38 protein-coding genes and 3 rRNA genes (2 of these 41 only partly in view) are annotated in these 57,671 nt (G+C 57.2%); 37 read left to right on the forward strand and 4 right to left on the reverse strand.

Going from position 1 to position 57,671, the window contains the following annotated elements; genetic code table 11:
* On the forward strand, positions 1-1,574 hold the 3' portion of the coding sequence (gene uvrA, locus I6J19_RS07370) for an excinuclease ABC subunit UvrA (RefSeq protein ID WP_038625652.1). The gene continues 1,279 nt to the left of window position 1, outside the view; the window shows 1,574 of its 2,853 coding nt (coding positions 1,280-2,853); the start codon falls outside the window, past its left edge; it ends in the stop codon at positions 1,572-1,574.
* A gap of 1 nt (position 1,575) precedes the next feature.
* On the opposite strand, the gene I6J19_RS07375 is transcribed toward uvrA, so the two are convergent.
* Positions 1,576-3,975 (reverse strand): DUF2339 domain-containing protein, encoded by a 2,400-nt coding sequence (locus tag I6J19_RS07375; RefSeq protein WP_038625644.1) that lies wholly within the window; start codon positions 3,973-3,975, stop codon positions 1,576-1,578.
* Positions 3,976-4,390: 415 nt separating this feature from the next.
* On the opposite strand from I6J19_RS07375, the gene infC reads away from it, so the two are divergent.
* From infC to I6J19_RS07555, 36 genes are all read left to right on the forward strand, one after another.
* Positions 4,391-4,942, forward strand: a complete 552-nt coding sequence (gene infC / locus I6J19_RS07380) for a translation initiation factor IF-3 (RefSeq protein WP_187402461.1) — start codon at positions 4,391-4,393, stop codon at positions 4,940-4,942.
* 76 nt (positions 4,943-5,018) lie between these two features.
* On the forward strand, positions 5,019-5,213 hold the full coding sequence (rpmI, locus tag I6J19_RS07385; RefSeq protein WP_005511726.1) for a 50S ribosomal protein L35: 195 nt from the start codon (positions 5,019-5,021) through the stop codon (positions 5,211-5,213).
* Between the two features lie 77 nt (positions 5,214-5,290).
* Entirely contained in the window at positions 5,291-5,674 is a 384-nt protein-coding gene (rplT, locus tag I6J19_RS07390; protein ID WP_005511721.1) for a 50S ribosomal protein L20, read from the forward strand.
* 177 nt (positions 5,675-5,851) lie between these two features.
* A complete protein-coding gene (locus tag I6J19_RS07395; protein ID WP_038625639.1) occupies positions 5,852-6,682 on the forward strand; it encodes a TrmH family RNA methyltransferase in 831 nt (276 codons plus the stop codon).
* 98 nt (positions 6,683-6,780) lie between these two features.
* The gene (pheS, locus tag I6J19_RS07400; RefSeq protein ID WP_038625637.1) at positions 6,781-7,830 is read left to right on the forward strand and encodes a phenylalanine--tRNA ligase subunit alpha; all 1,050 of its coding nucleotides are present in this window, start codon (positions 6,781-6,783) and stop codon (positions 7,828-7,830) included.
* A gap of 32 nt (positions 7,831-7,862) precedes the next feature.
* Positions 7,863-10,355, forward strand: coding sequence for a phenylalanine--tRNA ligase subunit beta (gene pheT, locus I6J19_RS07405; protein ID WP_187402460.1), 2,493 nt, complete (start codon positions 7,863-7,865; stop codon positions 10,353-10,355).
* Between the two features lie 27 nt (positions 10,356-10,382).
* Positions 10,383-11,234, forward strand: a complete 852-nt coding sequence (locus I6J19_RS07410) for a trypsin-like serine protease (protein WP_038625632.1) — start codon at positions 10,383-10,385, stop codon at positions 11,232-11,234.
* Positions 11,235-11,383: 149 nt separating this feature from the next.
* Positions 11,384-12,424 carry an N-acetyl-gamma-glutamyl-phosphate reductase gene (gene argC, locus I6J19_RS07415; protein WP_187402459.1) on the forward strand — a complete coding sequence of 347 codons (1,041 nt, stop codon included), beginning with the start codon at positions 11,384-11,386 and terminating at the stop codon, positions 12,422-12,424.
* Positions 12,421-13,629, forward strand: a complete 1,209-nt coding sequence (gene argJ / locus I6J19_RS07420) for a bifunctional glutamate N-acetyltransferase/amino-acid acetyltransferase ArgJ (RefSeq protein ID WP_038625628.1) — start codon at positions 12,421-12,423, stop codon at positions 13,627-13,629. Before argC ends, argJ begins: the two co-directional genes overlap by 4 nt.
* A gap of 21 nt (positions 13,630-13,650) precedes the next feature.
* A complete protein-coding gene (gene argB, locus I6J19_RS07425) occupies positions 13,651-14,544 on the forward strand; it encodes an acetylglutamate kinase (RefSeq protein ID WP_005511727.1) in 894 nt (297 codons plus the stop codon).
* A gap of 58 nt (positions 14,545-14,602) precedes the next feature.
* Positions 14,603-15,808 carry an acetylornithine transaminase gene (locus I6J19_RS07430; protein WP_038625626.1) on the forward strand — a complete coding sequence of 402 codons (1,206 nt, stop codon included), beginning with the start codon at positions 14,603-14,605 and terminating at the stop codon, positions 15,806-15,808.
* A 6-nt stretch (positions 15,809-15,814) separates the two neighbouring features.
* Positions 15,815-16,756 (forward strand): ornithine carbamoyltransferase, encoded by a 942-nt coding sequence (argF, locus tag I6J19_RS07435; protein WP_038625624.1) that lies wholly within the window; start codon positions 15,815-15,817, stop codon positions 16,754-16,756.
* Positions 16,757-16,760: 4 nt separating this feature from the next.
* Positions 16,761-17,243 (forward strand): arginine repressor, encoded by a 483-nt coding sequence (locus I6J19_RS07440; RefSeq protein WP_038625622.1) that lies wholly within the window; start codon positions 16,761-16,763, stop codon positions 17,241-17,243.
* A gap of 49 nt (positions 17,244-17,292) precedes the next feature.
* On the forward strand, positions 17,293-18,492 hold the full coding sequence (locus I6J19_RS07445) for an argininosuccinate synthase (RefSeq protein ID WP_038625621.1): 1,200 nt from the start codon (positions 17,293-17,295) through the stop codon (positions 18,490-18,492).
* Between the two features lie 45 nt (positions 18,493-18,537).
* Positions 18,538-19,977, forward strand: coding sequence for an argininosuccinate lyase (argH, locus tag I6J19_RS07450; RefSeq protein WP_038625620.1), 1,440 nt, complete (start codon positions 18,538-18,540; stop codon positions 19,975-19,977).
* Between the two features lie 56 nt (positions 19,978-20,033).
* Positions 20,034-20,207, forward strand: a complete 174-nt coding sequence (locus I6J19_RS07455) for a Trm112 family protein (RefSeq protein ID WP_038625618.1) — start codon at positions 20,034-20,036, stop codon at positions 20,205-20,207.
* A gap of 45 nt (positions 20,208-20,252) precedes the next feature.
* The gene (locus tag I6J19_RS07460) at positions 20,253-20,858 is read left to right on the forward strand and encodes a DNA-3-methyladenine glycosylase (protein ID WP_052155611.1); all 606 of its coding nucleotides are present in this window, start codon (positions 20,253-20,255) and stop codon (positions 20,856-20,858) included.
* 39 nt (positions 20,859-20,897) lie between these two features.
* Positions 20,898-22,175, forward strand: a complete 1,278-nt coding sequence (gene tyrS / locus I6J19_RS07465) for a tyrosine--tRNA ligase (protein WP_038629019.1) — start codon at positions 20,898-20,900, stop codon at positions 22,173-22,175.
* Between the two features lie 892 nt (positions 22,176-23,067).
* A 16S ribosomal RNA gene (locus I6J19_RS07470) occupies positions 23,068-24,587 on the forward strand.
* A 386-nt stretch (positions 24,588-24,973) separates the two neighbouring features.
* Positions 24,974-28,063: ribosomal RNA gene (locus tag I6J19_RS07475) — 23S ribosomal RNA — on the forward strand.
* A gap of 107 nt (positions 28,064-28,170) precedes the next feature.
* Positions 28,171-28,287: ribosomal RNA gene (rrf, locus tag I6J19_RS07480) — 5S ribosomal RNA — on the forward strand.
* Together the 16S, 23S and 5S rRNA genes form the textbook arrangement of a ribosomal RNA operon.
* A gap of 826 nt (positions 28,288-29,113) precedes the next feature.
* On the forward strand, positions 29,114-30,121 hold the full coding sequence (locus I6J19_RS07485) for a siderophore ABC transporter substrate-binding protein (RefSeq protein WP_038625614.1): 1,008 nt from the start codon (positions 29,114-29,116) through the stop codon (positions 30,119-30,121).
* Between the two features lie 39 nt (positions 30,122-30,160).
* Complete coding sequence (locus I6J19_RS07490; RefSeq protein WP_038625612.1) at positions 30,161-31,108, forward strand: ABC transporter permease; 948 nt, start codon at positions 30,161-30,163, stop codon at positions 31,106-31,108.
* Positions 31,109-31,127: 19 nt separating this feature from the next.
* Positions 31,128-32,144, forward strand: a complete 1,017-nt coding sequence (locus I6J19_RS07495; protein WP_038625611.1) for an iron chelate uptake ABC transporter family permease subunit — start codon at positions 31,128-31,130, stop codon at positions 32,142-32,144.
* Entirely contained in the window at positions 32,141-32,899 is a 759-nt protein-coding gene (locus I6J19_RS07500) for an iron ABC transporter ATP-binding protein (protein WP_038625609.1), read from the forward strand. The genes I6J19_RS07495 and I6J19_RS07500 overlap by 4 nt, the downstream gene beginning before the upstream one ends.
* A 44-nt stretch (positions 32,900-32,943) precedes the next feature.
* Positions 32,944-33,855 carry an RNase H family protein gene (locus I6J19_RS07505; RefSeq protein WP_038625607.1) on the forward strand — a complete coding sequence of 304 codons (912 nt, stop codon included), beginning with the start codon at positions 32,944-32,946 and terminating at the stop codon, positions 33,853-33,855.
* A 112-nt stretch (positions 33,856-33,967) separates the two neighbouring features.
* The gene (locus tag I6J19_RS07510) at positions 33,968-35,164 is read left to right on the forward strand and encodes a tetratricopeptide repeat protein (RefSeq protein WP_038625605.1); all 1,197 of its coding nucleotides are present in this window, start codon (positions 33,968-33,970) and stop codon (positions 35,162-35,164) included.
* Positions 35,165-35,273: 109 nt separating this feature from the next.
* Positions 35,274-36,314 (forward strand): HAD-IIA family hydrolase, encoded by a 1,041-nt coding sequence (locus tag I6J19_RS07515; RefSeq protein WP_038629017.1) that lies wholly within the window; start codon positions 35,274-35,276, stop codon positions 36,312-36,314.
* A 6-nt stretch (positions 36,315-36,320) separates the two neighbouring features.
* Positions 36,321-36,584: a hypothetical protein gene (locus tag I6J19_RS07520; protein ID WP_049181197.1), complete on the forward strand. Its 264-nt coding sequence runs from the start codon at positions 36,321-36,323 to the stop codon at positions 36,582-36,584.
* Between the two features lie 5 nt (positions 36,585-36,589).
* Positions 36,590-37,429: a TlyA family RNA methyltransferase gene (locus I6J19_RS07525; RefSeq protein ID WP_038629012.1), complete on the forward strand. Its 840-nt coding sequence runs from the start codon at positions 36,590-36,592 to the stop codon at positions 37,427-37,429.
* Complete coding sequence (locus I6J19_RS07530) at positions 37,422-38,408, forward strand: NAD kinase (RefSeq protein ID WP_141737495.1); 987 nt, start codon at positions 37,422-37,424, stop codon at positions 38,406-38,408. The genes I6J19_RS07525 and I6J19_RS07530 overlap by 8 nt, the downstream gene beginning before the upstream one ends.
* A 59-nt stretch (positions 38,409-38,467) precedes the next feature.
* Positions 38,468-40,207, forward strand: coding sequence for a DNA repair protein RecN (gene recN / locus I6J19_RS07535; protein ID WP_038625603.1), 1,740 nt, complete (start codon positions 38,468-38,470; stop codon positions 40,205-40,207).
* A 25-nt stretch (positions 40,208-40,232) separates the two neighbouring features.
* On the forward strand, positions 40,233-41,417 hold the full coding sequence (gene steA, locus I6J19_RS07540; RefSeq protein WP_038625601.1) for a putative cytokinetic ring protein SteA: 1,185 nt from the start codon (positions 40,233-40,235) through the stop codon (positions 41,415-41,417).
* A 90-nt stretch (positions 41,418-41,507) separates the two neighbouring features.
* Positions 41,508-42,416 carry a copper transporter gene (locus tag I6J19_RS07545; protein WP_038625599.1) on the forward strand — a complete coding sequence of 303 codons (909 nt, stop codon included), beginning with the start codon at positions 41,508-41,510 and terminating at the stop codon, positions 42,414-42,416.
* A 15-nt stretch (positions 42,417-42,431) separates the two neighbouring features.
* A complete protein-coding gene (locus I6J19_RS07550; RefSeq protein WP_187402596.1) occupies positions 42,432-43,505 on the forward strand; it encodes a DNA cytosine methyltransferase in 1,074 nt (357 codons plus the stop codon).
* 38 nt (positions 43,506-43,543) lie between these two features.
* Positions 43,544-45,421, forward strand: coding sequence for an AAA family ATPase (locus tag I6J19_RS07555; RefSeq protein WP_158407478.1), 1,878 nt, complete (start codon positions 43,544-43,546; stop codon positions 45,419-45,421).
* Positions 45,422-45,897: 476 nt separating this feature from the next.
* Here I6J19_RS07555 and I6J19_RS07560 read toward each other — a convergent pair whose 3' ends face one another.
* The 3 genes in view from I6J19_RS07560 to I6J19_RS07570 are tightly spaced (at most 23 nt apart) and all read right to left on the reverse strand, a layout consistent with a single transcriptional unit that may run on beyond the window.
* Complete coding sequence (locus I6J19_RS07560) at positions 45,898-48,243, reverse strand: 3'-5' exonuclease (RefSeq protein WP_187402595.1); 2,346 nt, start codon at positions 48,241-48,243, stop codon at positions 45,898-45,900.
* Between the two features lie 23 nt (positions 48,244-48,266).
* Positions 48,267-54,620, reverse strand: a complete 6,354-nt coding sequence (locus tag I6J19_RS07565; protein WP_070432167.1) for a DEAD/DEAH box helicase — start codon at positions 54,618-54,620, stop codon at positions 48,267-48,269.
* 5 nt (positions 54,621-54,625) lie between these two features.
* Positions 54,626-57,671: the 3' portion of an Eco57I restriction-modification methylase domain-containing protein gene (locus I6J19_RS07570; RefSeq protein ID WP_038625593.1), read on the reverse strand. 1,514 nt of this gene lie beyond the right edge of the window; 3,046 of the gene's 4,560 nt are visible here — the last part of the coding sequence; its start codon lies off the right edge, out of view; the stop codon is at positions 54,626-54,628.

Genomic DNA, 57,671 nt, shown 5'->3' on the forward strand with positions numbered 1-57,671 from the left:
CGCTGGATTCGGCGGAGTTCGGGCAGAAGAATATTGCCGAGCTCACAGAGCTGTCGGTCCACGATGGCTCGGCATTCCTGAATTCGCTGACTTTGGGCAAGCGCGAGGAAATGATTGCCGGTCGCGTTCTGCGTGAGGTGCAGGCTCGTCTGAAGTTCCTGCTGGATGTGGGGCTGGACTATCTGTCCCTGTCGCGTTCGGCGGGCACGCTGTCCGGTGGCGAAGCGCAGCGAATTCGTCTGGCCACCCAGATTGGTTCGGGGCTCGCCGGCGTGCTTTATGTCTTGGATGAGCCGTCGATTGGTCTTCACCAGCGCGATAACAATCGTCTAATCAAGACTCTGAAGAACCTGCGCGACCTGGGCAATACCCTGATTGTGGTCGAGCATGATGAGGACACGATTCGCGAGGCCGATTGGCTGGTCGACATTGGGCCAAAGGCCGGTGAATACGGCGGCCAGATCGTCTACCAGGGTGACCCGTCGGGCATTGTTGACTGCGAGGAATCACTGACAGGTGCGTATCTCTCGGGTCGTCGGGTATTGGCAGTGCCGGAGAGCCGGCGTGCGATTGATAAGTCGCGCATGGTGACGGTCAAGGGCGCTCGCGAGAACAACCTGAAGAAGATTGACGTGAAGTTTCCCCTCGGTGTGCTGACCTGTGTGACGGGGGTTTCCGGATCAGGCAAGTCGACCTTGGTCAACGAAATTCTGGCCAAGGTGATGAGCAACGAGCTCAACGGAGCTCGTCAGGTGCCGGGTCGACACAGCCGCGTGGAGGGGCTGGATCACCTGGACAAGCTGGTGCAGGTTGATCAGTCGCCGATTGGCCGCACCCCGCGTTCCAATCCAGCGACGTACACCGGCGTGTTCGACAAGATCCGCAACCTCTTCGCAGAGACGCAAGAGGCTAAGGTTCGCGGCTATAAGCCCGGTCGCTTCAGTTTCAACGTCAAGGGCGGTCGTTGTGAGGCGTGTAAGGGCGACGGCACCATCAAGATCGAGATGAACTTCCTGCCGGATGTCTACGTGCCCTGCGAGGTTTGCCACGGCGCGCGCTACAACCGCGAAACGCTGGAGGTTCGCTACAAGGGCAAGACCATTGCTGAGGTGCTGGACATGCCCATCTCCGAGGCAGCGGAGTTCTTTGAGCCGATTCAGTCGATTGCGCGTTATCTCAATACGCTTGTCGACGTCGGCCTGGGCTATGTCCGTCTCGGACAGGCGGCAACCACGCTCTCGGGTGGTGAGGCTCAGCGCGTGAAGCTGGCCAGTGAGCTGCAGAAACGCTCTAATGGTCGCACCGTTTACATCTTGGATGAGCCGACCACGGGTCTGCATTTTGAGGACATCCGCAAGCTCATGCTGGTGTTGCAGGGTCTGGTGGACAAGGGCAACACCGTCATTGTCATTGAGCACAACTTGGATGTCATCAAGTCTGCGGATTGGATCATCGACATGGGGCCGGAGGGCGGTTCCGGCGGTGGCACCGTGGTTGTAGAGGGCACCCCGGAGGACGTCGCGAACTGTTCCGGATCCCACACCGGGCAGTACCTGAAGCCGCTGCTTAAGTAGCTTAGGTAGTCGGCTCGTTTCCGTCGGAAATTCCTGGACGGTCGGTGCGGGTGACGCCTTCCAGTCTGTCAGCAACGGGGTCGGCATCGGCAGCATTGGCATCGGCGGCAGCGGCAGCGCCGACAGCGGTGGCAGCGTCAGAATCGCTGGCGGTGCCGTCACGGTCCGATGCCGCTGGTTCCTCGGCATTCTTCTGCTTTGCTCCGGAGACCGCCATGGCTAGCAGAATTAGACCACAGCCGAGGAACGCCAAGGCGCGGATAACGCCATCGAGTGTTGCCATGTCGTAGAAGATCAGCTTGACGATAGACAGCGCCGCAATGGTCAAACCCGCTGCCAGTCGCGCCGGAATGTGGTGGAACCTCTTCGATAGCACCAGCATGCCAGCTATCGTGGCCCAGAAAATACTCAGCAACATGTGTGCAGCGTTGAAGCTCACGCCAATAGTTGTGAGCAGCACGATAAATGGCATACCCAGCGCAGCCAGGCCAATCAGTGCAAAAGCTGGCGGCAGCTGCGACCTTGCCGCCGTCACGGCCAGGCCGACGTCGGCGCACAGCAGGAACAACAGCGAAAGCATTTCTGCCCACGTTGCCGAGTAGTCAGCCGCAGCACCGGCATTCAACGCTGCGGGCAGGATGTAGAGGTGTACTACCGTTGCGCCGAGCAGCCAGGTCAGCGCCGCAATCTTTGTATAGGGTGCGACGGCATCCCGCGTTGGCTCAGGAGCTTGTAGTCGGGTGCCAAGCGCGCTGTGCTTCGGTGCTGTGGCCAGCGCCCAGACAAAGAGCGCGGCACCGATGGAGATTGGGATGAGACCCCAGGCGTGGGTTCCAGTACCGGCTCCTGCGTCCCCTTCTGGGCCCGCTACCGCGAGTGCAAGCCAGGGCAGAATTGCCGTGGCCAAGGCCATTGGGGCGAGATAGCTGAAGATGGCACGGTTCCAAAGGAATATCGCAGCAATTGCGATGAACAGCACGAATCCGCCGTAGAACAGCAACCAGAGGCTGGAGGTGGACTGTGCGGCGTTGACCGTTGGGACTGCAGCTATAACCGGAGTCGAGAAGGCAACTACTGACGTGGTGGTGACCAGATCGTCTTCCCAAGTGCTGGTCTCCGAAGGCTCGTCGTCAAGCTCGGGAGTGAGTTGGCGAGCCAACGCCAGCGGGCCGAACTGGGCAAACACGAAAAGGGCAATGGTGAGTGCGGCGATTGCAGGCAGCACCAGTGCATTGTTGGTCGTGATCGCGCCGATGAGAACGTTTGCGCCGAGCAGGAATGCGACTACGTACTTCCGGAAGGGGATGTTCAAGAAGCAGACGGTAGCGGCGATAACCATCAGTTGAAGGGTGATTTGCGCGAGCGAGGAGCTCAGCGGGCGGGCGTGGAAGTTGAGGCCGATCGTCGCCCACAGCATTAATCCGGTGTTGATTGTGATGGCCCACGCGGCGGTTGCGCTCGACTTTGTCCACCGCGCGCCGTATAGGCCGACGGCGGCGAAAGGCAGCATGATGACCAGCGTCGCCGCCACCGGAATCCAGTCGAGGAGGTAGGACATCGACATCGTTGTCAGGTGTGCAGCGGCTAGCGATGTCGCAATCAATGCCGTTACGCCAGCAGGCGGTGCTTGACGACGGTGCGCTCGCACAGCCGCGACCGCGAGCACGGCGGCCAACAAGTAAGCCAGGACCACACGCCCGGCCGGTCCAATCAGGCCGGATTGGATTGCGACCGCGACGAAGAACGCGATACCGGCAGCGGTGATGAGACCGCCAAAGATTGCAATGATTCTGATGATTGCCTTCTCGTTGCGCCACCAGGGTTCGCGGGGCTCGCGAGGTTCACGCGGTGCCTCTGGCAGTTTCGGCGGCGGGGCGGAGCCGGTTAGGGAAGACTGCGGTGAGGGAGAAGACTGCGGCGACTTCGAATCCCGCCGCCACTGGTGGGCAGAGGGGAAGCCGAACATCGGCTGCGCACCTGCGTCGCTCTGTGGCAGGGGAGCTGGTTGATTCCGCCAGTCCGCTTGTGTTGGCGGTGGCTGCGGATTGTGTTGATGTGCCCCTTGGGGCGCAGCATGGGGCGGCGCTTGAGGTGTCCGCTCAGGCGCCGATTTAGGTACCGCTTGAGGTACCGGCGCAAATTCCGTTCCCGTAGTTTGAGGCGCGCTCGGTACAGTCGGCGCTTGCCCGCTTGCCTGCGAAAGGCGCACCTGCCAAGTTCGGGTGAGTTGAGCCAGCCGAAGCGAGCTGGCCTCCAAATCTGCCAGAGCATGGGAAAGCTCTGAGACGGAGTCGCCGGTCAGGACAAAATCTCTGGTCGGGGGCTTGTCGTATCGGGCGGAATGCTGATTAGGGTTGGTGTTCTCGGCTTTAGGGCCAAAGCCGTTGGAGCCAGTATTCATGGTGACGACTTTAATCGTGTTTGACCTAAAAACTATGGAGAGAATCTACCAATCTGATTACAATTCCGATTGCACTTTTTAACGCTCGGTAGTGCGCCGGGGGAGCTGATGGCGAATAACCTGGCGTAAGAGTCGGTTTTGGTATGCGAGAACGCTTGTGTTAGCATCTCGTGTACGACCGCCAGAATGTGATGCTTCTTGCTGCCTTCGGGGAGCATTTAGTTGCATTCGGCAGCGAAGAGGATTTAAGTCCCACCCTAGGTGCGCCAAAGAATTACGGTAGCGCCGGGGTCCACCCTAATCGGTGATGTCACATCGCACGATTGGAAGGCGTCCTTATACAGTGTGTAGTAATCCGCTGTAGACGCGTGGCTTTTCTTCCTTTCCCGCTTGCTATCGCGGTTTGAAACGAAGATTGTTCAGGTTCAACCTAGGAGGCCACATCAGCGCTGAAGCTCGTATTAACGAGGATATTCGAGTACCGGAAGTCCGCCTTGTAGGACCGAATGGTGAGCAGGTGGGCGTTGTCCGCACCGGTGACGCACTCAAGCTCGCTTACGAAGCAGACCTTGACCTGGTTGAGGTTGCTCCGCGAGCAAAGCCGCCGGTCGCCAAGATTATGGACTACGGCAAGTTCAAGTACGAACAAGCCCAGAAGGCACGCGAGGCTCGAAAGAACCAGCAGCAGACTGTGGTCAAGGAGCAGAAGTTCCGTCCGAAGATTGATGACCACGACTACGACACCAAGAAGAACAACGTTGTTCGTTTCTTGGAGAAGGGTTCGAAGGTCAAGGTCACGATTATGTTCCGTGGCCGTGAACAGTCTCGTCCAGAACTGGGATTCCGCCTGTTGGAGCGTCTGGCCGCCGATGTCGAAGAGTACGGCACCGTCGAGTCTCGCCCGAAGCAGGACGGTCGCAACATGACTATGGTCCTGGGGCCGGTTCGGAATAAGGGTAAGAAGTAACCGACCTGACCAGAAATGGTTGTAAACGAGATCTTTGCGCCATGAGCGTCAAAGATCGGTAGGGGAGAGTTTTAACATGAAGCAGAAGACCCACAAGGGCACCGCAAAGCGCATCAAGGTTACCGGTTCCGGCAAGCTGCGCCGCGAGCAGGCTAACCGCCGCCACCTCCTGGAGGGCAAGCCGTCCACTCGTACCCGTCGCCTGAAGGGCACCACGGACGTTGCTAAGTCGGACGTCAAGCGCGTCAAGCGTCTGCTGGGCAAGGCTTAATTTTTCAAGTCTCGTCCCAGGGCAATCGCCCTCTTAATTTCACTAGTTCTTAAAGACAACGAAAAGGAAGTATCACCGTGGCACGTGTGAAGCGGTCTGTTAACGCTAAGAAGAAGCGTCGCGAAGTTCTCGATTCCGCAAAGGGCTACCGTGGTCAGCGCTCTCGCCTGTACCGCAAGGCCAAGGAGCAGATGCTCCACTCCAAGACTTACGAGTTCCGCGATCGCCGCCACCGTAAGGGTCAGTTCCGTCGTCTGTGGATTCAGCGCATCAACGCTGCTGCCCGCGCTAACGACATCACCTACAACCGCTTCGTCCAGGGCCTGAACCTGGCTGGCGTTGAGGTTGACCGTAAGAACCTGGCTGAGCTGGCTGTCAACGACCCACAGGCATTCGCTGCTCTGGTCAAGGTCGCTAAGGACGCTCTGCCGGAGGACGTCAACGCTCCTGCTGCTAAGTAAAGCAGCTACGAGGTAACTCGTACGTAGCGTCGGCAAGCACCTGCGACTGGCAGTGCGGTCTTGCCAACATCTTTGAAAAACCACCGTCGATTGGGTTAACGAATAACCTCGGCGGTGGTTTTTCGTATCCGCGCTGGCAGTTATGAATCCCGAGCCGCATCACTAGGATTAATCACTATGAACTCTGCGCTGTACTTCAACGACGAGCCGTTTACTCCTCGCACTCCGCGCGTCTCGGCGGCTATTCAGCTCCACCGTGCGGCCAAGCGGAAGAAGGCTGGGCGCTTCCTCGTCGAGGGCTTCAATTCCGTCGATGCGGCTATCCGCGCAGAGGCCGTCGTGGAAATCTTCGTCACGGTAGCCGCCGCCGAGCAGTTCTGCGAGCTGCTCACGGGGTATCTCGAACCTGGGACGCAGCGCAAGTCTGTTTCGCTTATCGACGACTCCGCCGCCCGCTCATTAAGCGAAACCGTCACCACTACCGGGCTTTTCGCCGTCTGCGACATAGGTGCGGTGTCCACTTCGTTGGAGGAGGCCATTGAGGTTGGAAAGCAGTCCGGTTGTCTGGTGATTCCGGTGGAGTGCAATGACCCGGGCAATGTTGGCACGATTGTGCGCATGACTGATGCCCTCGGTGCTGGTGCGGTGATCCTTGCTGGCGATTCGGTTGACCCTTTGAACTCGAAGGCCGTGCGTTCCTCTGCGGGGTCTGTTTTCCATACACCGGTCGCACGCGAGCGCGATATCGATGTCGTTGTGGAGAGAGTCAGGGAAGCGGGTTTTACCACCCTCGCTACGGCGATGGATGGCGCTCTCACGCTCGGTGTTGATGCGCTTCCCGACGGTCCCGTCGCCTGGCTTTTCGGCAACGAAGCACATGGCCTGTCGGAGGAGATTACGGCCTCGGCGGGGGCGAGTGTGGCCATCCCGATTAAGGGCGAGGCAGAGTCGTTGAACCTCGCCACCGCAGCGGCTATGTGCCTGTGGGAGACAGTTCGGGGTAACTAGGAAACCTCGATGGTGAGGTGCGTGCACGTGTGCAGTTATCCTCGACTATGATTGTTCCATCACAAGAACTGATAGTCCTATATAGAAGTGGTTGACACGTGAGCGATTCGCCAAATCCTATCGATCTTTCCGAGGACGCCCTCCAGGCGGCTGCGCAGAAGGCCACGGATGCCTTTGACGCTGCCGGCAACCTGGATGAGCTTTCTGCCGCCCGTCGTGAGCACTTGGGGGATGAAGGTTACATTCCGCAGGCTCGCCGCGCGCTGGGCTCCATTCCGAAGGCTGAGCGCAAGGATGCTGGTCGTCGCGTGAATGTTGTTCGCGGAGCCGTCGAGAAGCACTATGCAGAGCGTCTTGCGGTGCTGGAGGAAGAGGAAAACGCGCGCCGTCTGGTCGCGGAGCGCATCGACGTGTCGGTGGACACCACGCGAGGCCAGCGTGGCGGTATGCACCCAATTACTATCCTGTCTGAGCAGATCGGTGACATCTTCGTGGGCATGGGTTGGGAAGTTGCCGAGGGCCCGGAGGTCGAAGCCGAGTACTTCAACTTTGACGCGCTGAACTTCCTGCCGGATCACCCGGCTCGTACCCTGCAGGATACTTTCCACATTGCGCCGGAAGGATCCAAGCAGGTGCTGCGTACGCACACCTCTCCGGTTCAGGTTCGTACTCTGCAGTCGCGTGACCTGCCAATTTACGTTATCTGCCCGGGGCGTACCTTCCGTACCGATGAGCTCGATGCCACCCATACCCCGGTCTTCCACCAGATCGAGGGGCTCGCTGTGGACAAGGGTCTGACCATGGGCCACTTGCGCGGAACGCTGGACCATATGGCAAAGGCGCTGTTCGGACCGGAGACCAAGACCCGTATGCGCACCAACTACTTCCCGTTCACCGAGCCGTCGGCTGAGGTTGATGTCTGGTTCCCGAACAAGAAGGGCGGCGCTGGCTGGATTGAGTGGGGCGGCTGCGGCATGGTGAACCCGAACGTGCTGCGGGCCTCCGGCATTGACCCGGAGGTGTACTCGGGCTTCGCGTTCGGCATGGGGCTGGAGCGCACCCTGCAGTTCCGCAACGGTCTGACCGATATGCGCGACATGGTCGAAGGCGATGTTCGCTTCACGCAGCCGTTCGGTATCCGCGGCTAATTCACTGACCTACAGATAGGAGTTTTACTTACATGTTCGTTCCACAGTCGTGGGTCACTGAAATCGCTCGCGGCCCAGAGAACACCATCAACCCGGACTGGTCCGTCACCCCGGACGAGCTGGATGAGGGCTTTGTCCGCGTTGGTTTTGAAACCGAGGGGCACGAGCCGCTGGAGAAGATCGAGGGTCCGCTGGTTTTCGGTCGTGTCGACCACATTGAGGAGCTCGAGGGCTTCAAGAAGCCAATTCGCTTCTGTCAGGTCAACGTCGGCGATGCCAATGGCACCGGCGAACTGCAGGAGATTATCTGTGGTGCCCGCAACTTCGAAGAGGGCTCGATTGTCGTCGTCGCACTGCCGGGCTGCGTGCTGCCGGGCGGTTTCGAGATTTCCGCACGGAAGACCTACGGCAAGGTTTCCAACGGCATGCTCTGCTCCGAAGCTGAGCTGGGCATGACCGATTCCTCCGCCGGTATTCTCACGCTCCCGTCGGCCCCGGCTGAGCTGGGTTCGTGCGCCAAGGAGTTCATTGGGCTCGATGATGAAAAGTTCGAGGTCAACATCACTCCGGACCGCGGTTATGCGCTGTCGGCCCGCGGTCTTGGCCGCGAGATCTGCTCCGCATTCAACCTCGACTTCGCCGATCCAGCCAAGGTCAAGGAGCTACCGGTCGATGGTGAGATCCTGAACGTCACCATCGACGAGGACACCGACACCCGCCGCTTTGGTCTGCGCCGCGTCACCGGCATCAATCCGAACGCCGAGACCCCATGGTGGATGCGCCGCCGTCTGCTGCTGGCTGGTCAGCGTCCGGTCAACGTGGCCACGGACGTCACCAACTACGTGATGCTGCTGCTCGGTCAGCCGATGCACGCCTTCGATGGCTCCAAGATCGCTGGTGGCCTGCACATCCGCAACGCTAAGGCCGGCGAGACTCTGACGACTCTCGACCACGTGGACCGCAAGCTCGACCCGGCGGACGTCGTCATCTGCGACGACAACGGTATTCAGTCACTGGCCGGCATCATGGGCGGACTTACCTCCGAGATTGCCGACGACACCACCGATGTGGTCTTCGAGGCCGCCAACTGGTCGCCGCTGCACGTCTTCCGCAGCGGTCGCCGCCACAAGCTGAGCTCCGAGGCTTCACGACGTTTCGAGCGCGGCGTGGACACCGCCCTTGTCGAGCCGGCTCTGGACTTGGCCTGCCAGCTGCTCGCTGACATCGCCGGCGGCACTATCGACACTGGTCGCACCCTGCTCGGCGAGGTTGCCACCATGCCGACTATTGACTTTGCCGTCAACCGCGCCAGCGAAGTTGCGGGCGTTGATTACCCGCGTGAAACCGTCATTGGTCGCCTGCGCGAGGTCGGTTGCGAGGTCGTTGACAACGGTGACCGCCTGGCTGTCACTCCGCCAACCTGGCGCTCGGACCTGACCATGTCCGCTGACCTGGTTGAGGAAATCCTGCGACTGGAGGGTCTGGAAGACATTCCGGTTATCCTTCCAATCGCTCCGGCCGGCCGCGGTCTGACCGAGCGTCAGCTGCGCCGCCGCTTCGTCGGTCACGCGTTGGCCCACAATGGCTACCTGGAGATTCTGCCGACACCGTTCATTGCCAACGATGTATTCGACGTCTGGGGCCTGGACGCTGATGACCCGCGTCGTAACACCGTCAAGGTCATCAACCCGTTGGAGTCCGACCACGCTCAGCTGGGCACGACTCTGCTGCCGTCCATGCTGGAGTCGCTGAAGCGCAATGTTGCTCGCGGCCAAGTCGACCTGTCGCTCTATGGTGTGGAGCAGGTATCCATCGAGCGCGGTAACGGTGTCTCGCCGATGCCGTCGACTGCTGGCTTGCCGAGCGAGGCCGAGCGCGCTGAGCTTCTGGACTCGCTGCCGGAGCAGCCGCTGCACGTCGCCACTGTCGCCTGTGGGCGTATCCGCCTGGATAGCCCGTGGGGTGACGAGGACGCGTACACCGTCGCCGATGCCATCGAAGCCGCGCGCATTGTTGCCCGCGCTGCCAACGTCGAGCTGGAGATCCGTAACGCCGAGGTGCTGCCGTGGCACCCGGGCCGCTGCGCTGAGCTGCTTGTCGACGGTCACGTCGTCGGCCACGCCGGTGAGCTGTACCCGAAGGTGTGCAAGGATGCTGGTCTGCCGGAGCGCACCTGCGCTATGGAGATCAATCTCGATGCACTGCCAGTGACGGAGCACCTGCCGGCGCCGGTACTCAGCCCGTTCCCAGCCGTCCACCAGGACGTCGCGCTTGTTGTCAGCGATGAGGTCTCTGCCGCAGAGGTGGAGAAGACTCTGGTGGAAGGCGCCGGTGAGCTCCTCGAATCCATCCGTGTCTTCGATGTTTACCGTTCCGAGCAGATGGGCGAAGGCGTTCGCTCACTGGCGTACTCCCTGCGTTTCCGCGCACCGGACCGTACGCTGAAGGAAGAGGAAGCTTCCGCAGCTCGCGAGGCGGCCATTGAGCTGGCCACTACCCGTCACGGCGCTCAGCTGCGCGGCTAAAAGGGGAAGCCCCAGGCAGAGATACCCATGATTGGCATCTTGCGTCACCGCGACAACAGGCTGAATAGCGCAGAGGCACGAGAGCAGCGTGTCGGAGTGCGCGCTGTGAGCAGTGCGAAGCCTGCGGCGACTGTGGCAGCAGCTGCTGTCACGGCAGGTCTATTGCTCACCGGCGCGCCGAGTGCGGCTGCGCTGGTCGGCGGGGAGGCTGCTGCGCCTAGTGTGGCGGCGGACTCCGTGGTGTCGGTCATGGTCCGGACCAGTCCCCATACCGGAAACTTTTGCACGGGAACTGCAATCGCCCCGCAGTGGGTAATGACCGCAGCTCACTGCGTCCGTGATGTCCAGGTACAGGTTGGGGAAGTCGAGGTCGGTTTCGGCCCGGATGCCCGGCGTGTACCGATTGATCGCTGGGAGATTGCGCCCACCGGTGACGTAGCGCTTATTCACCTAGCGGGCGATGCAGCTCTTCCGGAGTATCCCGCAATGGAACGTCGTCAAGCGTTTTCAGAGCAAGAAACGGCAGGCACGGTCTATGGGCGATCGCTGCTCGGCGATGTTGCGGATGGCTCGCTGCCGATGGCGACCGTCACCGCGTCGATGTGCCCGGTGAAGTATCAACAGTGCGTGCGGGAAGACTCAGTGTTGGCGCACATGGAGCGCCCCGCGGCGTTGCAGGTGGGCGATTCGGGCGGACCGCTCTTTATCGACGGCCAGCTGGCTGCGGTGTTCTCGGGTGCAGTGGCTTTTGATGGCAGCGTCGCCCCGGAGGAGTCGGGTTACTATCTCTACACCACGACGTCATCGGTGGCGCAGTGGGCAGATGGTGTGATGAGCCAGGAGTCAAACGGCGTAGTTGAATGGTCCGGCGTTGAATAGTCCGGCGTGCTGGTTGAACGAAGTGTATGTACCGACGACGGCGTTATATTCATAAATCACTCACGTCACATTGGTAGAATTCCAGCACTTTGACAACGAATTCTATGAATATCTTGCAACACAGTGAATAAAAGTGTTGAATGTTTGACATGAGTATTTCCGTTGCCATTGCCGGTGCGACCGGTTACGCAGGAGGAGAGATTCTCCGCATCCTGTTGTCGCACCCGGCGTATCTTTCCGGCGAACTAACCATCGGCGCACTGACGGGAGCATCCAACGCGGGTGCTCGTGTGGGCGACATTATGCCTCATGTGGCACCTTTGGCTGACCGCCGTATTGAGCCGACTAATGGTGACACACTCGCTGGACATGACGTGGTGTTCCTCGGGCTGCCCCACGGTCATTCGGCTGCGATTGCAGAGCAGTTGGGGGATGACACGGTAATTATTGACTGCGGCGCGGATTTCCGCCTGCAGGATGCCGCTGAGTGGGAGCACTACTACGGCTCGGAGCATGCCGGTACCTGGGCTTACGGTATTCCAGAGCTGCCGGGCAACAGGGAAGTAGTGGCTGCTTCGAAGCGCATTGCTGTGCCGGGTTGTTTCCCCACTGGGGGTACAATTACGGCGCTGCCGGCAGTTGCAAAGAACCTGGTTGAGCCGGACCTGTCCGTTGTTTCCATCACCGGTACCTCCGGTGCGGGCAAGAAGGCGGCTGTGCCCCTGCTCGGGTCCGAGGTTATGGGCAATCTCCGCGCCTACAACACTGCGGGCAAGCACCGCCACACCGCAGAGTTCCTGCAGAACCTCAAGCCGTACGCAGAGGATCTCACCGTCAGCTTCACGCCCGTACTCGCCCCGACGTCGCGCGGCATTCTCACCACTATTACCGCCCCGCTTGTCGACGGGGTTACGGAGGCAGCCGCACGGGAAGCCTACCTCGAGTTCTACAAGGATGAGCCGTTTGTGCAGGTGTTGGCCGAAGGGCTGCTGCCGCAGACACAGTCGGTAATTGGCTCTAACTTGGTTCAGATTCAGGTCGAGGTAGATGAACGAGCCAAGCGCCTGGTGCTGACCTCGGCGATTGACAATCTGACAAAGGGCACCGGTGGTGCCGCAGTTCAGTGCATGAATTTGGTTACTGGACAGAATGAAACTGCAGGACTTCCACTGGTAGGAGTTGCCCCATGATGAAGGAAGAAAAAGAAGGTCTCGTCAACGTCGCTGGTGACGAAGGCGGCGTATGTGCACCTCAGGGGTTCGCGGCCAGCGGTGTCATTGCAGGCATCAAGGTCAGCGGAAACCCGGACATGGCGCTCATCGTAAACCAGGGGCCGGAGAAGACCGCGGCGGCTGTCTTTACCACCAACCGTGTCCAGGCTGCGCCGGTGACGGTATCCAAGAAGCACATCGCTGACGGCAAGCTGTCGGCAGTGGTGCTGAACTCCGGCAATGCCAACGCCTGCAATGGTCAGCCGGGTATTGCCGACGCCCTCGAAGTCTGCCAAAAGGTCGCAGATGGGCTCGGCGTCGACGTTACCGAGATTGGCGCCTGTTCCACCGGCTTGATTGGTGACCGGTTGCCGATGGACATTGTGCTGGCAGGTGTGCCGAAGCTGATTGAGAAACTGGGCGGCGATACCGCCGCAGGTACGGCTGCAGCAGAGGCCATCTTGACCACTGACTTGGTGGCAAAGCAGGCCGTTGCGCATGGTGACGGATTCACTGTCGGTGCTATGGGCAAGGGCGTTGGCATGATTAGCCCGTCGATGGCCACGATGCTCGGTGTGATTACGACGGATGCGTCGGTAAGCGCAGAAATGGCGCACGAGGCTATTGCCAAGGCGAGCGAGGTTACGTTTAACCGCCTAGATATTGATGGCTCCACCTCCACCAATGACACCGTCATCATTTTGGCCAACGGTGCCTCTGGCGTGAAGCCCTCGCAGGAGGAGCTCGATCAGGCAGTGCTCAGCGTGTGTGATTCCATCGCACGCCAGATGCAGTCGGACGCCGAAGGCGTGACCAAACGTGTGTCCGTGACCGTGCGTGGCACCGGTGGCGCTGAAGATGCCCTGGTAGCTGCTCGCATTATCGGCCGCGACAACCTCTTCAAGTGTGCGATGTTCGGTTCGGACCCGAACTGGGGTCGTGTGTTGGCGGCTGTCGGTACCGCGCCGGTGGATATGGATCCCGAGCACATCACGGTTTCCTTCAATGGTCACGTAGTCTGTCGCGATACCGGTGGCACGCCTGATGCTCGTGAAGTGGATCTCTCCGGCAAGGACATCGCCGTTGAGGTTGACCTCGGTACTGGTAATCCGGAAGAGGCCACGATTCGTACGACGGACCTTTCCCACGATTACGTTCACATCAACTCGGCATATTCGTCGTAACGGTTTTGAGGAGACTCTGCAATGGTTCACCAGTTGACCGAAGGGCTGTCCTTCGAACAGCGGGCACATGTGCTGGCGGAAGCCCTGCCGTGGCTGCAGCACCACCGTGACAAGATTGTGGTGGTCAAGTACGGCGGTAACGCGATGACCGACCTGAAACTGAAGAAGGCCTTCGCGCAGGACATGGTTTTCCTGCGCACCGTGGGGGTGAAGCCGGTGGTTGTCCATGGCGGTGGCCCCCAGATTTCGTCGATGCTCAAGCGCCTGGGGCTGGAGGGAGAGTTCCGAGGCGGTTTCCGTGTCACGACTCCGGAGGTCATGGAAATTGTCCGCATGGTTCTCTTCGGGCAGGTCGGCCGCGAACTAGTGAACCTCATTAACGCCTACGGGCCGTATGCGGTAGGTACCTCTGGTGAGGACGGTGGCCTGTTCACCGGTACTCGACGCACGGTAAACGTCGGTGGCAAGGAGACAGATATCGGGCTGGTTGGCAATATCACCGAGGTGCACTCGGAAACGCTATTGGACCTGATTGATGCCGGCCGTATTCCGGTGGTCTCCACGATTGCGCCGTCCGCTGACGGCAAAGAGGTCTACAACATCAACGCCGACACGGCAGCAGGTGCACTGGCATCGGCAATTAACGCGAACCGTCTGGTGATTCTGACTAATGTCGAGGGTCTCTACACGGATTGGCCGAACCGCGATTCGCTGGTGTCCAAGATTTCCACTTCGCACCTGCGAGAAATCCTTCCGACGCTGGACTCGGGCATGATTCCGAAGATGGAGTCCTGCCTGAATGCAGTGGATCAGGGAGTGCCAGCGGCTCACGTTATCGATGGCCGCCAGCCACACTCGGTGCTGCTGGAGCTGATGACTTCCGGCGGTATCGGCACAATGGTAGAGCCCGGATAAGGCAGAAAAGACGGACAAGAATTTACCTACACACACGTTAGGCAGGTCGAAAGACGACATGAGCGACTTCAAGCAGCAGTGGCAACACACGATGATGAACAATTACGGCACGCCGCGCATTGAGCTTGTGCAGGGTAAGGGCGCTATTGTCACGGATTCCGAGGGCAAGGAATACCTGGACCTGCTCGCCGGTATTGCAGTCAACGCGTTGGGTCACGCGCATCCGGCGATCGTGGAAGCCGTGTCCAAGCAGATTTCCACGATGGGGCACGTGTCCAACATCTTCGCCTCTGAGCCACCACTGGCACTGGGCGAGAAGCTCATTGAGCTCACTGGTTGGGACACTGATGACACCCGGGTTATGTTCTGCAATTCCGGTACCGAGGCCAATGAGGCTGCATTCAAGCTGGCGCGTTTGACGGGGCGCAACCGTATTATCGCGACCCATCACGGGTTCCACGGCCGCACCATGGGAGCACTTGCCATGACCGGTCAGCCGGACAAGCGCACGCCGTTTGAGCCGATGCCGGGTGGAGTCGAGTTCGTGCCCTACGGTGACATCGATTTCCTCACCAAGACCATCGAATCCGATCCGTTGGGTGTCGCAGCGGTGATTCTGGAACCAATTCAGGGTGAGACCGGTGTGGTCGCACCGCCAGAGGGATACCTCGCCGAGGTCCGCGAACTGACCAAGCGCTTCGACGTCCTCATGATCGTCGACGAAGTGCAGACCGGCATTGGCCGTACCGGACAGTGGTTTGCCCACCAGCATGACGGCATCGTCCCGGATGTCATGACCCTGGCCAAGGGCCTCGGCGGCGGCCTGCCGCTGGGTGCTGTCATCGCCAACGGTCGCGCAGCGGAACTGTTCACTCCCGGTGCACACGGCACCACTTTTGGTGGCAACCCGGTCTGTGCCGCTGCCGGCCTGGCCGTCATCGAGACGCTGGAAGAAGAAAAGCTGCTCGATCGAGTCACCGAGAAGGGCAAAGTCCTGGCTCGCAAGCTTGCGTCGTTAAACCATGTTGATCACGTGCGCGGTCGCGGCTTCATGCTTGGGCTGGTGCTGTGCGAGAACCTGGCGAAGGAAGCAGTTAACGTCGGTTATGAGCGCGGTGTCATTCTGAACGCGCCGCAGGCGAATGTGCTGCGAATTGTGCCGCCGCTGAACCTCAGTGATGAGGAAATCAACCGCGCCGTCGAGTTGATTGATGCCTGCCTGAACGACGCCGCCGAGGCTGTCGCCAACAATGGAAGGAATTAGGAACTGATGCTCCGTCATTTTCTCGCCGATGATGACCTGACTCCACAGGAGCAGGCTGAGGTGCTGCAGTTGGCTGCAGAGCTGAAGGCAGCGCCGTACTCCCGCCGGCCGTTTGAGGGGCCGCAGTCGGTTGCGGTGCTGTTCGACAAGACCTCGACTCGTACTCGTTTCTCCTTCGATGCCGGTATTGCGGCTCTGGGTGGCAACGCAATTGTGGTTGAAACCGGAAACTCGCAGATGGGCAAGGGCGAGACCTACCAGGACACTGCTGCTGTGCTCAGCCGTTTTGTCTCGGCAATCGTCTGGCGTACCTACGCACAGTCAGGGCTGGAGGCCATGTCTGAAACCGCGACGGTGCCGATTGTCAACGCACTTTCCGACGAGTTCCACCCGTGCCAGATTCTCGCTGACCTGCAGACCATCATCGAGCACAAGTGCCCGGAAGAAGGCCAGGCGGGACTGCGCGGCAAGAAGGCTGTCTACTTCGGCGATGGTGCCAACAACATGGCCAACTCCTACCTAGTAGGCTTCGCCACCGCAGGGCTGGACGTCACCATCTGTGCGCCGGAGAACTTCCAGCCGGAGCAGGTCTACGTCGACCGCGCCAAGAAGGTCGCGGAGCAGACCGGTGCGGCCGTGGCCGTGACCGCAGACGTCGATGAGGCCATTGCCGGTGCCGACGTTGTCATCACCGATACCTGGGTCAGCATGGGGCAGGAGAACGACGGCCTGGATCGTCGCACTCCGTTTCTGCCGTACCAGGTCAACGCTGAGCTGATGGCGAAGGCAAATGAGGATGCCATCTTCCTGCACTGCCTGCCGGCATACCGCGGCAACGAAGTTACTGCCGAGGTCATCGATGGCCCGCAGTCGGTAGTCTTTGACGAGGCGGAAAACCGCATGCACGCTCAGAAGGCGTTGCTGACCTGGCTGGTGGAGAGGCAGTAAGGTCATGACCGCAGCACAACCAGGTTCTCGCACAGCTCGGCAGACGCGCATCGCTGACCTGTTGGCGCAGCATCACGTGTCCAGTCAGGTTCAGCTCGTCGAGCTGCTTGCCGACGAAGGCATTGAGATTGCGCAGGCGACGTTGTCTAGAGACCTCGATGAGCTGGGCGCCCGAAAGATTCGCGATGGAGTCAACGGTTCGCGTTATTCCATCGTCGAAGATGCACTCGCTGTCTCCAGCGGGGCGGTGGCCAGGATGCGGCGCGTTTTAGACGAGCTGCTGGTCTCCATTGATCATTCGGGCACCATCGCGGTTGTGCGTACACCACCGGGAGCCGCACAGTATCTAGCCAGTGTGATTGACCGTGCGGGACTCAAAGAAATCGTTGGCACAATTGCGGGAGATGACACCGTAATGTGCCTGGCTAGAGAACCACTTTCCGGCGCTGACCTAGCCCAGCGTCTAGCCGCCGGAACGAACCAGTAAACTATTTCACGAAATGCTTTAAAGCACCGATTAAAGGAGCGCTTACCCTATGACCAACCGGGTTATTCTTGCTTACTCTGGTGGCCTCGATACCACCGTTGCTATTCCGTACCTCAAGGAAATGACCGACGGCGAGGTCGTCGCAGTTTCTATCGATGTCGGACAGGGCGGCGAGGACATGGAGTCCGTGCGTCAGCGCGCTCTGGACGCCGGCGCTGTCGAAGCTGTCGTTGTCGACGCTAAGGACGAGTTCGCCGAGGAGTACTGCCTGCCGACCATTAAGGCAAATGGTCTCTACATGAAGCAGTACCCGCTGGTTTCTGCACTGTCTCGCCCGCTGATTGTTAAGCACATGGCGAAGGCGGCAGAGGAGTTCGGTGGCACCCACGTTGCTCACGGTTGCACCGGTAAGGGCAATGACCAGGTCCGTTTCGAGGTCGGTTTCGCCAACACCGCACCGGATCTGAAGATCATCGCTCCGGCTCGTGACTTCGCGTGGACCCGCGATAAGGCCATCGCCTTCGCTGAGGAAAAGGGTCTGCCGATTGAGCAGTCCAAGTCGTCGCCGTTCTCCATTGACCAGAACCTGTTCGGTCGCGCCATTGAGACCGGCTACCTGGAGGACCTGTGGAACGCACCGACCAAGGATGTCTACGCGTACACCGAGGATCCGACCCTGAACTTCAACTCTCCGGATGAGGTCATCATCTCCTTCGAGGATGGTAAGCCGACTGCCATCGACGGCAAGAAGGTTTCCGTGCTCGAGGCCATCGAAGAGATGAACCGCCGCGCTGGTGCTCAGGGCATCGGTCGTCTGGACATGGTTGAAGACCGACTGGTCGGCATTAAGTCCCGCGAGATCTACGAGGCTCCGGGCGCAATTGCCATCATGGCCGCACACGCAGCGCTCGAGGACGTCACCGTTGAGCGTGAGCTGGCTCGTTACAAGCGCCAGGTCGAAGGCGAGTGGGCCAACCTGGTCTACGACGGCCTGTGGTTCTCGCCGCTGAAGCGCGCGCTGGATGCCTTCATCGAGGAGTCCCAGAAGGGCGTTTCCGGTGATATCCGCATGGTCATGCACGCTGGTCACTGCAACGTCAACGGTCGCCGTTCGAACACCTCGCTGTACGACTTCAACCTGGCTACCTACGACGAGGGCGACACCTTCGACCAGACCCTGGCTCGCGGTTTTGTCGAGCTGCACGGCCTGTCCTCGAAGATGGCCGCAAAGCGCGACTTCAACCTGTAAAGATTCTCCAGAGCGACTAGAGCGAAAGGCCTATTGGAAAAGACAATGGTCGAAAAGCACGGTACCAACGAAGGCTCCCTGTGGGGCGGCCGCTTTGCGGGTGGCCCGTCCGAGGCGATGGCTGCATTGAGCAAGTCCACCCATTTCGACTGGGTGCTCGCGCCTTACGACGTTCTTGCGTCCAAGGCCCACGCCCGAGTGCTGCATGCTCGCGGGCTGCTCAGCGATGCCGACTTTGACACCATGATTGCAGGCCTTGATCAGCTCGGCCGCGACGTTGCCTCCGGCGAGTTTGGTCCAGAGGCGACGGATGAGGACGTCCACGGGGCCATGGAGCGCGGTCTGATTGACCGCGTCGGCCCGGAGGTCGGCGGTCGCCTGCGCGCTGGACGTTCCCGCAATGACCAGGTGGCAACCTTGTTCCGCATGTGGCTGCGCGATGCCGTGCGCGGTATCGCACTGGATGTCACGGACCTGGTCGGCGCCCTGGTTGCTCAGTCCAAGGCACATCCGGATGCCATCATGCCGGGCAAGACTCACTCTCAGGCGGCTCAGCCGGTGCTGCTGGCGCACCAGTTGCTGGCACATGCGCATCCGCTGCTGCGTGATCTCGACCGTATCCGCGATCTCGACCGTCGTTTGGCTGTATCCCCGTACGGCTCTGGTGCGCTGGCAGGATCCTCGCTGCATTTGGATCCGGAGGCCATCGCTGAGGAGCTCGGCTTCGACTCTGCCACGGACAACTCCATTGACGGCACCTCTTCGCGTGATTTCGCCTCTGAGGCGGCATTCGTCTTCGCCCAGATTGCCGTGGATATGTCGCGTCTGGCAGAGGAAATCATCTACTGGGCCACCCCTGAGTACGGCTACGTCACTCTGGCTGATGCCTGGTCGACTGGTTCCTCCATCATGCCGCAGAAGAAGAACCCGGACGTGGCAGAGCTGACTCGCGGTAAGACCGGTCGTCTGATTGGTAATCTTGCAGGGCTCATGGCCACGCTGAAGGCTCAGCCGCTGGCTTACAACCGTGACCTCCAGGAGGACAAGGAGCCTCTGGTGGACTCGGTCGAGCAGCTGACCCTGCTGCTGCCGGCATTGACCGGTCTGGTGGCAACGCTGACCTTCCACGAGGATCGTCTGCGCGAGCTCGCTCCGGCAGGCTACACCCTGGCCACTGACCTGGCTGAATGGCTGGTCCGCGAAGGCGTACCTTTCCGTGACGCTCACGAGGCATCCGGCCAGTGCGTCCGCATCGCAGAGTCCAAGGGCGGTATCGGTCTGGACGAGCTTTCCGACGAGGACCTCGCCGGTGTCCACCCGGCACTGACTCCGAAGGTCCGCGAAGTGCTTACTATCGACGGCGCTGTCGCTTCCCGCGACACCCGTGGTGGTACCGCGGGAGTGCGTGTTGCAGAGCAGCTCGCTCGTGTCGACGAGAAGAACACTGAGCTAAAGCAGTGGGCTGAAAAGCCGGTTCGCAGTTAAGTGTTCGGACAGCCATCGTGACACCCTGGCAATTCAGTTCGGTAAGGTAGTGGACTATGAGCCTTGATCCGAAACTCCTTGATATCCTCGCTTGCCCGCGTGACAAGGGGCCGCTTGAATACCTCGAAGACGAGCAGGTGCTGGTCAACCCCCGTCTGAAAATCGCCTACCGCATCGACGACGGCATTCCGGTCATGCTTTCTGACGAAGCTATCACCTGGGACAAATAATTGCCTTTCCCGCTTCCCGACGGCTACAGCGTCCTCGACCGCACTATGCTGTCGGGAGCTCCTATCGAGGCTGCGCGGACGCTGCTCGGGTGCGTAATTGTCATCCCCGCTGAGGATGTCACCGCCACCATCACCGAGGTCGAGGCCTACGGCGGTCCAGCTGACCAGCGCTATCCCGACCCGGCAGCGCACTGCTTTATGGGGCCGACCGAACGCAATCGCGCCATGTTTGGCCCGGCGGGGCATTGGTATATCTACCGCTCCTATGGCATCCACTTTTGTGCCAACATCACTAGCGCTACGGACGGCACGGGCGGGGGAGTATTAGTCCGTTCCGTTCGCATTGAGCAGGGTATGGATGCGGTGCGACGTCGCCGTGGTGAAAAGCCTGCGGTTGCGGGTCTCGGACGTGGTCCGGGCAATGTTGGTCAGGCGCTTGGCCTTGACCTAAGCGACTATGGGGCAGATGCGCTGGATCCGTCGTCACGCGTGTTTGTGGCGCAGCCGGAGACCGCCGATTTAGTTAGCGACATCCACGCAGGCCCGCGCGTGGGCGTTCGCCGAGCTGCGAATAGGCCGTGGCGGCTGTGGCTGCCGGACGATTCAGTCTCAGCCTATCGGCGCCACAAGAAGGCGGTTGAGGAGTTCTAGGTCACCCTCGCGGTGAACGTCGGCAAGCGAAACGTTACGATGGAGGACGTGACTGAACAGAACATTATCGACGAACTACAGTGGCGTGGCCTGATTAATCAGTCCACCGATGTTGACGCGCTGCGCGAGGCGTGCGAAAACCCGATTACTCTGTATTGCGGTTTTGACCCAACGGGCGATTCGCTGCACGCGGGCCACCTGGTTCCGATGATTATGTTGCGTCGTTTCCAGCTGGCCGGTCACCACCCAATTGCACTGGCAGGCGGTGCTACGGGCTTCATCGGCGATCCGCGTGATGTCGGTGAGCGTTCGATGCTCAGCCAGGACGCCATTGAGCACAACCTGGAGGCCATCAAGGGCCAGCTGCGTCGTTTTATTGACTTTGAGGGCGAGGCCCCGGCGACGATGGTCAATAATGCGGACTGGACTATGAATATGTCCGTCATTGACTTCCTTCGCGATGTGGGCAAGAACTTCTCCCTCAACACCATGCTCGACCGCGACACCGTCAAGCGCCGCCTCGAGTCCGACGGCATCTCTTACACCGAGTTTTCCTACATGCTGCTGCAGTCCAACGACTATGTGCAGCTGCGCCGCAACTACGATTGTGTGCTGCAGATTGGCGGCGGCGATCAGTGGGGCAACATCGTCTCTGGTGTCGATTTGAACAGGCGTATCGACGGCGCTAAGGTGCACGGCCTGACCGTGCCGCTGGTGACTGATGCGCAGGGGCAGAAGTTCGGTAAGTCCACCGGTGGCGGCAAGTTGTGGCTGGATGCTGAGAAGACCTCGCCGTACTCCTGGTACCAGTACTTCCTCAACGCTGGTGACTCGGTTGTTATTGACTACCTGCGTTGGTTCACCTTCCTGACTCAGGAGGAAATTGCGGAGTACGAGGTCGCTGTTGCGGAGCGTCCGTTCAAGCGTGAAGCGCAGCGCCGCCTTGCTCAGGAGATGACCAATCTGGTTCACGGCGAAGAGGCCACCAAGGCAGTGGAGCTAGCAGCGCAGGCGCTGTTTGGACGCGCTGAGCTGACTGAGCTGGACGAGGCCACTCTGGTAGGTGCTGTCTCTGAGACCGAGGTTGCGGAGATTGCCGAGGGTGAACCGCGAACGGTCGTTGACCTCCTGGTTGCTGCGGGTCTTGCTAAGTCGAAGGGCGAAGCACGCCGCACCATTAAGGAAGGTGGCGCCTACGCCAATAACCAGCGCATCGAGGACGAAGCGTGGGAACCAGCTGCCGAGGATCTGCTGCATGGCAAGTGGATTGTGCTGCGCCGCGGTAAGAAGAACTTCGCTGGTGTGAAGTTCGTGTAGGTGCTGGTTGGTCTCCGTGTAGGTGCGTTGTTGGCCTCTAGATCAATCGGCGTTTATGCGGCTTGATTCTTTTTAGGTAGCTGGGCTAAGGCTCCGGGCAAGCTAGGAGAATGATGATTTCAGAATCATTGACTCCTGGTCAGTCCGGAGCTTTGGTTGTTTTAGGGGAGCGTAGAAACCGGAGCCAAGGTGGTAGTGATGAGCGAAAGCTATCGGCTTTCGTTAAGGGGAGGGGGCTTCCGGTCCTTGGTGAATCGCTCTACTGCACAGGCAAAACGCTAGTACGCATCAATCTACCTGGGGTTTTGTGTCTTTAGGTGGGGTGTGTGTAATGTATTCGGAGGTCAGCGCGGCCAGGCAGTTTATGTGTTTGGTTGGCTGATGTGGGGGAAATGTTTTCGTGCGGTTAGCCGCTGGGAGTCGTTGGTTTGACTTTCTGGTTAATTGTTTGTTAATGTTTTCTCTCGCTGCTCGCGGGGTGGCTGCTGCTTGGTTGTGGTGGTTGTTTTGTGGGTGTGTGTTGTGTGAGAACTCAATAGTGTGCCGATGTACTAACTAATACTTTTTTGGGAAAGTGCTTGTTTGGTTGTCGTTTGCGTGTGTGTTGCTGGTGGGTGCCGGGGCCTTTGTTTGTTTTGGGTCCTTTTGTGCTTGCGGGTGATGGATTGCGTGGCGGCGCCTTGTTTGGGTGCTTTTCGCGTGGTTTTTTCATTTGTGGGAAAGATCATGGTTTTGTTCCTTTTTCTTTTGGCCTCGTCGGTTCGGGAGAGGGAACGTTTTTTGGATAACGGCCAGGCCGCGCACTGTTGTGGTGTGTGGTGGTTGTTTGTTTTGTTTTTGTCAGGTTTTTGGGCCTTTCATTGTTTTGTGATTCTTCTGATTTGAAGGGTTTTTGATGGAGGGTTTGATCCTGGCTCAGGACGAACGCTGGCGGCGTGCTTAACACATGCAAGTCGAACGGTAAGGCTCCAGCTTGCTGGGGTACACGAGTGGCGAACGGGTGAGTAACACGTGGGTGACCTGCCCTGCACTTCGGGATAAGCCTGGGAAACTGGGTCTAATACCGGATAGGACCATGGTGTGGATGCTGTGGTGGAAAGTTTTTTCGGTGTGGGATGGGCCCGCGGCCTATCAGCTTGTTGGTGGGGTAATGGCCTACCAAGGCGGCGACGGGTAGCCGGCCTGAGAGGGTGGACGGCCACATTGGGACTGAGACACGGCCCAGACTCCTACGGGAGGCAGCAGTGGGGAATATTGCACAATGGGCGGAAGCCTGATGCAGCGACGCCGCGTGGGGGATGACGGCCTTCGGGTTGTAAACTCCTTTCACCATCGACGAAGGGTTTCTGACGGTAGATGGAGAAGAAGCACCGGCTAACTACGTGCCAGCAGCCGCGGTAATACGTAGGGTGCGAGCGTTGTCCGGAATTACTGGGCGTAAAGAGCTCGTAGGTGGTTTGTCGCGTCGTCTGTGAAATTCCGGGGCTTAACTCCGGGCGTGCAGGCGATACGGGCATAACTTGAGTACTGTAGGGGAGACTGGAATTCCTGGTGTAGCGGTGAAATGCGCAGATATCAGGAGGAACACCGGTGGCGAAGGCGGGTCTCTGGGCAGTAACTGACGCTGAGGAGCGAAAGCATGGGGAGCGAACAGGATTAGATACCCTGGTAGTCCATGCCGTAAACGGTGGGCGCTAGGTGTGGGTTTCCTTCCACGGGATCCGTGCCGTAGCTAACGCATTAAGCGCCCCGCCTGGGGAGTACGGCCGCAAGGCTAAAACTCAAAGGAATTGACGGGGGCCCGCACAAGCGGCGGAGCATGTGGATTAATTCGATGCAACGCGAAGAACCTTACCTGGGCTTGACATATACAGGATCGCGCCAGAGATGGTGTTTCCCTTGTGGCTTGTATACAGGTGGTGCATGGTTGTCGTCAGCTCGTGTCGTGAGATGTTGGGTTAAGTCCCGCAACGAGCGCAACCCTTGTCTTATGTTGCCAGCACGTTGTGGTGGGGACTCGTAAGAAACTGCCGGGGTTAACTCGGAGGAAGGTGGGGATGACGTCAAATCATCATGCCCCTTATGTCCAGGGCTTCACACATGCTACAATGGTCGGTACAGTGGGTTGCCAGTCCGTGAGGGCGAGCTAATCCCGTAAAGCCGGTCTCAGTTCGGATCGGGGTCTGCAACTCGACCCCGTGAAGTCGGAGTCGCTAGTAATCGCAGATCAGCAACGCTGCGGTGAATACGTTCCCGGGCCTTGTACACACCGCCCGTCACGTCATGAAAGTCGGTAACACCCGAAGCCAGTGGCCTAAACTCGTTAGGGAGCTGTCGAAGGTGGGATTGGCGATTGGGACGAAGTCGTAACAAGGTAGCCGTACCGGAAGGTGCGGCTGGATCACCTCCTTTCTAAGGAGATTATTTTTTCTTTGTGTCATGTGTCATCGTGTTGGTGGCGTGTGGCTTTTTTGTTTTTTGGGTGGAACACCTGCTGGTCAGGCTGCTGAAGTGATGGTGGTCTGCGCGTGTGTAAGTGATGATTAAACGTTTAAGGTGCTTTCCTTTTTTGTGTTGGTTGGTTGTTGGTGCGCTGTTGGGTGTCTGGGATGACACACGTGTTGTTGTTCCTGTTGTACAGGTTGCTGCGTGCTGCAGGCGGGCTGCTGTGTGGTGGTTTGTTCTGTGGTGTGTGGGTGTTGTGTGAGAACTGGATAGTGGACGCGAGCATCTTGTTTTTCTGTAAGTTCGATTTTGTCAAGCAGTTTTTCTGTTTGTGATTGTTCTTGAGTATTTGTGTGTTGTGTTGTAAGGGCGCATGGTGGATGCCTTGGCATAGTAGGCCGATGAAGGACGTGAGAGGCTGCGATAGGCCTCGGGGAGCTGCCAACTAAGCGTTGATCCGAGGGTGTCCGAATGGGGAAACCTGGCCGTCGTTGTGGGCGGTCGCCGTTAGATGAATTCATAGTCTAATTGGTGGTTACGCGGGGAAGTGAAACATCTCAGTACCCGTAGGAGTAGAAAACAATTGTGATTCCGTTAGTAGTGGCGAACGAACGTGGATGAGGCTAAACCGCGTGCGTGTGATACCTGGCAGGGTTTGCGTGCGTGGGGTTGTGGGGATGCATTGTTGCAGGGTCTGCTAGTCCTGCGTTGCGTGTGTGTGGGTGTAGCGGAAGTGGATTGGAATGTCCTGCCGTAGACGGTGAGAGTCCGGTACGTGAAACACTCGCATCTGCAATTGGTGTGTTGCCCGAGTAGCAGCGGGCTCGTGGAATCTGCTGTGAATCTGCCGGGACCACCCGGTAAGCCTAAATACCTGCTTATGACCGATAGCGGATTAGTACCGTGAGGGAATGGTGAAAAGTACCCCGGGAGGGGAGTGAAATAGTACCTGAAACCATGTGCTTACAATCCGTCAGAGCCTCCGTGTGGGGTGATGGCGTGCCTTTTGAAGAATGAGCCTGCGAGTCAGCGGCATGTCGCGAGGTTAACCCGTTTGGTGGGGTAGTCGTAGCGAAAGCGAATACTAACTAGTGTGTTTTTAGTGGCATGTCCTGGACCCGAAGCGGGGTGATCTACCCATGGCCAGTGTGAAGCAGAGGTAAGACTCTGTGGAGGCGCGAACCCACTTAGGTTGAAAACTGAGGGGATGAGTTGTGGGTAGGGGTGAAAGGCCAATCAAACTCCGTGATAGCTGGTTCTCCCCGAAATGCATTTAGGTGCAGCGTCGTGTGTTTCCTCCTGGAGGTAGAGCTACTGGTTGGTTTAGCGGGACTATCATCTTAGCGACATCAGCCAAACTCCGAATGCCAGGTCAGGTGAGAGCACGGCAGTGAGACTGCGGGGGATAAGCTTCGTAGTCGAGAGGGAAACAGCCCAGATCGCCGGCTAAGGCCCCTAAGGGTGTGCTAAGTGGAAAAGGATGTGGGATCGCGAAGACAACCAGGAGGTTGGCTTAGAAGCAGCCATCCTTGAAAGAGTGCGTAATAGCTCACTGGTCGAGTGGTTCTGCGCCGACAATGTAGTGGGGCTCAAGTACACCGCCGAAGCCGCGGCAATCATCTTTTGTGGTGGTTGGGTAGGGGAGCGTCGCGTGACTGCTGTGAAGCGCTGGGGTAACCCTAGTGTGGAGTGTGCGCGAGTGAGAATGCAGGCATGAGTAGCGAATGAGGAGTGGAAAACTCCTCCGCCGAATGACTAAGGGTTCCTGGGCCAGGTTAATCCTCCCAGGGTGAGTCGGGGCCTAAGGCGAGGCCGACAGGCGTAGTCGATGGATAACGGGTTGATATTCCCGTACCCGTGTGTCCGCGCCCATGGTGAATCAGGGATACTAACCCACCTGAACATGCGCCGTTTACTAGCCTTTTGGGTTGGTTGGTGTGTGTGATGCTGGGGACCTGAACTGGTAGTAGCCAAGTGATGGGGTGACGCAGGAAGGTAGCCGTGCCACGTGATGGATATCGTGGTGTAAGCGTGTGGCCCGTGTTCTAGGTAAATCCGGAGCACAGTGGGTGAGGCGTGATGCGTACCCGTATTTGGGGAAGTTGGTGATCCTATGCTGCCGAGAAAAGCCTCTAGCGATGTGGATATACGGCCCGTACCCGAAACCGACACAGGTAGTCAGGTAGAGAATACTAAGGCGATCGGGAGAACTGTGGTTAAGGAACTCGGCAAAATGCCCCCGTAACTTCGGGAGAAGGGGGGCCATGACTGGTGACCGACGTGGTTGAGCTGGTTGTGGCCGCAGAGAATAGAGGGAAGCGACTGTTTACTAAAAACACAGGTCCGTGCGAAGACGTTTAAGTCGATGTATACGGACTGACGCCTGCCCGGTGCTGGAAGGTTAAGAGGACCTGTTAGATCATTTGTGGTCGAAGCGGAGAATTTAAGCCCCAGTAAACGGCGGTGGTAACTATAACCATCCTAAGGTAGCGAAATTCCTTGTCGGGTAAGTTCCGACCTGCACGAATGGCGTAACGACTTCCCTGCTGTCTCAACCACAGACCCGGCGAAATTGCAGTACGAGTAAAGATGCTCGTTACGCGCGGCAGGACGAAAAGACCCCGGGACCTTCACTATAGCTTGGTATTGGTGTTCGGTTCGGTTTGTGTAGGATAGGTGGGAGACTGTGATGCCTCAACGCCAGTTGGGGTGGAGTCGTTGTTGAAATACCACTCTGATCGTATTGGACATCTCAACCTCGGCCCGTGATCCGGGTTAGGGACAGTGCCTGGTGGGTAGTTTAACTGGGGCGGTTGCCTCCCAAAGAGTAACGGAGGCGCCCAAAGGTTCCCTCAGCCTGGTTGGCAATCAGGTGTTGAGTGTAAGTGCACAAGGGAGCTTGACTGTGAGACTGACAGGTCGAGCAGGTAGGAAACTAGGGACTAGTGATCCGGCACCGGCTTGTGGAAGCGGTGTCGCTCAACGGATAAAAGGTACCCCGGGGATAACAGGCTGATCTTCCCCAAGAGTCCATATCGACGGGATGGTTTGGCACCTCGATGTCGGCTCGTCGCATCCTGGGGCTGGAGTAGGTCCCAAGGGTTGGGCTGTTCGCCCATTAAAGCGGCACGCGAGCTGGGTTTAGAACGTCGTGAGACAGTTCGGTCTCTATCCGCCGCGCGCGTAGAAACTTGAGGAAGGCTGTCCCTAGTACGAGAGGACCGGGATGGACGTACCTCTGGTGTGCCAGTTGTCCCGCCTGGGGCATGGCTGGTTGGCTACGTACGGAAGGGATAACCGCTGAAAGCATCTAAGCGGGAAGCCTGTTCCAAGATTAGGTTTCTTTTGAGGTCCCCTATAGATGATGGGGTTGATAGGCCGGATCTGGAAGCATCGTAAGGTGTGGAGGTGACCGGTACTAATAGACCAAACATTCAACACACAAGAGAGTGTGAAAAATTAGGGTTTTTGCTCGCGTCTACTGTTCAGTGTCTGGCATGACACCACCCACCCGAAGTTTTGTGGTGGGGTTGGTTGTTGCCTGGTTTTTGTCGGTGGTGTTAGCGGTGGGGTCACGCCCGGTCCCATTCCGAACCCGGAAGCTAAGTCCACCAGCGCCGATGGTACTGCACTCGGGAGGGTGTGGGAGAGTAGGTCGCCGCCGGCATGAATATTTTTTGTTTGTGGGTCGTGGTTGCTCCCCTTTGTTGTTGTGGGGTGGTGGCTGCGGCCCGCTTTTGTTTTACCCACAAGTAAACAACATTAAACAAGGGTTGGTCCGGTCGGCGGCGGAAGCCGTACTTGCCGGTCTCTCAGGAACTAAAGGGTAAGGGGTATCCGGGCGAATGGGCACAAGCGTGTCCGCTCAGCGAATCGCCTGGTTGGCGCCTTTCGCTGCTTATCCCAATGCGAGTTACTGACTGCCTTTGTGGCTGTCAGGGGCGGGTCGATGCGGGGCTAGTGAGTGCGTTTATGGCGGCGGCTGAAGGCTAATCGAAGTTACTGACTGCGTTTATGACAGAAATGGGGCGAAAAATGGCTTGAAAGTGTCATAAAGTTGCACAGTTTCAGATTTGCAGCCCGTATCCACGCATGCTGCCCGCGTTCACAAGTATGGCCTCCAATCGCGTGCACAATCCGTCCATCACAATTACAGCCCCAGTTCACACGCAAAACCCACAAACGCATTCGCAACTACGTCCAACTCGGTCCAAACATGCTTCGACAGCGCACAGGTTACCTTCGATAGCGCGCCAGTTATCCCCGTTATCGATCGCTGCAAACAGGCCAGTACCTGTATAAATTAGCCAATACTAAACGATTGGAAGAACCCTGCCCTAAATATTGCGCAAATTCATAACGTATTTATTTGTTAAATAGGGAACCCTAAGCTAATGTTTGCCAGGTAATGATTACCTAAGTTAGTGATTGGGTAACCGCGTCCACCGGACGCATGTTTAACAATCCTACTGTGACCGAAGGGATGCCTTTAAGTGGCGCGTTCTAACTCCGGCCGTATTCGCAATATCGTAGTCGCATCTGTTTCGAGCCTGGGGCTTGTACTTGGTGCATGTTCTACTGATGCCGGTAACGAGGATAAGTCTGCAGCTGCAGGCAACAAATCCACCGTTACCGTTACTGACAATCACGGTGAGCAGACCGTACCGGCCGAAATTGACTCTGTTGTGGCAACGGATAACCGCTCCTTCGAGATGCTCGATCAGTGGGGTATTAAGCTGGCTGCAGCTCCGAAGCCGATTATCCCGTTTACGGTTTCCGACTACAAGGACAATCCTGACGTTCAGGACATCGGTAATCACCGCGAGCCGAACCTCGAGATCGTTGCAGCTGCGGACCCGGACTTGATCGTCAACGGTCAGCGTTTTGACAAGTACTACGACGACCTGAAGAAGCTCGCTCCGAACTCCGCCATCGTGGACTTCGAGCCGCGCGAGGGCAAGTCGCTGGATGAGGAGCTCAAGCGTCACGCCGAGGGGCTTGGCACCATCTTCGGTAAGGAGAAGGAAGCCGATCAACTCATCGCGGACTTCGACAAAGCTCTGGAGCGCGCTCGCAAGGCCTACAACCCGGACGTGAAGGTTATGGCGCTGAACTCGTCGGGAGGCACGCTCGGCTACATTGCTCCGACTGTTGGTCGCACCTTCGGCCCGCTGTTTGATCTGATTGGCATGAAGCCGGCACTGGAGGTCGACAAGGCCAGCGATGATCACCAGGGTGATGAGATTTCCGCCGAGTCCATCGCTAAGGCGAACCCGGATTTCATCATGGTTCTCGACCGCGATGCTGGCACCTCGGTGCGCGGTACCGATGAGTACCGTTCGGCGCAGTCTGTGGTCGAGGAAGCTGCTCCGCTGAAGAACGTGAAGGCCGTCAAGGAGGGCAAGATCTACTACGCCCCAGAGGACACTTACACCAACGAGTCCATCATCACGTACACGGAGATTTTGAACGAGCTTGCCGACGCCTTCGAGCAGGCCTAATAGTTCTCTGGCCAGTCACAGGAGTACCTCACCAACTCTATGCAGAAGTTACTGGAACCCCGATTAGCCATTGGGATTGCCGTTGTGGCAGTCCTGGTGGCTATGTCGCTGTTTGTAGGCCAATACGACATCCTGGGCGCCGACGACGGCTGGCAGATGTTCGCTACCACGCGTATTCCGCGCACCATTGCGCTAGTGCTCTCGGGTGCCGCGATGGCGATGTGCGGCCTGGTCATGCAGCTGCTTACACACAACAAGTTCGTCGAACCCACCACGACGGGAACCACGGAATGGGCTGGGCTTGGCCTGATCTTCGTGATGTATTTCTTCCCCTCAGCGTCGTTGCTCGGCCGGATGAGCGGCGCGATTATCTTCGCTTTCATCGGCACGGCAGTGTTCTTCCTGTTCTTGCGCCGAGTGACGTTGAAGTCGAGCCTGGTCGTACCCATCGTGGGTATCATGCTGGGCGCGGTAGTCAGTTCGATTTCGACTTTCTTTGCGTTGCAGACAGACATGCTGCAGTCGCTGGGCGTGTGGTTTGCAGGCTCCTTCACTGATATTTATAAAGGGCAGTACGAATTCCTGTGGCTGGTCGTCATTGTGGTCGCAATCGTCTTCGTATTCAGCGATCGGCTGACGGTAGCAGGCCTTGGTGAGGATATCGCGACCAACGTTGGACTGAACTACAAGCGAATCGTGTTCCTGGGTACGGGACTAATCGCGATTGCAACAGGCCTGGTCACAGTCGTGGTGGGCAATTTACCCTTCCTGGGCCTCGTCGTCCCGAACATCGTCTCCATGTTTCGTGGTGATGACCTGCGTTCCAATTTGCCATGGGTGTGCCTGGTGGGCATTGCCATCGTGACGATCGCGGACATAATTGGCCGCGTCATTATCGCCCCCTTCGAGATTCCGGTATCGGTGATTCTCGGCATCCTGGGTGCTGCCATTTTCGTCTATCTGATTGTGGAGCGGCGTCGTGCTTAATCTCAGTTCAACTCACACGATGGCCAACCAGGTTGGGCCGCAAACGACGTCGTTTAGCACGGGCGCCGCGGCGCGCAGGTACTGGATTATCATTGCTGTGCTGGTGGGCTTGGCGACGTTGTTTACCGCGGGTCTGCTCACATGGGACAACCCGTTGCCGTTCGGCACGGAGGGCTTTTGGCTGATTGCGCGTCGTCGTCTTGATGCCGTGATTGCCATGATTGTGGTTGCCTGCTGTCATGCAATTGCGACGGTTGCGTTCCAGTCGATTGCGAATAACCGAATTATTACGCCGTCGATTATGGGATTTGAAGCGCTGTACGTGGCTATCAGTACCGCCGCGGTCTACTTCCTCGGCGCGACGGGTCTGATGAATGCCGGCTCGGTTGGGGCGTTTGTCCTGCAGCTTACGCTGATGGTGGGGCTGTCGCTGGTGCTGTACGCGTGGCTGCTGACTGGGAAGAGCGCGGATATGCACAGCATGCTGCTTGTGGGCATTGTCATCGGTGGCGGGATGGCCTCGGTATCGACGTTCATGCAGCGCATGCTGACGCCTTCGGACTTTGACCTGCTGACGGCGCGGTTGTTCGGCTCGGTCAACAACGCTGATCCGGAGTTTTTCCCAGTGGCAATTCCGCTAGTGATAGCGGCAATCGTTGTAATCGCGCTGCATTCGCGGGCGCTGAATGTCATGTCGCTAGGCCGTGAGGTTGCGACGAATCTGGGCGTGAATTACCAGGTTCGGTCCATCACCGTGCTGGTTGCGGTGTCGGTGCTAATGGCAGTATCGACGGCTATGGTCGGCCCGATGACATTCCTCGGCTTCCTGGTCGCGACCATTGCGTACCAGGCTGCGGATACCTATGACCATCGCTTTGTACTGCCGATGGCGGGGCTGATCGGCTACGTCACGTTGGCCGGTGCGTATTTCATTCTCAATCACGTTTTCTATGCTCAGGGCGTGGTGTCCATCATTATCGAGCTGGTTGGCGGTTCGATCTTCCTCTACGTCGTTTTGAAGAAGGGACGGCTATGATTCTCCTCGACAGTGTAAGCAAGAGCTATACCAGCGAGGTGTCAATTGGCCCCGTTGACCTGGAAATTCCGACCAACTCCATCACGGCGCTGATCGGACCGAACGGTGCGGGCAAGTCCACGCTCTTGACTATGATTGGCCGCCTTCTGGCCGTCGATTCCGGCGACATCAACGTCGGCCCGTACAACGTGGGCAAGACCAAGTCGAAGGATCTGGCGAAGGTGCTGTCGATTCTGCGTCAGGACAATCACTTCGTCACCCGTCTCACCGTGCGCCAGCTAGTCAGCTTCGGCCGCTTCCCGTACAGCCAGGGGCGCCTGACCGCCGAGGATGAGCGCATCATCTCTCAGTACATCGAGTTCCTCAACCTTGAGGCGCTCCAGGGCCGCTACCTGGATGAACTCTCGGGCGGTCAGCGTCAGCGCGCGTATGTCGCAATGGTGCTCTGTCAGGAGACGGATTACGTGCTTCTCGACGAGCCGTTGAACAACCTGGACATTTCTCATTCGGTCGACATCATGTCGCACCTGCGCACTGCAGTGCGCGAGTTGGGTCGCACGATGGTGGTGGTGTTGCATGACATCAATTTCGCGGCTCGCTACGCCGATTACATCTGTGCGGTCAAGGATGGCCAGATTGTTGAGCACGGCCCAACCTCAGAGCTGATGCGTTCGGAGGTTCTGAGCCCAATCTTCAACACTCACATTGACATCGTCGAGGGCCCGCACGGCCCGGTCGCCTGTTACGGCTCTTAAGCCAATTCCGAGCCGGCCCCACGCAGCCGATACAATCTAGCCTCATGACTATTACTGCTGCCGTTGACGGTTCCGCCTTGCACAACCCCGGACCTGCCGGGTGGTGCTGGTATATCGACGACAGCTGCTGGGCCGCCGGCGGATGGAGAGAGGGAACCAACAACCGCGGGGAGCTCACTGCTCTTGCCGAGCTGCTCCGCGCTACCGCGCACATCCCCGACGAACCTCTTTTCGTACTGTGTGATTCGCAGTACGTGATTAACTCCGTTACCAAGTGGATGCCGGGGTGGAAGCGCAAGGGATGGAAGAAGCGCGACGGCAAGCCCGTCCTCAACGTCGATATCTTGCAGGACATCGACCAGCTGCTCGTCGGCCGCAATATCCACCTCGAGTGGGTTAAGGGACACTCCGGCCACGACATGAACGAGGCCGCTGATCAGCGCGCCCGCGCGGCCGCCACTGCGTATCAGAAGGGCACCGCAGTGCCCGAGGGGCCAGGTTTCGCCGGCGCGGGGAGTCGCGGGCAGACGAATGCAGCACAGGCGAATGCAGTGCCGACAAAAACCACGCCCGCCGCGCCTATCTCCGAGCCCAAACAACCCAAGACCGCAACCTTCGAGCAGGAGGGTCTCTTTGACCTCGCTGCCGACACCACCGTGATGCCCGAGGACGCCGCCAAGGAAGCGCTCACCGTTTTCCGCCGCGCCGCACATCGCGCTGAACAGGGCAATGCTCGCGCCCTCAAGGCATTGCTTAACGACGCCCTGGGCGCCAACCTCGCCGTGCCAGACGGGCTTTCGGATGCCGAGCATGAGCTCCGCGTCGAGGGAACCACCGCTACCGCGCAGTTCACTACCGACGGCTGGATTGGCTTGGCTGTCTGGGATTTGTCCCAGGCAGTGGGGAAGGCCACAGGTTCCGCGCGTTTGCTGGGCTGGAATGTGGGTAGGTCTTAGCAGTAGTATGAAAGTTTGGTCTTTTAGGTAGACCACCAGGCAATCCGGGGTTACTGGTAGCCTGAAAACACATAAATTCTTTTACTCATTACATATAAGGAGCTCCGACTTCATGGCTGAGCACGTAGGTCCTCGTTCCGGCGAAGGCCGAGGAAATCGCGGAAACCGCGGGTCTAACCGTTCCCATGGTCGTGGCGAGGGCGGCTTTAACGGGCGCAACCGCAACGATCGTCGTGGACAGGGCGGTGGCCCAGGTGGTCGTGGCCGTGGTGGTCACGGTGGTCATGGCGGCAACCGCGATTCCCGTGGTTCGCGGGGCTTCCGTCGTGATGATCGCGACGATCGTGACTTTAACCGCGGTGACCGCAATGAACGCGGTGGTCGTGGCGGTCGTGGTTACAACCGCAACAATCGCGATGATCGTAATGAGCGCGGCGAGCGCGGTTACAACCGCAACGACCGGGGCGACCGCAATGATCGTCGCGGCCCGGGCGGACGCGGTGGCCAGGGAGACCGCAACTTCGACCGTCGTGGTGGTAAGCCACGTCGCTCCAACCGTGGTGGTCGCTTCCAGGATGAGAAGCGTACGCACCGCACCGGCCCGCAGCGCCCAGGTTTCCGCGAGGAGCGCATTGAGGCCCGCAAGAACGAGCCGAAGCTGCCAGATGACATTCGTGCAGACGAGCTCGACCCGAGCGTGCGCCAGGATTTGAAGAGCCTAGCTAAGGACAACGCCGACAAGGTCGCTCGTCATATGATTATGGCTGCAATCCTGATGGCTGAAGACCCGCAGCGTGCCCTGGAGCACGCCCGCGCAGCGAAGGACCGCGCAGGCCGCGTCGGTGTCGTTCGTGAGACCGCTGGTGTTGCCGCTTACCACGCAGTTGAGTGGAAGGAAGCCCTGGCGGAGCTGCGTGCTGCTCGTCGCATCTCCGGTGGTCCGGGCATGCTCGCGGTGATGGCGGACTGTGAGCGCGGCCTCGGCCGCCCGGAGAAGGCCATCGAGCTGGCTCGCTCCGAGGAAGCCAAGCAGCTGGACAACGAGTCCAAGACTGAGCTGGCTATCGTCGCCGCAGGTGCCCGCCGCGATATGGGCCAGATTGATGAGGCTCTGGTTGAGCTGGAGACCCAGGATTTGAACCCGGACCGTGAGGACTTCGAAGCAGCTCGCCTGTTCTACGCCTACGCTGATGCGCTGGTGGAGGCCGGCCGTAAAGACGATGCCAAGGTGTGGTTTACCCGCTGCGCCAAGATTGATGTCGACCAGATGCTCGATGCTCGCGAGCGCATCGAAGAGCTGAGCAAGTAAACAGCCCAGCTGCCCGGCTCGCACAACCAGCCACCGCTGACGCAATCCGGCCGCGCATCTACAATTCGTCGTAAAGCGTTCCTATTTCGTAAAAGGAGAAATGCACCTCATGGCTTCTGTCGCTTCTTCCTATGATGCCGCTCTGCTTGATCTGGATGGCACGATTTACGAGGGCGGCGCGGCGATTCCGAACGCGCTGGAGGGGCTGACCGAGGCGGCGCTGCCGATGGTGTTTATTACGAACAACGCCTCCCGTGCGCCACAGACGGTGGCGGATCAGCTCAATGGGCTGGGCTATGACGTTCACGCGGACGATGTGATGACGTCAGCGCAGGCGGCCATCGAGATGGCGGCGGAGGTCATTGATCCGGGCTCGAACGTCTTTGTGTTGGGTGCGGAGTCGTTTAAGCAGTTGGCTCGTGAGGCGGGGTACACCGTGGTGGATTCCGCTGATGACAACCCTGCGGCGGTTTTCCAGGGGCTCAACCGTGAGATGACGTGGAAGCAGATGTCGGAGGCGGCGCTGGCGGTGTCGCGGGGTGCGCGCTACCTGGTGTCGAATTTGGATACGACGCTGCCGTCGGAGCGCGGTTTCCTGGTCGGCAATGGTTCGGTGGCTGCGGCGATTTCGACGACGACGGGCGTGGCGCCACTGTCGGCCGGTAAGCCGAAGCCGCCGATGTTCATTAAGGCGGCGGAGCGTGTGGGCGCAAAGAATCCGCTGGCGATTGGGGACCGCCTGGATACCGACATCGCGGGCGGAAACGCTGCCAAGGTGGACACGTTTATGGTGGTCACGGGCGTTTCCACGCATATGGATGTCGTCGCAGCGCCGCCCGAGCACCGTCCGACGCTCATCGGTGCTGACATGACCGCGCTGAATCGTGAGCTGGATCAGGCACGTCCGGCTCCGCAGGCTGGTTTCACCGCGCGTTACGACGATGCGGAGGCCGGTGTCATCGTTCTTTCTGGCGGTGACACGGAGGATCCTCGGTTGGCGAACCCGGCGGAGGCCGCGGTGGCGGCGCTGCTGACGGTCGCGGATGTGGTGTGGAACTCTGAGGCTGGTCGTGCTGGCGCAGTCGAGGTCACGCAGGTCCGCGCAGAGGGCCCGGCTGCTGAGGCGGCGCTGGCTGCCTGGCGGAAGTGATAGCTGATGAGCGAGATCGCACCGAAGCCTGGGCAGGGGCCGGGGCAGGAGTCTGGTCCCGTGCCGGGGCCGAAACCGGGTCCCTCTGCTGCACCCAGCCCGGCGGCAATGCCCGGTGCGCGCGAGGTAACCCCGGAGGACGTCCGGGAGCAGGTTGCGGCTGCACTATCCGCACCAGCGCCGACTCCGCAGGAGAGAGTCGCACAGTTCGAACGGGCGCATGAGATTTTGTATGAGGCCCTGGGCTCGTCACGCAGGGAAGGAAAGTGAACGCGGTGGCAAAGAAAGCTCCTAAGCGCAGGCTCGATGCGGAGCTGGTGCGAAGGAAGATTGCTCGCTCCCGTGAGGCGGCAGTGGACATGATTAAGGCCGGTCGAGTCGAGGTCGGTGGTTTTGTCGCCTCCAAGCCCGCGACTGCGGTGACAGGGGACGTGTCCATTCGCGTCAGTGGCCTGGAAGAAGACGAGAACTGGGCGTCGCGCGGGGCTCACAAGCTGCTCGGAGCACTGGAAGCGTTCGAGCCGCAGGGCCTGGACTTGAAGGGCCGGAAAGTGCTGGATGCCGGTGCCTCGACAGGCGGTTTTACCGATGTGTGTCTGCGCCGCGATGTTAATACCGTCTACGCCGTCGATGTCGGCTACGGTCAGCTGATTTGGCGCCTGCAGGATGACCCACGGGTGGTTGTGCTCGACCGAACTAATGTCCGCACGCTGACCCCGGAGATCCTCGGCGGCACGGCCGATGTCATGGTCGGCGACCTGTCGTTTATCTCTCTGAAGCTGGTCCTGCCAGCGATTGTATCCTGCCTGGACGAGGGCGCTGACCTGCTGCCGATGGTCAAACCACAGTTCGAGGTAGGCAAGGAGCGCCTTGGCTCCGGTGGTGTTGTGCGCAGCGATGCGCTGCGTCAGGAAGTTGTCCAAGAAGTCGCCGAGTACGCCCGCACTCTGGGGCTGTCCTTCCGCGCAGCTGTGGCCAGCCCGCTTCCGGGTCCGAGCGGCAACGTGGAGTTCTTCCTATGGCTGGTGAAAGACGGTGGCGCCAGCGATATTGGTGATGAGGCTATGGCTGCGGCCATCGCTAAGGCCGTTGAGGAGGGGCCGCACAATGACTAGCTCACCGACCGGCTCACCGACTAGCGCGAAGACTCACTCACGGGAAAGCAAGCCCAAGACCAGCGCCGGCAAGCGCGAGATCCTGCTGGTCCCGCACACTGGCCGCAGCGCCAACCTGGAAATGGCCGCCGAGGCGGCCGAGCTGCTTGAGGCCGCGGGTATCGATATCCGCGTGCTGGCCGGTAAGAACCCGGAGGCGTTGGCCGCGCACCCAACGCTCGGTAAGTACCCGCGCTACTGGCACTCGCCGCAAGCAGCGTCGGGATGCGAACTCGTCCTCGTCCTGGGTGGCGACGGTACCTTCCTGCGTGCCGCAGATATCGCGCATTCGGCTGACCTGCCGGTGCTCGGTATCAACATGGGACACGTGGGCTTCCTCGCCGAGTGGGAGCAGGAGTCCATGACGGAGGCGATCAACCGCGTTATCAAGCGTTCCTGGCGTATCGAAGATCGCATGACCATCCGCGCCACCGTCCGTGACACCACCGGCCGCGTAATTGGCTCCGGCTGGGCGCTGAACGAAGTCAGCATCGAAAACGTCAACCGCCGTGGCGTGCTGGACGTCATCCTAGAGGTCGATCGCCGCCCGGTGAGTTCCTACGGCTGCGATGGCGTGCTGATTTCCACGCCGACAGGCTCCACCGCGTACGCCTTTTCCGCAGGTGGTCCGGTGCTCTGGCCGGAGCTCGATGCCATGCTGGTCGTGCCCAATAATGCCCACGCGCTGTTCTCCCGCCCGCTGGTGATCTCCCCGCACTCGACCATCGCCATTGAGACCAACCACGACACCGCCGAGGCAGTCGCGGTGCTCGACGGCTTCCGCAACATCACCATGCCGCCGGGCAGCCGTATCGAAATCGAGCGCGGCGCGCAACCGGTGCGCTGGGTGCGTCTGGATGATCAGCCGTTCGCCGATCGTCTGGTGCACAAGTTCCGCTTGCCGACGTCCGGGTGGCGCGGCCCCGCCGAAGCCCAATAGCCTTTTACCCACGGCAGACAAGACCCCACATTCCAAGGGAAGGACTGATTGCAGGCGCCATGCTGACTGAGATTTCCATCCGCGACCTCGGCGTTATCCCCGATGCGACGCTTGAATTCAGCCCAGGCCTGACCGTACTCACAGGTGAAACCGGTGCGGGTAAGACCATGGTGGTCACCAGCCTCAAGTTGCTCTGTGGCGCGCGTGCCGACGCCGGCCGCGTGCGCACCGGCGCCGACAAGGCTCTGGTGGAAGGTCGCGTTTCCACCGAGCACCTCTCGGAGGAAGAGTCAGCCACCATCGATGCTGTGGTCTCTGAGCTCGGCGGCGAGCGCGATGAGAATGACGAGTACCTGCTTGCCCGTCAGGTCTCCGCGAAAGGCCGCTCCCGTGCGTGGGTTGGCGGCCGCAGTGCGTCGGCTGCGGCATTGGCGGATGTCTCCACGCGCCTGATCGCGATTCATGGCCAGAATGATCAGCTGCGCTTGCAAAGCGCTGATGAGCAGCGTGCGGCGATCGACCGCATGGATGCCGAGACCATCGTGCCGACGCTGGAAACCTACCGTCAGCAACGCGCACACTGGCGCACCATGGTCAAAGAGCTGGAAGAGAAGACCTCTAAGCGACGCGAGTTGGCCATGCGTGCTGACCAGCTCAGCTTCGCCATCGAAGAAATCGACGCAGTCTCGCCCGAACCAGATGAGGATCAGGACCTGGCCTCCCAGATCCGGCGCATGCAGGACCTGGACGGTCTCCGCGACGCTGCAGCCGTGGCGCTTGCCGCCATCGATGGCGCCGCCGCCGTGAGCACGACCGGTATGGATGCCGCCACCGAGGACTCCGGTGCTGCCGAACTGCTCGGTGCCGCCGCAAACGAGCTCGCCGGCTCCAATGATGACGAGCTCACCGAGTTTTCCAACCAGCTCAATGAGCTGACCAGCCAGCTCTCCGAGATTTCCGCTGGTCTCGGCGCGTTTCTCTCTGGTCTGCCGGAGGAAACCGAGTCCCTGGATAAGCTCATGCAGCGCCAGGTGGAGATCAAGAATCTCACCCGTAAGTACGCCCCGGACATCGCGGGCGTGTTGGCCTGGCGGGATAAGGCGGAGCGCAAGCTCGCCACGCTGGATGTTTCCGGCGAAGCCCTGGACAAGCTCACCGCAGAGATCAAGGCCGCAGAGAAGAAGCTCGGTAACACCGCGCGGAAGCTCTCCAAGGCCCGCGCAAAGGCTGCGAAGCACCTGGAACAGTCCGTGACCAAGGAACTCAAGGGCCTGGCCATGCCACATACCTCGCTGGTGGTGGAGATCACCAAGGCCGACACCTTTGGCCCCGCTGGCGTGGACAACATCGAGTTCAAGCTCCGTGCCCACGAAGGTGCCGAACCGCGCCCGCTGGCCTCATCCGCATCCGGAGGCGAGCTATCCCGCATCATGCTGGCATTGGAAGTTGTCCTCGCCGAAGGACAGGCCGGACACACGATGGTTTTCGATGAAGTCGATGCCGGTGTTGGTGGGCGCGCGGCTGTGGAGATTGGCAAGCGCCTGAAGCAGTTGGCGGTGAATAACCAGGTGATCGTCGTCACGCACTTGCCTCAGGTGGCGGCGTTTGCGGATACCCACTTGGTGGTCAGTAAGGATGCCCGTTCAGGTGCGGTGTCGTCGAAGGTGACGAGCCTGGGCGATGAGGAGCGGATTGACGAGCTCGCGCGGATGATGGCGGGCTTGGACGATTCGGACTCCGGACGGGCGCACGCGCAAGATCTTCTGGATCAAGCTCGGCGCGCCTTCGCGGCCAAGTAGCTGCACTTATGTTTGACTAAGTGCCATGAGTCTGTTCTCTCGGAACGAAAAAGATCTTCCTGGCATTTCGGGGACCGTGCGGGATGGTTCCCGCCTGGATCGTGCGCTGAAGCGTATGGGCGAAGGCGACATCGTGGTGATCGATGCACCGGATATCTCGCGTCCACTGGCACAGCAGTTGATTGATGCCAAGGTCGCCGCAGTGGTGAACACTGGCGCGTTTACCACGGGTTTTGTGCCGAATTACGGCCCGCAGATGATGCGCGACGCCGACATCGAGATGGTGCAGAACGTCGGCGACGAGGTCTTTGCCAAGCTCAAGGACGGTAAAAACGCAAGGCTTCACGACGGCAAGCTCTACCACGGTGACCGCCTAATTGGACAGGGCGACGAGGTCGACCAGGATGAGCTGGAGCGCGCCTTCGACGAGGGTCGCACCAGTATGGTCGACCGCCTGGAGGCGCTCTCTGGCAACTTGGTGGAGTTCGCCAAGACCGAATCCCCGCTCTACATCGACGGCCTGGGCATTCCGGACGAGACAGAGCCGCTGCGTGGCCGCAAGGTCGTTGTGGTCAGCCCTGGCGAGGGACACCGCAAGACGCTGGAAGATCTGAAGAACTTCATCCGCGAGTACGAGCCGCTGCTCATCGGCGTCGATGCAGGCGCCGACACGCTCTTCGACCTGAAGTACGAACCGGACTACATCATTGGCGATCCGGAGAACATCAACTCTGAGGCGCTGCGGTCTGCCGGATGCGTGATTCTGCCCGCTGATCCGGACGGTCACGCGGTGGGCCTCGAGCGCATTCAGGACCTCGGCATTGGCGCCATGACCTTCCCGGCGCTGTCCGATTCCGCTACTGACCTGGCGCTGGTCTTCGCCGCGCATCACGAGGCCGACATGGTCGTCTCCGTCGGTGCGCCGCAGAACATCGACAGCATTTACCACGACGAGGATCAACGGGGTGTGCCGTCGGCGCTGCTGTCGCGGTTGAAGGTCGGGGAGAAGCTTGTCGACGGTCGCATGGTCGCCGACCTCTACCAGGTCAATAGCCGCGGTTTCGGTGTGGCCTGGGCAATCCTGGCTATCTTTGTTGCCGTTGCGGTGATCTTCGCTATCGCTGGTACCTCCGGTGATGGTTCTGTCAGCGAGAATCTGATTGATACCTGGAACTCCATCGCACTGTGGTTCCAGGGGCTGTTTAAGTAGTTTTAGCGGTATCTTGAGCATTGTGAGCGCCTGAAGTTTTCAGCTGTCAGAGCTGATTGAGGCGCCGGCGAAAGGAATGAGGGACGGGCGATGGGGAAGAAGCGCAGGAGCGGGAAGTTTACAGCCGGTGTGACAGGTGCTGCCCTCGGTGTGGCGGCAGGTGCTGCACTGGGTGCCTACGTGCTGAACCCTGCTGGTGCTGGCATTGATTTCGGCACTGGTGCCGCCTCTGAGCGCGATGCCGCTGTCGCTCGTGCCGATGCGCAGCAAGCGCGTGCCGATGAAGCCAACCGCATCATCGAGCCCATCGTCGGGGAGATTGTCAAGGACTCTTTGAAGGACGTACCCGTCCTTGTTATCGCGACTCCCGATGCCACCGATGAGCAGCTGGCAGGGGTTTCCGAGACCCTGCGCGCTGCTGGTGCCCCGGATGCGGGCGTGCTGAAGCTAGCCGATAAGTTCCTCTCTGCCGCTGGCGCGGATGAGCTGAAGGACACGGTCGCTACCTCACTGCCAGCTGATGTGCAGCTGGACCCGGAGCGCCGCGAGCCGGGCCGCCAGGCTGGCCAGGCGCTGGCTCCTGTGTCGGAACTGGATAAGGATGGGGGAGAGCGGGCTTCCGCTGCGGACCGAAAGCTACTGCTGGAGGCGTTGAAGGGCGGCGGCTTTGTTGAGTATGAGGAGGGGACTCTGCGCCCGGCTGCTGGCATTGTGATTGTTGGTAATCACGGCACTGTGTCAAAGGCTGCGATTGATAAAGGCGAGGACCCGGAGTTCGGTGCTGGCCTGGTTGCGGATCTGGCTGTGGCTCTTGCTGAGGGCTTTGGTGCTGGTGACGATGCTGCTGGTCACGTGGTGGTGGGGACTGATGGCTTCGGCCGTGAAGGCGTCAGTGCTCTGCCTGATGACCGCTGGGGCGCCGACCCCGCCGTGAAGCGTGTGGACGCTGTGTCTGATGCGGCAGGGCAGGTAGGCGTTGTCAGATGGATAAAACAGTAAAAAGAGAAGAATAGATTGAATAAAAGAAGAATTACACTTATAGATATTTTTTCAGGAGCGGGTGGATTTTCAGCCGGATTCTTAAGAAGCCAGAAGGACATCGATGTCTTACTGGCAATTGAATCTGATGTAGCCGCGGCAGCCACTTTTAAAGCTAACCATCCTAATGCCAATGTTTATAATGGGAAGATTGAAAGCTGGCTCGAAGAAAAACGACATATCGAAGCAGACATTGTGGTTGGAGGGCCTCCATGTCAGGGCTTTTCGACATTAGGAAAGCGTAAAGCAGATGATCCGCGAAACAGCCTATGGGAAAAATATGTAGAATTTATTCACATAACAAAACCTAAGTACTTTGTGCTCGAGAATGTGGCGTCTTTTCTGAAAAGTAGTCAATACCAAGAATTTGTATATGTATTGAACGCAGAAGGGTTATTAAGGGATTATGCTTTCGATTCAATGATTTTGGATGCTGCTAATTTTGGAGTGGCACAAAGTCGAAAAAGGGCGATAGTAATCGGTTGGAGAAAAGATGTGAAGAAGCCGAATACGGAACGCCTGAAGGATGCAAAGATATCGAGATATAAGACATTTAGGGAATCGACTGCCGGTATCCAGGTTCAAGTAGACAGAAGGGAGTTGCCTTCAGGTCGGTTTTGGAAAGGGAATAAAAAGATACCGGGGCCATTCAAATCGGAAGAACTACATCTAACGAGAAACTTAACTGAACTTACCAAACGCCGAATAAGCTATATCGGCCCTGGCGGAAATAGGTTTTCAATCCCAGAGGAGTATCTACCAAAGTGTTGGAAGAGTCATAATTCAGGCTCCTCTGATGTAATGGGACGGTTGTTTTATGATAGGCCATCGGTGACGATCCGGACTGAGTTCTTTAAGCCAGAAAAAGGACGGTACTTGCATCCCGTAGCTGATCGGCCAATCACGCACCACGAAGCTGCGAGGCTTCAAGGCTTCAGCGACAGTTACCTGTGGTGTGGATCGAAAACCGCAATTGCAAAGCAAATCGGTAATGCGGTACCAGTGGATTTAGCTTCGGCTATCGCAGATACCATTCTAGAACAGTTTTAGTCTGGGAGTTTATAATGAGTGTAGATAATGTTCTGAAGTTGACTAACGCATTCACGAACTGGAAAAAGTTCAATAATTTTATTACGTCGATGAGATTTCCATGTTATAAGACGTTAGCAAAAGGCTTAGAACTTGATTTTGACTGGCCAATTACAGCGCTGGTTGGGGCAAACGGTTCAAATAAGAGCTCGATTTTACAAGCACTGTACGGCGCGCCAGCTGGAAAGAGTGTTTCTGACTTTTGGTTTTCAACTGCAGTTGATGATATTAATGAAAATTTTCGTGGAGCAAATTCCAACGAGATTCAGCGATTCATCTACACATATCGATTCGATAACTCTGGTGTAGAGGCAGAATGCAGGAAAGCTCGTGTAAGCAGAAATTACAGGAAGACAAAAGCTCTGCCTAAGCGACTGGAAGGCAAAAAGGACCCTGACTATTGGGAGCCGACAAAACGTGTTCAAAAAGATGGAATGAGAGCTCTTCCAAGGAAAGGGTTCGATGAGCATATTTCGAAAAAGAGAGATCGCTGGAACCCGATTGAGAAAAATGTAATCTACATGGATTTTCGTTCTGAAATTAGCGCTTTTGATAAATATCTTTATCATATGCCTTTAAGTAGGGATGTAAATTCGAGAACTGATAAGCGCTATAAAATCGTACAAAAATCTGAAGACTTGGCTGAGGCAATGGAGCGTGGCGATCGTCTGCCAAAATTTCTTGCTGGAAGAGTGCATGAACCCGTTCGGTACTTTGAAGCTGAAGCCGTCGAGGAGTGCCGCAAAATCATTGGAAAGCCACTTTCAGATATTGCTATCATTGAACATAGGTTCTTTTATACCCGTGGTTTTACAATAAGATTTATTCTCGAAGATTCATCTGGTTCATTCTCTGAGGCGCATGCTGGTGCTGGTGAGTTTGCCGTTGCGCGAATTGTAGATAGCGTACTGTCAGCCCCGCCTGGTTCATTAATTATTTTTGATGAGCCGGAAACTTCGTTGCATCCCGGTGCTCAATCTCGTTTGATGGACTTTCTAGTACGGCAGTGTTTGAAGTATGGGCACCAAATGGCGATTGCTACGCACTCGCCTGCATTCGTAGCTGAACTTCCGCCGCAAGCTATTAAAGTTCTTGCATTTAGTAATGAAGATCGTAAGGTGCACCTCGTAGCGAATAAATGTTCGCCAAATGAGGCGTTCCTTAGGGTAGGGGATTTGCGGGCGCAGTCAGGTTACACTGTTCTGGTAGAGGATCGGCTTAGTCAGCTAATCGTCGAAACCGCGATTCGAAAAGTGAATAGGATTATGTTAGAGACGATTGATGTTGTGGTGTTTCCGGGTGGAGAGAATGACCTAGTTAATCATAATACTGCCTCGCACGCCTTAGCCGGTGTGGATAACATCCTTATTTTGATTGACGGAGATGGTAGACCGCCCGGTTTTGCTGATCGCAATCTCGCGGCGTTTGATAAGGAATTGAAGACTGAGCTAGGAGCGGATGCCTCCTGGGAGGCGTTTTGGAAAAATTACATTTTTAGACCTGGTTGCCCTTCGATTCCTAAGAACAGTAATGATTCTACTTTGGAAGATAGCCGGAGGGCTTGCGCACTTTGGGCTAAGGAGTATTTGCAGTTTCTCCCTGGTGGAGTCCCTGAACAGTTAGTTGCTGACAGTATCCCGTCGCTGGAACCGGTTTCAAACTATGTTGCGGAACGAGGTGGGGGCCTTAATGATGGCTCTCTTTGGAAGGAAGCATGGCGTGAGCATGTTAGAGATTCCTACCAATTGCCTGATGGAGTTAAGCCGAGTTCAGACGAGATATTTTCGTTTCAGCAAAACTTAATCAAAACTGCAGACAATGATCTAGACATTTTTACAGATGTGTACGCTATTATTCGAAAGGCCTTCAACTTGTAGAGCTGGAGTAAAAGTGTATATTAGATTTTTTTGATTCATGAGTTTCGAATCGTTTTATAGTCGATTGTACCGTTGATAAGTGCGTTAGTATCAGGATAGTGCTGACACCTTTTAAGGTAACATTTTCTTTTCTTCGGAAATTAGCCTCCTTATGTTGACTAATATAAGTAGGGCAGTGGCGAAAAAGCGTGCGCATTATCTATTATGCACTGGCACATTCCGTTATAGTTTGGCTCCAGTTATCGGCCCGGTTAAGTTGGGGCAATAAGCCGTATGGGGTTTCGTTAACGGCGAATATGGTTGAACACTTCGGCGAATCGTAGTGAATCAGTTCGTTCGTTTTTGGCAGCTCTTCCTTGTTTAGAACCCGAACGGATTGTCCACCAGCGCTCAGTTGTGGTCGCGGGGGCCTAAATCGTTCTTATAGGCGGAGTTTAGGCGTGTTATGGACTTACAATTGCATTTCAGTTGACACTTCAAGGCAACAACTCCGAAGGCGCACCAACCATCGTGATGACGAGCTGGTCACGAGCACGCGAGGCCGCAACGTAGAGTAGCGCCCGCTCACGCTGAAGTGCATCGTTTTGTTCAGACTCCGCAAGTGCATTGAAGCCGAAGATTTTGGGCATATTGTCCGAGGAAACATCCGCGAGAATGACGTTGGTAAATTCCATGCCCTTTGCGTTGTGCATGGTCATCACCGATACCTCGTTCTTCAATGTGACAGCACCGGAGCGATCTCCGGAGACCGAGATGCCTCTCTCGCCGAGGAAGGTCTTTAGCTCATCAGACTGTCGGTTAGTTCGGGTAAGAATCCCTACGTGCATCGATGGGGAATTAGAGTTGAGCCACTGTTTGACCGTAGTGGCGATGATGTCGAACTCTTCATGCTTGTTGGCTGCGTGCGCGATGATCGGTGCCGGGCCGTTGGCAAGCGACCGGTAACCGACGAGCGTATCGTTTTCAGCTTCTGAGTCGATCCATTCTGCACCCTCCAGAATCGAGGTTGCGTAGGAGAGGTTCTGCGCGGTGGTTCGGTAGTTGACGCGGAGTCGTTTGGTTGCACCACCGCGGGTTTCAATGCCGTAGTTTCGCAAGATGATACGGCGACCATAGATTCGCTGGTGAGAGTCCTCTGCGATGAAGATGTCATCTGCCCCCTTGGCTACCGCAGCCCGAAGGAAACGCCAATGTCCTGCATGGAAGTCCTGGGCTTCGTCGATAAGCGCATGCTCGAACATTGGGACGCCGCGGTGCTCGAGCGCTTCGGCACCGACGACGGCGAGGGCGGGGAAGGGGAGCTGCTCTTCAAGCTCGCAGGAACGCAGGAACGAGCGGCAGATAGCCCACACCTTCTTGCGTTCGGCGCGGTTGAGCGAGGTACCGCGTCCCTGACGGGAAACGCGCAGGTACTCCTTTTCGGTGCTGATGGATGAGGTGAGGATGACATCGACGAGCTCGCCGCGGAGGAATTCCGCCTGGAGCTTAGAGGGATGCATGCCTTCGCCGTGGAGCTCAGCGGCTTCCTGCCACATCTGATCCTCTTGGTAATCGCCCAAGGGACGAGGGACGAAAGAACCGTGGATTCCCAAAGCAGATTCCATAGCTGCTTCAAGTTCTGTGGTCTGGGCATTGTCCAATACCCGGCGGACAAGTGCGTCGATACCCGAAATCCACAGTCCCGGAGCACCGTGGGAGGAAGCTCCCGGGAAGGACGGATCGAGCGTGCTCATCAGGGTCTTCAACTGGTTTGCGAGACCTCGCGTAAACGTAGTCAGCAGGATGCTCGAGTTGGGGTACTTCTCCAGCAGGTACTTCGCGCGGTGAACAAGCACAACCGTCTTGCCAGTACCCGCGCCGCCCACGACGCGAGCGGAACCCTTGTGATCGCCAAAGGCTGCCTTTCGCTGGGAGTGGTGCAGGAATACTCGCCACTCTTGGAAGGAGCCCTTCTCCCAAATCTCCTGAAGCTCCTCTTCGGAAGCCTCAAACACAAGTCCCTTTTCCTTGAGCTGAGTAACAATCTCGTCACCGCCGAGCTCGGCTTCGTCGGTGGGAGAGGCGGGGGCCAGACCGAGGTCTTCCTTGACCTCAGCAATGGTCATTCCCGCAATCAGGCCGACGATGGCATCCTTCTCCCAATCAGCGCTCTTAGCCAGCAGAGATTCGAGGTCATCCTCAGATTCGGCCCGCCACGTCGCACCGATGGAAACCTTGGAGATTCCAAGCTGAGTCTCCAACGCTTCTTGGTCAATCCCCGCGTCCATCAGTGTCTTACGCGGGGGAACGGCTGGCGTAACGACGGTCGTTGTCTCACCCTGTTGCGTCTCCGTTCGCGATGCAGGTGCCTCCGCCTCACTATCCTCCGAGCTTTCGGATTCATCGTGGGCGGCTGCAGCCTCCTGTTCTGCCTGGAGCTTCGCCAGCTTTTCTGCTGCTAGCTGCTGAGCACGTGATTCGATTTCGGCCGCGACATCGGCTTCATTGTCTTCGGTTTCTTCGACGACAAAATCAAGAACACCATTGACAGGATTACTGCGAATACGAAGTCTGGCCGCATAATCGTTGGCCTCATCGTGGTTGTCAATCTTCATCAGAAGAAAATGACGCTGTTTGGATCCTTCGAGCTCAATCAGCACAGCTCTGTACTGGTCTGTGACTCTCGCCGTCCGCACGCGAGAATCCACGGCGTTCTTCAGTGGCTTGACTTTCAGAGAAGGGTTTGCTGGATCCTCCCGCAGCTTCTCTATGAACTGCATCGTTTGCTTTTCGAAGCCCTTAATGGTCTTGAAATCGCTTGCAAAGAAAACGTTGGCGGACATTTATTGAGACCTTTCTGTACTAGCTACGAGAGAAGAGATTCAGGAATAGCAGACGTTGTGAATCCGTCGGAGTCGATGATTGTCCAGCCATCCGCAACAGCGGCGGAAAAAGACTGTGCATCGCCGGGGAAAACTAGGGCTACACGCTTATCTGGCCAACTTACCGCAGTAGGAATGCCGTTAATCTCTCCACCGATGTCTGAAGGCTCGATGACATGTGCGGCCACCATAAGCTGTAGTGCTGCAACTACCTCGGACTCATCATCCCGATATTCATCGATAGCCTCTGCCCACATGCCGTTCGCCGCTATTGTTTCCACTACAGATTTGTCGTGATCTGTCTCTTCGGCATCCCCGAAAGTCTCGAGCACCGCGTCTGTCACGCCAGACTCACTCGGCGTTGTGGTTGTGGCACTAGAAGAGACATTTTCAACGTTAATGACATTGCGGCCAGCCGCATAAGCGTTGAGGTAGAACAAATTAGCCAAGTTCAGGAACCAATTCCAGGTTTCTGTATTTGGAGTACCGTCCTCAACACGGAAATCGAGGAAGAGCTGTGTCCCCTTAGCGCCGCATTCAATCAGCGGCCCGAATGCACCTGGGGTCATCGATGCCTTCGCTAACGTGTGCAAACCAGCAGCTTTAGAAAGGATGTCCCACCGCTTTCTCGGGTTTTGGAGTATGGCCAGAAGCTGCGTCATTGGGTCTGCCAGCAGCAAGGTGTGCAAGCTGTCCTCGAGGTTTAGCTTCCCATTGATCGGTTGACGGAAATCATTAACGAACCACGAAGGGGCGTTGGGGGTATTCCCTTTCACTATGGCTTGGCGGGCTTTCAGGTCCTTCATGGTCAAAGACCACGGCACGATGCCATCAGCGTAGAGCGCGTTACGACGAGCAATATCATCTGCCACACGGTTGTGAGTGATACTCGCGTGGAATTGCACACCGTCGACGTAAACAGCAATCCGGTCGAGATCTGCACCATCTACATCAAAGTAAAAATCCGGTGTTGTGATGGAACCCAAGTTACCGGGGAGCTTCTTCTGCTCTTCCATTTTCCACGTGAGTTTGGAGTTGGGGAACCGAATGGTCCACAGAGCGTTAAGTCCGCGGGTCGATTCGTTGACCACTGCACCTGCAGACTTCAAGTCTGCGCGCAGTTGCTCGAGGAACATCGCTTCCAACTCAGACCTTTCGGACTGAGCTGGTTTCTTCTCTGTGATACGGCCGTCCCAGGAGTCTTCTGGAATGTGTGCGTCAGGATCCTCTGGGTGCGCGTCATCGAGAAGGATTTTGATTAGGGTCGCCAGGGCAGATTCCCGTGAGACGACGTCCACATTACGAGCCGGTGTGAAAGGTAACAAGCAATGCGGGCAGGCCTTTAGCGACGTTTTGCCACACTCGCAGTTGCGGAGCTTGTTATACGCCTTAACCAATAAGCGATGAATGTCAGCAGAATCAGTGAATTGCGAAAGATAACCTGTTCCGCCAGGAATAGAGTCGTGGAGCAGCAGCATCTGGCGGACGCTGCCGTTTGATGCAGTGAATACTGAAGTGACATCGAGATGATTAGGATTCCCACCAAGATATTCCTTGAATCCCATCTTCAACGAGGCAATTAGCGACGGGATAGCGTTAGTGTCTGTCGTTGATACAGAGGTGGGAAGGTGCATGAGAACGCCCTGTGTCTGTAAACGACGGCCCAGAGCGAAATCGATGGTGTCTTCGTCTCGAGCGTGTCGCAGAGAACACCAGGGTTTGTGATCCTGCCAGCGGTTAGCGCCTGCTTCAGAATCGATGTGTCCGCACTCGCGACATACCCGGAACATTGGTGCTTCAACTTCAGTGCCGGCAAGGTATTGACGGGCACCGCCAGCAGGTTTACCTAGATTCAGCCAGCGCAGTTCTACTGTGGGGAGGTACTGAATACCGAAGCCCGTGTCAGCCAGGTACCAGCCTTCGCCAACCGCTCCATCTGGAATCACCATTGATAGGACTCGCTCAAACCGTGTTGGACGGCGATCCTCGAACCGGTCGGTAATAGCTGAACGCGAGTAGTCCACTGATGCAGAAACCTTGCGCATCTCGACGACACTCTTAACTTGTGAAATATCGCCGAACTTTGCTTCACCACACTGTGGGCATGGCCCCTTATTTGGTACCTCTCCTGCTCCTGGATAAATCTCCGAATAGGAGCAAGACGGGCAGATTCGCCACTTTTCTAAGGCCGAATTCTGTGGTCCAAGATCTACTGAGTCCACAGTGGCTGCAATGCCTTGGGCATAGAACGTCGCGCCGGGCGCAAGTTCGAATAAGGCAGAGGAAATGCCACGCGAGTATTCGCGTGCCTCAGTTTCAAATTCACCCGTCGTTGCGTCGGTTCTGGAAATTGAGACTGAGAATTCCACAGAGTCATCAAGCAAGGTGAAGTTTGGCAAGATACCAAACCGCTCTAGCGCGGAGACCCAATGCTCGGAGTCAAAAGAGTTCTGCAGTTGAGCGCGAGTGAACTTGTAAGCGGCGCGTGTCTTCCGTAGCTTCGACCTGATTTCATCATCAGCCATAGCTGTTTCAGCTTCTCTTTCAAGCTGGTCAAGCAACTCTTCGAGGACTTTACGGCGGCCGATAAGTACCTGTCGTGCCTCGCGCCAGTCTTTTTCAGCCTTGCGCAGCTGATCGGCGAAGCCTTGCTGCACCCATTCTCGAAGTTCATCGAGAACGTTCTGGCGAGTCAGCCCCTCAATCGTGGACGAAAATTCGTCAACTAGGTCCTCAACTCCTGCCTCGAGCCGCTTGACCAGTTCAGAAACCAGGTTCTTGCCGCCGATACCGAATACTGAATTCGCAAAGCGAGGTGTTACTTCAGTTTGAGTGAAGTCAATCGAATCAATCAAATAACCTGCAAATTGACGATGAAGAATCTCGCGTGCGGAAAGAAACGCTGCCGGCGGTTGAACCTCGCCACCAATAGTTTCGGTTGGGTTCGCCAGCCGAGCAAGTGCTTTCTGGCGGCCGACTACCATGGCCAACACCAGGGAATTGCCAGTGAGACGCCCGGCGCGGCCAACTCGTTGTACGTACGACGCAACAGTGTCTGGCAAAGAAGCCAACATCACTGTAGATAGGTCGCCGATGTCGATACCCATTTCCAGTGTTGGGGTAGCGACGAGGATATTCGGAGCATCTGCGTTTTGCTCATCTACAGGCTTTTTGAATTCATTTTCCAGCGCGACGCGCTCAGCAGAATCAAGAAGGCCAGTGTGTTCCTTGGCCACCACGGTTCGCGAGTTTCGAGAATGGTAGAGCCGACGGTAGTAATTATCGTGATTTTCGGTGATACCGAACGTCCCTTCACATCCCAGGGAAATGCACGGTGCGCCGTCAAGAAGTTGACGTCCGTGGGAATCGACCGCAAGACGACGCTGGCACACTGAGCACTCGAGAATCTCGCTCCTTTCTTCGGGGCAGATTACGATACGGGAAGGCGATAGCGTATAAATTGTTCCACCGCTATCGGTGGTCACGGCATTGACAATTGCCTGGTCAGCCAAAGTCTTGAACAGCGAAGTTACTAGATGGGCTGCATCGTTGGTTGAAACCTTCAGCATAGAGGCGGTCCACCGCGCATAAGCGCCCCGTGCACTGGCAAGTGGATTGACCGAAAAATCTGTTTTTTCAGTTGGAAGGGTTTTACCGATGCGAGGGAAAGAAGGAGCGCCGCCACGTGGGAACTTAGGGATTCCTCGAGCCGATGCTTCACGGCGGTTCAGCAGATATGCATTGCCATCATGCTTCAAGTAACTCTGAAGCAGTTTAGTCTCGATGCCACCTGCTTGACGCATGTATTCCAATATGCCGCGAGCCCAAGCAACGTCCCGTGCTCCAAGAGATTCCGTTTGCGATGCAGGACTATCTTCGCGGAGCATTCCCAGTTCGCTGATAACTTCGACGAGCTCTGCATCCGATACGTCGACGCCGACACTCAGAGCGCCGGTTGATACAAGAGATCGAGACAGATCAGAGCGATCACCAAATTCCAATGCCAAGTCGAGTTCGAGAACATCGCGCAATAGCTCGGTAGCGCGCTTTCGATCTTTTTTACCTGCATGTGGGTCCCAGAATCCGCGGAAGCGTTGATTTTCGGCGACCCAAGGTGGCAACAGTTCAAATTTGGCGCGGCTCGGGGAGGAATCCTGATCCGTTGAGTCAATCAACTTGCTTGGCAGTTCGCTGAGCGTAATTGGGGTATCGCCAACCATTTGCCGTGTACGGGTTCGAATGGCAAAGGTTCGAGCTCGGGATTGCACAAAACCAGCTCGGTGCGCAGCATCCTGGACAGAGTCGACAAAGACAAGAGACTTCTTCTCACTATCATCCAGGTCGCCCATGCCGAACAGATTCGAAATTGCTACCGACAGTAAGGTTGCGACTGACGAACCGAGGTAGCGAATTGAATTGATTTCTCCGCAAGACGGGCATGTCTGTTTCTTGGCTAAATCCTCTGCAGTCTCGCCTGAATAAGTGAGTACAGGTACGATACCGCCCTGTTCTTTTTCCTCTTCACTTGGTTCCGAAGTTGAGAGCTGCTCTTCGCGGACATTGAGCCAAAAAACCCCCGCCGATTCATCTTCTATCCGGTAGTGCCCGGACGTAATTTCGCTCGTGGCGTCCAGCAGGGGACGCATGAGGGAACCATTGTAAATCGACTGTTGACGAATCTTTTTGCCATTGGCTTCAATAGATTCTCCGCCAGCGGCCAGGGCAGTCATCCATCCCGAACGACCACAGTTGCGGCAGTAGCAAGCGGGGAGCCAGTAGTTTTCGTTGTAGGAATTTTCGATACCGTTGTCCGACCAGCGGAACATCGCGTCATTATCGTTCAGGCTGTCGGTTGCTCCCAGACCCACACGCCGATCCACGCGGGAGACTTCTCTTACCCAGAGATGTGTTTCTACACCAGGAAATTTCTTACCGTTCCACCCGTGAAGCTCACCAAACTTCGCACGCAAGTACGCGATCTCAGTTAAAGCATGGGAAAGAAACTCGGCGGCACCGCCGTCGGGTAGACGATGTACTTCGGCATCGAGAACAGCTTCTACCAAAGTCTCACTTGAAGAATTAGCGTTTCCTAGCTGAATTGGAGCGGAGGTGTTTTCCAGTATTTTGACTACCAGCTCGCTTGCCGACGCTGCCGCGACTGCTACATCGACATCTTCATTGCATCTAAATACGCGCTCGCAGAACACGCGATGCACAATCGCATCGTGCTCAGCGGTGCCTTCGGCGGATTGGTGGGCAATTTCATCATTGATGGCGACTACAACATCGCGAGAAGGCATCGATGTAGGTGTGGAGGTCACACCAGTAAAGTCTGCGATTGTATTTTGCCAGCTTGGAATATCCAGTGTGGTTTCACGAACGATGGCATCCGAGGGAAGCTCTTCACCAAAAATCGTGTGGGCAAAGTGAAGGATTTCCTCGGTGGATTTCTCCCCACTACCCAGCGTGGCAGAGGTTGCCACGGGTGTAATCTTGCCTAACGGTCGTGCCGCTTCAACCTCGTTAAGAAAACCTTCGGGCTGATGCTTCTTTAGACACAAGCCCATCCTGCGCAGCAAAAGTGCAACGTCTGTCCCCTGAGCACCGTCATAGGTGTGGAACTCGTCGAGCGCCACGTACTGAAGTGTGGTGGCAGACTTCTGCCAGATTCTGGCATCTGCATCACGAAGCAATAGCTGATCCAGCATTTTATAGTTGGTCAGCAAAATATCTGGTGGCGATTGCCGCATTGTCTCGCGGTCAGTAATTAGACCGGCCTCGCTTACCGACATCCGGTCGCCCTGATTTTCGCCGGTGTAAATACCTGCTCGAATCCCAGCTAACTCAGGCTCGGTAGAAATCAGCGAGGCCAATCGTGCTGCCTGGTCATTTGCCAGTGCGTTCATTGGGTAGAGGATGAGCGCCTTTACTCCGCCTGAACGACCGCGTAGTCGTTCTCGCCGACAATGATCCAGAATCGGGTACAGGAATGACTCGGTCTTACCTGATCCAGTACCTGTAACTACCAGGGTTGGTTCGGGGCGACGCTCTATGCCATCGCTTAACGACGACAACCTCTTAAATGCTTCAGCCTGGTGGCGGTACGGAACGAACCACTCCGGTAGCCACTCCAGTAGTCCTTCCCACTGCGTTGCTGGTGCATACGGCAAACGGGTGCGAATGTAGGGCCCATGGAACATTCCATTGACTGGGTCTTTGAGGAAGCGCTCCAGATTTTCAGCAGTATTTCGTTCCGCGAGGGAAAAACTCGTGGTCAAGTACTCACTCAACCCATCGAGTACATGCTCGGCAGCGTAGGCAGGCAGAAGGCTGGACACGGCTTTTATAGCTCTTTCTCAAATCGTGCGTAGGCTGCGCGAAGATCTTCTTCGCGGTCTAGTGGCGCGAATGGATACTCAAAAGTGTATGTCACACCTGACTGAGGATGTGTCCATTTCCGCCGTTCTTCGCTTAATTCCTCTCCGGGCTTCAGTTTTCCTTCGAGTTTTGCGATGTCCTTCGGAACCTTTCGCCCATTCGCGTCATACAGGTCTTCCTGGTCATACCGCCGCATCACAGGGAACTGGGTGCGGTAAATCATGCATAGTTCATCAGCCGTCACGCCAAGGGAAAGCGCGACAATTGCATCAATTTCATTTTGCGCATGCCATCGTTCTTTGGCATTCCGCAGTGGAGTATCCGTGGTCCACTGCTCACCAGTGATTTCTTCCCACAGTGGGGCGTATGCAGAAGTCAGGCAGTTAAGGCGAAGGTAGTTGGAAACAAAAGTCTTTTTAAACTCATTTGCGTCGGTTACTGGTAACAGCTCAATAGTTGAGGCGTATAGGTTTGCTAACCCAGTTGACCGAATTACGAAATCAGAGAGGATTGCTGAAAGGCTTGCTCCTGTGGCTACAGAAATCTCATCAGAAACTAACGACAATCCAGAAACCGAGGAGCCGGAGATCGCTGAACCTTTTGGAATCAGCGCAGAATACAATGTACGGAATCCCGTTGTCGCTGCCATTTTGCGCCATGCAAAACGGTATTTTGAACGATCTGAGACTATGACTCCGTCGGATCCCGTGTGGTGAGTATATGTCGAGTCATAATCTGTTGCTGCACGATTTGGGGCATAGGCCGTTGCAGGAATGAAGTCCTCTGGAATAGCCTCGAGATCAATTTCCGACCAGTCCTGGTTATGTTTCATTGTTGGATTGGGCTGCTTAATCATCGGAGTCGATACGCCGAGGTGAGGACCTTGAAGGATGACATCATTCCATGACTCTGGATGCTGCCAAGAAGTGTCGAAATAACCACGCTTCTTGTCAGCAGATTCATGCCAGCCGTTCGAGAATTGCAGCCCAAGTTCCTTTACGCGTGGTGCCGCAGCAAGCTTTGCTAAGACAGCAGCTGCTTCAGTGTTGACTGTATAGACAGTCCTCGAATTGATAACTGGAGTCCCAGGTTCCTCGAGAATCGAGTGCCAAAGTCGCAAAGTTTTCATATCTACCGTGATAATGCGATCACGGTGAGGACGAAGGTCCCAGTTGTCGTTGTCGTCCTTTAGACCAGGTAGCGGACCAGTTCCATCGTGACGAAGGGAATCGAGAACTGTTTTTGGGTGATACAGAGATGCGGCACTGGTGAAGTGCGGAACGTCTAGGCGTGGACCATAAATATGGACACCATAGGATACGTGATGGTCGATGTCGAACAAGACACGTTCATTTATGAACTGCCAATGCCTGCGGAGACGTCGATAGGCACCCGCGCGAAGCGGTGCAGCTTTCTTCTCAGTGAAATGAGACTCCGGGTGAATAAGCGAAACAATACCGTCATGGGCTGCGTTGGCCCAGGTTTGTTCCATGAAACCTCGGTAGAGATCTGGTTGCTGACCAACTAAATGCGGGAAGCGAGTAGCGTCGCCCAGCACAGCAGAAGTCACTACAGAGTCCGACAAGCCTCGTGCGAGGGTCGCCAGAACGCGTTCGTCGTTTGCTAGTTGCTTTCTGCGGTCCTTTTTATCCGTCTGAGTCGGTTTATGAGCAAGACTAAACCATGGATCGTGTTCGGAATAGAGAGCATCGACATCGGTGCGCGGGCGAACCCAAGGCGGGTTACCGACCTGGAAATCGAAGCCTCCATCAGCCATCACAGCAGCGAAATCAAGATCCCAATGGAAAAACGCCTGGTCAGCTGAAACTTGTTGAGCGGTTTGCAGCCAAGGATGCGCCTCAATCAACTTGGAATAGGGGAGTGCACTGAACTCCAGCTGCTCCACAGAATTGAGCTCATCCCACTGCAGGTCATAGCCAATCGAGTACTGGCCAGTTTTGGCCGTCGATTCCGTAGAAATACCAAGAGCATCGACGAGTGTTGACAGCCATTCGTCCTTTGATGGAAGAAGACTGACCTCAGTCAGCGGCCAGAACCATAGTGCATTCCACGCATCCATCACTAAGCGCAGACGCTGATAGGCACCGTCCATGTTGCCGAAGAGTTCGTGTTCAATCTGCTCTCGAGTGACTGCTTGACCCGTTTCAGCAACTTCTTGTCCCCATATCGAAACGGTTCGGCTTACTTGGGATTCTGCGATACGCAGGCGTACTAGTGCCAGTTGCCACAGTCTTTCCACCCGGTCACTTAGTTTCTTCAACTGTTTAATCTCAGGTGCTGTGAAAGCTCTTTGAATGGACTTGCGCCAATTCTTCATGGAAGCAACTTCGTCGGGTGCGACCTCTTTGAGATCCTTCGAATCTGCCGCCGCACCCCAACCAGTTGATGGAACAAGGAAGTGGTGAACTCGACCAGCGACAGACGAATCTGGCTGGCCACTTTCAATTGCACTGGAAATAGATTCCACTGAATGGTGTCTTGGAGTTTTTCTTAAGTAATCCCGTTTTTTCAGCGAAGTTGCTGGGAAAGTAGAACGCTGCGCGCCGATCAGGGAATTACCGTGACGCAGGTGTAGCCCGAACCATGGTGCCTTTAGCTCGGCAGACATTGTGTCGAGCCACAACGAAATTTCAGCGAGCTCGACAGCAGTTTTATTCAGGTCCACTCCGTAAACCTGATGGAGCGCAATAGAAGCCTTAACCTTCTGCAACTCTTCTGTAAGACGCTCTGGTTCGATCTTTTGCCCAATCTCTTCCTGCTTTTTGTTCAGGTAGAGCTCCGCTAACTGATTCACCGCTTCCACTGCGAAGGCGCCTGATCCCATCGCCGGCTCACAAATACTGAGTGTGAGGATATCGTCCGCAGTATCGATGCGGTGAGCGGCCTTGAGCTCCTCGATAGCTTGGCCAACAACAAATTCGGTAATGACCGGTGGTGAGTAGAAAGACGCGGAGCGCTCACGATCTCTGGACGACTGTCGGAAAACGAAG

Origin of the sequence: Corynebacterium amycolatum (assembly GCF_016889425.1) — a bacterium.
Classification (GTDB): Bacteria; Actinomycetota; Actinomycetes; order Mycobacteriales; family Mycobacteriaceae; genus Corynebacterium; species Corynebacterium amycolatum.

Bases quoted from the DNA above. Each gene is read 5' to 3' on its own strand.
- I6J19_RS07375 (WP_038625644.1), bottom strand. From the start codon at position 3,975: ATGAATACTGGCTCCAACGGCTTTGGCCCTAAAGCCGAGAACACCAAC.
- rpmI (WP_005511726.1), top strand. From the start codon at position 5,019: ATGAAGCAGAAGACCCACAAGGGCACCGCAAAGCGCATCAAGGTTACC.
- I6J19_RS07395 (WP_038625639.1), top strand. From the start codon at position 5,852: ATGAACTCTGCGCTGTACTTCAACGACGAGCCGTTTACTCCTCGCACT.
- pheT (WP_187402460.1), top strand. From the start codon at position 7,863: ATGTTCGTTCCACAGTCGTGGGTCACTGAAATCGCTCGCGGCCCAGAG.
- I6J19_RS07410 (WP_038625632.1), top strand. From the start codon at position 10,383: ATGATTGGCATCTTGCGTCACCGCGACAACAGGCTGAATAGCGCAGAG.
- argC (WP_187402459.1), top strand. From the start codon at position 11,384: ATGAGTATTTCCGTTGCCATTGCCGGTGCGACCGGTTACGCAGGAGGA.
- argJ (WP_038625628.1), top strand. From the start codon at position 12,421: ATGATGAAGGAAGAAAAAGAAGGTCTCGTCAACGTCGCTGGTGACGAA.
- argB (WP_005511727.1), top strand. From the start codon at position 13,651: ATGGTTCACCAGTTGACCGAAGGGCTGTCCTTCGAACAGCGGGCACAT.
- I6J19_RS07430 (WP_038625626.1), top strand. From the start codon at position 14,603: ATGAGCGACTTCAAGCAGCAGTGGCAACACACGATGATGAACAATTAC.
- argF (WP_038625624.1), top strand. From the start codon at position 15,815: ATGCTCCGTCATTTTCTCGCCGATGATGACCTGACTCCACAGGAGCAG.
- I6J19_RS07440 (WP_038625622.1), top strand. From the start codon at position 16,761: ATGACCGCAGCACAACCAGGTTCTCGCACAGCTCGGCAGACGCGCATC.
- I6J19_RS07445 (WP_038625621.1), top strand. From the start codon at position 17,293: ATGACCAACCGGGTTATTCTTGCTTACTCTGGTGGCCTCGATACCACC.
- argH (WP_038625620.1), top strand. From the start codon at position 18,538: ATGGTCGAAAAGCACGGTACCAACGAAGGCTCCCTGTGGGGCGGCCGC.
- I6J19_RS07455 (WP_038625618.1), top strand. From the start codon at position 20,034: ATGAGCCTTGATCCGAAACTCCTTGATATCCTCGCTTGCCCGCGTGAC.
- I6J19_RS07460 (WP_052155611.1), top strand. From the start codon at position 20,253: ATGCTGTCGGGAGCTCCTATCGAGGCTGCGCGGACGCTGCTCGGGTGC.
- tyrS (WP_038629019.1), top strand. From the start codon at position 20,898: ATGGAGGACGTGACTGAACAGAACATTATCGACGAACTACAGTGGCGT.
- I6J19_RS07490 (WP_038625612.1), top strand. From the start codon at position 30,161: ATGCAGAAGTTACTGGAACCCCGATTAGCCATTGGGATTGCCGTTGTG.
- I6J19_RS07495 (WP_038625611.1), top strand. From the start codon at position 31,128: ATGGCCAACCAGGTTGGGCCGCAAACGACGTCGTTTAGCACGGGCGCC.
- I6J19_RS07500 (WP_038625609.1), top strand. From the start codon at position 32,141: ATGATTCTCCTCGACAGTGTAAGCAAGAGCTATACCAGCGAGGTGTCA.
- I6J19_RS07505 (WP_038625607.1), top strand. From the start codon at position 32,944: ATGACTATTACTGCTGCCGTTGACGGTTCCGCCTTGCACAACCCCGGA.
- I6J19_RS07510 (WP_038625605.1), top strand. From the start codon at position 33,968: ATGGCTGAGCACGTAGGTCCTCGTTCCGGCGAAGGCCGAGGAAATCGC.
- I6J19_RS07515 (WP_038629017.1), top strand. From the start codon at position 35,274: ATGGCTTCTGTCGCTTCTTCCTATGATGCCGCTCTGCTTGATCTGGAT.
- I6J19_RS07520 (WP_049181197.1), top strand. From the start codon at position 36,321: ATGAGCGAGATCGCACCGAAGCCTGGGCAGGGGCCGGGGCAGGAGTCT.
- I6J19_RS07530 (WP_141737495.1), top strand. From the start codon at position 37,422: ATGACTAGCTCACCGACCGGCTCACCGACTAGCGCGAAGACTCACTCA.
- recN (WP_038625603.1), top strand. From the start codon at position 38,468: ATGCTGACTGAGATTTCCATCCGCGACCTCGGCGTTATCCCCGATGCG.
- steA (WP_038625601.1), top strand. From the start codon at position 40,233: ATGAGTCTGTTCTCTCGGAACGAAAAAGATCTTCCTGGCATTTCGGGG.
- I6J19_RS07545 (WP_038625599.1), top strand. From the start codon at position 41,508: ATGGGGAAGAAGCGCAGGAGCGGGAAGTTTACAGCCGGTGTGACAGGT.
- I6J19_RS07560 (WP_187402595.1), bottom strand. From the start codon at position 48,243: ATGTCCGCCAACGTTTTCTTTGCAAGCGATTTCAAGACCATTAAGGGC.